This is a genomic window from Nocardia sp. NPDC050713, from assembly GCF_040654315.1.
GTDB lineage: Bacteria > Actinomycetota > Actinomycetes > Mycobacteriales > Mycobacteriaceae > Nocardia.
Map to the genome: position 1 here is coordinate 113,237 of NZ_JBFAHS010000011.1, position 56,083 is coordinate 169,319.

Consider the following 56,083-nt stretch of genomic DNA (forward strand, 5'->3'; position numbering starts at 1 on the left):
GAAGATGGCGCCCTGCAAGGCGGCGGCGACGAGCACTTCGCGCCAGCCGTATTCGCGCGCCGTGGCGCTCGGCGCTTGCTCCTCGCCGCTGACCCGGCGCCACACCTGGGTGAACACCGTGTTGGCCGCGACGCCGCCGAGCACGCCGACGATCATGCCGAGGGGTTTGTAGAGCGTCGTCATGCCCGCCTCCGCCGCATCCACCAGAACAACACCACACCGGCGACCGCGGCCGCCGCGATCGGCGCGGGCCGCATGCGGGCCGCGCCCACCAGCTGCTTGCCCTTGTGAATCACCGGTTCCGGCACTTTGGCGGCGCGGTCGACCAGATGCCCGGCCTGGGCGCGCGCCTGTTCCGCGGTCTCGTGCGCGGCCTGCTTGGCGTCCGCGACCCGGTGACGCGCCGCGTCCGCGGTCTCGTGCGCGTGCTGCTTGGCGTCCGCGACCCGGTGGCGCGCCGCGTCCGCGGTCTCGTGCGCCTTGTCCTCCACGCGGCCGGGAATGTCGAACTTGCCGGTCAGCTCCGCGACCGTTTCGCCGAGTTGCTGCCGCGCCTGGTCTCGATCCCGGCGCAGGGCCTCGGATCCGTTCGGAATGTTCGGTCGCCCGACATCGCTCATCGTCGGCTCCTCTTCTGCACGGCCTCGATATCGTCGCGGACGCCTTCGATGGCCTCGCTCGGCACCGGCGGCGCGGCCTCGGTGACCGTCCTCTTGCCGACCAACGCCAGCACGCCGCCGAGGGCGAGCAGTGCCACGCCGACGATCAGCGCCGCCGCCCAATCCGGCAGCGGGATCGCCAACGCCAGCACCGCGGCCGCGATCAAGGCCGCGCCGCCGTAGAACGCCAGCAGGCTGCCCGCCCCCGCGAGGCCGGCGCCCTTGGCGATGCCCTTCGTCTTGTCCTGCATCTCCAGCCGGGCCAATTGCATTTCGTCGCGAACCAGCCGCGTGAGTTGCGTGGTCGCATCGTCGACGAGTTCGGCGACCGAACGCGTATCCGGTGCGGGTCGCGCTTGCGACGCCACGGGCCGCGCGTCTGTCGTATGGGTCATGTGCCTCTCACCTCCCGTTCGGTGGCCGGTTACCCGGCGAAACGCAGGTGAAACGGTGCGCGCGCACGCTATGACGCGCGCACCGGCTCCCGCGAGACGAGCGCGCGGATCCGGCTGCGCCCCCAGGCGATTACATCGGGCCCGCCGCGCAGGCACCACAGGGCGATGACGGGATCGCAGAGGGCGCAGCCGAGGGACGAGTCGTGCAGGAAGGGGACTATCGGATTGCCCTGGAGGTGGTGCAGGAAGTCCCACGCGGTGTGCAGCAACCAGGCGATGCCGATGAACGTCCACGACCGCAGACCGCGGTAGGCGCAGTAGGTCACGACCGCCGTGAACGCGAACTCCCACGCGGCGAACCCGCCGCCGCTGAGATACGCCGCGCCCGCGCCCGCGACCATGATGGCGTTGAAGTGGCGGCGATGGGGTTCGTGGATCAGGGACATCAGCGTGATGTAGACGACGCCGACGAGCAGCGGGGCGAGGTAGGTCATGGTGGGACGACTCCTGGGCGAGCGAACGAGGTCGCCACCGAAGTTAGGCAATCGGTCCCGCGCCGCCCAGTGACATTCAGGCCACACACCAACGGAAAATCGCCACCAGCCGATGAGCTCGTTCGTCCCGGCATTCAGCCATGTCGGAACCGGTGGCGGCAAACCGTTGCTCAGCTAAGTTGTAGCCATGCATGTGGTCGCCGTCCTCGCCTTGGACCGGGTGATCCCCTTCGACCTGTCCACCCCGATCGAGGTCTTCACCAGGACGAGGCTGCCGGACGGGCGCCCCGGGTATCAGGTCCGGGTCTGCGCCGAGCGGCCCGAGGTCGACGCGGGCGCGTTCACCCTGCGGGCGCCGTGGGGGCTGGAGGGGTTGTCCGGCGCCGACACCGTGATCGTTCCCGGCGTCGCCGACCCCACCGGGCCGCTCTCGCCCGCGATCGCCGACGCCGTGCGGACGGCCGCCGCCGCGGGCACCCGGATCGCTTCCATCTGCACGGGCACCTTCCCGCTCGCCGCCACCGGAGTGCTGAGCGGGCTGCGGGCGACCACGCATTGGCTCGCTGCCGACACGCTCGCGGCGAGCCACCCCGACATCGCAGTCGATCCCGATGTCCTCTATGTCGACAACGGCCAGTTCCTCACCTCCGCGGGCGCGGCCGCCGGGCTCGACCTGTGCCTGCACCTGATCCGGCGCGACTACGGTTCGGCCGTCGCCGCCGACGCGGCACGGCTGTCGGTCATGCCGCTGGAGCGCGAAGGCGGGCAGGCCCAATTCATCATCCAGTCGTTCCCCCCGACCCCGCGCGGCTCGGCGTTGGAACCGCTGCTGACGTGGTTGCAGGACAACCTCTCTCGCAACCTCACCCTCGCCGACATCGCCGCCGAGGCCGGAACGAGCACCCGCACGCTGCTGCGGCAGTTCCGCGAGCAGACCGGGACCACACCGTTGCAATGGCTGCACCGCGCCCGCGTACACCGGGCCCAGCACCTGTTGGAGACCACCGACCACACCGTCGAACGGATCGGCGCCCAAGTCGGTTTCGGCTCGCCCACCGCCTTCCGCGAACGCTTCAAGCGCACCGCCGGCGTCAGTCCGGACACCTACCGGCGCGCCTTTCGCTGAGGAAAGCCGAACGGCCGCACCGAAAGTGGTGCGGCCGATCAGGTTGGCCCGGGTCAGCTCTTCGGGCTGCCCAGGCAGAAGGTTGTCTTGGGCTCGGACAAGGTGAGGAACTTGTCGGCGTCCTCGCCGCACAGGTTCTCGTCGGCCTGGCCGTCGATGCGCTGCACGACCTTGAAGCTGGCCTCCGCGGCGGTGCAGGCCACGTACTTGTAGCCGGTCATCATGCTCTCGTTGTAGCAGAGGCCCTGCTTGAAGTTCGGGGCCAGGCACAGGAACGCGGTGGTGCCGCCGTTGAGGGTCTCCTCGTAGGAGGTGTAGTCCTCGTGGCATTCGGTCTTGTCGTCGAAGACCTGCACGACCTTGTACACGGCCTGGTCCGATGAGCAGTCCACCGGCTCCGTCTTCGAGTCGATCATCGACCCCTCGATGACGTTGATGCAGTCGCCCACGTTCGCGCGGGCGGTGTCGGACTTCCCGGCATCCTGGACCATGTCGGCGCCCTTCTCGACCGCCGAACAGCCGAGCGCGCCCAACGCGGCCACGGTGGCGAGCACCAGCGGCAGCCGCGTGCGGATGCCAGAACCAACGAATCTCATTCGTGTCACTTTCTCGTCGATGCGAAGGCGGCCGACCGGAGTACCCCTCGTGGCGCCGAACTCCGGCCGTCGCCGTGCCCTTCGGCGCATCCCCCGGAGGGTCGCGATCGGCCTCGAACACCCAATCGCACAATCGCGCGGTCAGCATCCGGGAAAACACGGGATTCCCCCGTGGCGGCACGGCACCGGTTAAGCTCGCCCGGGGTTGTTTCGCGGCAGGTTTGCCGGAAGTCGGCGGAGGATCATGGTCGAGCGCGCATTCGTGGGACGCCGCGCCGAGCTCGCCGCGCTCGCCGCCGCCCTGGAATCGCCCGATGGGCCATGGGTGCTGCTGGTCGACGGTCAGGCGGGTATCGGCAAATCCCGGTTGCTCGCGGCGCTGGCCCCGTTTGCCACCCGCCGCGGCTGGCGGGTGCTCGCGGTGACCGCCACCGAGGACGAGCAGCCGCAACCGCTGCACGTCGTTCACGATGTGCTGGAACGGCTCGCCGACGCGGGTGCGGACCTGACCGACGTGCCGCCCGACGGCGACGCCAACCGGCTCGGCCGGGCGTTACGCGGGCACCTCGCGGCGACCGGCACACTGCTCGTCATCGATGACGCGCACTGGCTCGACGCCGAATCCGTCCGCGTGTTGACCTACCTCGTCCGCAACCGCCCCGCGCCGACTTTCCGCCTCCTGCTCGCCTATCGCTCCGGCCAGTGTCCGGTGGCGCTCACCCGGGTGCTGACCGCGACCGGCGCCGCGACCCGCTCGGTGCGGGTGCCGCCCTTCACCGGCACCGAGGTCGCCGCCCTGCTGCCGGACGTGACCGCCGCGCGTCGCGTTCGGCTACTCGCGGCCTCCCACGGCAATCCGCTCTACCTGCTGTTGCTCGCCGACCTCCCGGATCACGAAGTGGAGCGGGCGATCAGCGGCGAGGACCCGGCCGAGTGCGACTACCCCGGTCTGGATCGCACGCTGCGCGCCGAACTCGCGCAGCTGCCGGATCGGGAACGACTCGTCGCGCAGGCGATCGCCTTGTGCGGCGCGCACGCCGATCTCGAGATGCTGTGCGCCACAGCCGAATTGCCGATCGACGCGGTCACCGCCGCGCTCGACGAACTGAGCAGGCGGGCGCTGGTCGAGGTCACCGGCTCGTCGGTGACGTTCGGCCATCCACTGATCCGCACGGCCGCACATCGGCTGGCGGGCGCGGGCTGGCGGGCCGCCGCGCACCGCAGGGCGGCGGTGCTGCTCCGGCAACGGGGCGCAGCCCTGCGCGCCCTCGCCCGCCACCTCGAGCTCGGCCTGCTCGGCATCGATCCGGTCGCGGCGGCGGAGCTGAAAGGCGCAGCGGCGCAGGTGTTGCCGAGTTCGCCCGCCACCAGCGCGCGGTGGATCGCCGCCGCCCTGCGCGCGGCCCCGGGCGCGCAGCCCGAACCGCCCGAGGACAGGCTGCTGCTCGGACGCGCGCTCCTACTGTCGGGCGCGGGTGCGCGGGCCAGGGAGGCGCTGGAACCGCTGACCGCTCGCCCGGGCGCGTATCAGCTGGAGGCGCTGCTGCTTTCGGCGCGCTGCGAACGCATGCTCGGCCGGGTCGACTTGGCGCGGGCCCTGCTCGCAGCGGCCGCCGAGTTGCCGCTGCTGCCCGGCGACGGGCCCGTCCAGCTGGAGCTGGCCATCCTGGAGTTGCAGGACCATCAGGACGTCGAGGGACGGGCGCGGCTGGACGCGCTGTTCGCCTCCGACGCGATCACCGACCCTGCGGTGGGCGCGGCCGCGACCGCGTTGCGCTGCCTCGGCGCGGTGGCCGAACTGCGTATCGGAGCGGCGCGCGCGGGTTTCGAGCAGGCCGACCTGGCATTCGAGCGTCTCGACGACGACCGGCTGCGCGAAGTGGTGCACGCGACGCCCGCGCTGGGCTGGGCGGCGTACTTCCTCGACACGCACGCGAGAGGTTTGGCGCATCTGGACCGCGCGGTGCAGGTCAGCCGCCGCTTCGGGCGCAGCTACGCGCTGGCCGAACTGCACACGGTGCGCGCCTATTGCCTGATGAAGCACGGCCGCGTCGGCGAGGCGCTGGCCGCCGCCGAGGACGCCGACGACATGGCGCGGCGGTTCGGCTACGGCGATCTGATCCCGTTCGCCGGTGCGCTGAAACTCCGTGCGCTGCAATTGACCGCGGCGCGCGAGGACGTGCTGCGGCAGTGGACGATTCTCGCCGACCAGCCGCGACCGGTGATGCGTTGGTGGCGGCAGGTGGTGGAGATGACGGTGCACGAGGTGGGTGTCCGGCTCGGCGTGATCGAACCTGGCGTCCCACCTGTGACCGACAACCGGCCGGGGCCCATGCAGCCGACCCAGCTGGCGCGGTACGCGAATCTGGCGCTGGGCGGCGGGGATCACGCCGCGGCGGACGAGCTGGTCAGCCGGGCCGAAGCGGCGGCCGCCCACCTGGGGCTGCCGAGTCAGCTGGCGGCCGCTTCGTCGGCTCGCGCCGAATACTGCTGCGCGACGGATGATCTCGACTCGGCGGAAGCCGCGGTCACGGCCTGCCTCGGGTGGTTCGATCGGGCCGATATGCCGGTCGACCGCGCGCAAGCGGTGCTGCTCGCCGCGCAGATCGCCGGGCGCCGCGGCGATTTCGCCGTCGCCACCCGGCGCTTGGTCGCCGCGCGCGAGACGTTCGCGGCCGCGGGGGCGACCCAGCTGGTAGTCGCGACGACCTCGCTGCAGCGCCGCCTCGCCGGTGGCCGCACCCCCGGCGGCGCGACGGCGCTGACGGCGCGCGAGCGCGAGGTCGCCGAACTGGCCGCGCGCGGCCACCCGAACAAGGAGATCGCCCAGCGGCTCTACCTCAGCCCACGCACCGTCGAGGACCACCTCAGCCGCATCCTGCGCAAGCTCGACCTGAGCGGCCGCGCGGGCATCGCCCACAAGCTCGGCGAGCTGGATCGCGAATTGAGCTAGGCGAGCGGAACCCTCAACCGGCTTACGGTTCGGCTACGACCGAGGCGCCGGATCGCAGAGCGGCCGTCGCCCCGCGCGCGGCGAGCAAGGCGCTGTTGATCGAGATCTCGGCGCGCATGCCAGGTGCCGCCACCATGTCACCCGTGAGATAGACGTCGCCGCCCCGATCGACGGCGGGACGGTCACGCCAGGTGTTGCCGGGCAGATCCAATGCGCCCGTACGGTTCTTCGCGGTTGCGGCGTGGTCACCTACGACGCCGACACCGGCCGCCTCTCGGCCGCGTTCGTCTGGGAGTTGTTCCAAATAGCCGCCGCCGATGACGGTGATGTGTGTGTTCACGGTGCTTCCTCTCCTCGGTGGCCCGCCCGGTCCAGCCGGGCGGCGACCAGCTCCGCAGTGGCACGCAGGTAGCGGTCCGCGTCGACCGACGCCGGGTGCTCGCCGTCGAAGATGTCGGTGATCAGCCAGTAGTGCGCGAGGGCGCCGACCAGCACCGCGGCCGTGGCCGTCCAGTCCTGCTCGCCGCCGCCCGAGCCGGCAAGTTGCGCCAGCGCCCGCGTCACCACCGACATCACCACGCCGTACTCCTCGCGCTGGAACACCTCCAGAACGCCGGGGTCGATCGAGTTGTCGCGCAACAGGATCCGGGTCACGTCACGATCGTGGTCCAGCCGCTGCATACCGACGTGACACAGCGCGACGAGCCGATCGACGAGCGTCCCCTCCGGCGTCGCCGCGTCGAACAGCGCGACGAACGGGCGCCGCGCAACCCCCGAACGCGCCGAAAACGGCCGAAAACACGAAGAACACGACGGTAGGCTGATGCGCTGTCACCACGAAAGGATTGCGGTATGGCGGGCAAGCGCACGGTTCTCACCGCCGGCCTGCGCCGACTCGCGGCGCTGCTGACCGAGATGCGCGACAAAGTCGGACTCAGCAAAGAGGAAGTCAGCAGCCGCACCGGGATCAACGTGACGACGCTGTACCGGATCGAACAGGCCCAGGCCCGTCCGCAGCGCCGTACGCTGAACACCCTGCTCGACATCTACGAGGTCGATCCCGACCGGCGCAAGTACGCGCTCGAGCTCCTGTCGGACGCGCAGAAGCCCGGCATGTCCCGGCCTTGGGAGGCCAATCTCACCGAGGTGTACGCGGCCTACATCAACTTCGAATCCGAGGCACTGTCGGCCCGCCACTACCAAACCTCCTACATTCCAGGCCTTTTGCAGACGGAGCAGTACGCGGCCGCGGTGATCGACACGTCCATGCCGAAGGTCGAGACCGCGATCATGGAAAGCCGCGTCCACGCCCGGTTGAACCGTGCGACGGTGCTGGACAAGGAGAAACCGCTCGAACTGTGGGTGGTGCTGGACGAGGCGGCGATCCGCCGGGAGGTCGGCGGCCAGCAGACCATGCGCGGGCAGCTGGAGAAGCTGTTGCTGGAGGGCAAGCGGAAGAACGTGATCCTGCAAATCCTTCCGTTCAACGCGGGCGCTCATCCCGGCATGGCGGGCTCGTTCACGCTGCTCGACTTCGAGAATCCCGATGACAACGAACTCGTGTACGTGGAGGGCATCGCGGGCGACACACTCGTGGAGGGCCACAACGAGGTCCGCCGCTTCGGGGTGATCTTCGACCAGCTCCGGGCGATGGCGCTGAGTCCGCGCGATTCGGTCGCGTTGATCGAGGAGATCGTCGCCCGGATGAGCTAGCGTTCTGCGGTGTTCCGGCGACTGTCGCGCCGGAAGAATGGGTACTCCAAGGTCCCCCCCGTCACCGCGCACAGGAGTCTCCGATGGCCGACGTGTCCGCCGAACCAGCCACGCCCGAACCCAGTCTGCATCGGGTGATGGGGCCGGGACTGCTGCTGTTGTTCATCGTCGGCGACATTCTCGGCACCGGCATCTACGCGCTCACCGGGCGAGTCGCCGCCGAGGTGGGCGGCGCGGTGTGGGCGCCGTTCGTCGTCGCGTTCCTCGTCGCGCTGGTCACCGGATTCAGCTACCTCGAGCTGGTCACCAAGTACCCGCACGCCGCGGGGGCGGCGCTGTACACGCACAAGGCGTTCGGCATCCACTTCTTCACCTTCATGGTCGCCTTCGCGGTGCTGAGCTCCGGCATCACCTCGGCGGCCACTGCCTCGCGCGCGTTCGCGGCGAACTTCGCCGAGGCCTTCGACTTCGAAGTCGGCACCGGCATCGCGATCACCGCCGTCGCGCTGGCGTTCATGGCCGTGATCGCGGCCATCAACCTGCGCGGCGTCAGCGAGGGCGTCAAGGTGAACGTGCTGCTCACCTGCGTGGAGCTGACCGGCCTGCTGATCGTCATCGCGATCGGGCTGTGGGCGCTCGGCTTCGGCAACGGCGATTTCGGGCGCATCACCGAATTCGAGACCGGCGACCGCAGCGCGCTGGGCGGCGTGATCGTGGCGACCACGCTGGCCTTCTACGCGATGGTGGGTTTCGAGGACTCGGTGAACATGGCCGAGGAGTGCAAGGAACCGAACCGGATCTTCCCCAAGGTGCTGCTGACCGGACTGCTCGTCACCGGAACGATCTACGTGCTCGTCTCGATCACCTCGGTCGCGCTGGTGCCCACCGAGCAACTCGGTGAGGGCGACACCCCGCTGCTGAAGGTGGTCGAGGTCGGCGCGCCCGGATTCCCGACGCACGTCTTCGCGTTCATCACCATGTTCGCCGTGGCCAACTCGGCGCTGATCAACATGCTGATGGCGAGCAGGCTGCTCTACGGCATGGCGCGGCAAGCCGTCGTGCCGCGCGCATTCGGCCGGGTGCACGCCCGGCGGCGGACGCCGCAGGTCGCGATCGTCTTCACCACGCTGCTGGCGCTCGGCCTGATCGCGTTCGTCGGCGAGGTGCCCGAACTCGGCGGCACCACCGCGTTGCTGCTGCTCGCGGTGTTCACGGTGGTGAACGTCGCGGTGCTGGTACTGCGGCGGGATCCGGTCGAGCACAAACATTTCCGCACGCCGACCTTCCTCCCCGTTGTCGGGGCGCTGTCCTGCGGGTTCCTCGTCACGCCGTTCACCGACCGCAACCCCGATCAGTACCTGATCGCGGGCGTGCTGCTCGCCATCGGCATCGCGCTGTGGCTGCTGAACCAGCTGGCGATCCGCTCCCAGCGGGGCACTCCGCCGAAGACCGCGGCGCCGACTCCGGAAGCCTGATCCGCGACCGAGAACACCGCTGTTCGCGCAGGTAGCCGCGCCAGCGAGGTGTGCGGAACCCGGTCGGCCGCAATCGATCACGGCACCCATGTGACCGATCACCGGGATGACGCGGCGCGGCGGTGTCGGTAGAGTGAGCGCCGATGACCAGCATGGAAGCCCGTTTCGGCGACGCTCACCGGACGGTGCCGCTGCCCAGTCCGTGGAACCTCAACGCCTACCTGGCCGAGGTGGCCGCGCACCGCGGGCGCTCCATCTCGCTGCGACCGGTGCCGGCCGAGATGCTCGCCGAAAACGGTTGTCGCGGCAAAGGTCTGTGGGTCGCCCGCAAACACGACGACATCATCGTGTACGACGCCGAGGCCACCGAGCGCAATGCCGATCACATCATCCTGCACGAGATCGGGCACATGCTGCTCGGCCACGGCAGGGACGACTCCGAGGACGCCCCGCCGCTGTCGCCGAAGCTCGCCGCGCTGCTGCCCTCGATGGCGGCGCAGCATGTGCTGGGGCGCAACGAATTCGGCGCGGAGCGCGAGCAGGAGGCGGAGGTGTTCGCCGATATGACGATGGTGTACGCGACGCTGCCGCAGCGGCGCGGGCGCGGATTCCGGCTCTTCGGTCGCGGGCGCTAGACAGGGCCTAGACACCGTCCGGCACCCGGCGCGTTCCCGCTTGCAGCGCGTCCACCAGATCCTGGTAGACGTCGGCGAGTTCGACGACCTGCACCCACGCCTCGTAGAAGACCGGGTCCGGCGCCGCCGCCAGCGGGACGCAGGCCTGGGTGGTGAGCTGCGCGAGCCGGTCCACCATCCGCCCGACGGTCTCGCTGTGCGCGTGTGCGGCGCCGCCCGGCACCGGCGTCGCCAGCGTCATCCACCGGTCGATGGCCCGGACCAGCTGGTCGCGCCGCCGGTCCAGCTTCGCCACCTCGCGGGCCGGCGTGCGCTCCCGCAGCGCGTGCAGTTGCGCCAGCTCGCCCGCCGCCTCCAGCATCGGGTGATCGTCGTGCGGAAACCCGCGGCAGGCCGCGACCAGCTGCTCCTTGCCCGGCACCATCCAGTTGTCGGTCGTCACATCGCACCGCCTCCCCGCGCCACCATGATTCCGGAGCCGCGCCGCGGCGGGGAAGCGGACAAGCGGTCCGCCCGCCCTGCCCGCGCGTGCCAGGCCTATCAGAGGTGTACCACCCCGCAGCCGAATCCCGCGGCGCTTCAACAGATATCGATGATCCGCGCATCCTTTGCGAAGGCGGCGATCTCGTCGAGCCCCGGTCGGTATCCGCCTGTCGTGTCCACTTCGAGGGCGGGCGCGTCCAGCCGCACCCGCTGGAACGCGTCGTGCCGGGCACCGAGCGCCGCCGGATCCGGTTCGCCGGGCGCGGAATGCACGCGCCGCAGCGGCTCGTCGCGCCTGCGGCGGGCGATGCGATCCACCGCGACGTCCCGGTCCACGACGCAGTGCAGGAACCGGAGATCGGCCAGCTCGACCAGCGGCTCGAGCCCGGGCCGCCACAGGCGATCTTGGAAAGCCGCCTCGGCCACTGTGTCGACGCCCGCGCGCGCCAACACGGCGAGCACCTCGAAGAAGGTGTCGAGGGTACGCAGCGCGAGCTCGTCCTCCGGTGCGGGCTCGAACGTGGGATCGGCGTCCGCCATCCCCTGCTTGATCTCGTCCCGACTGATCACCGGCCAGCCGACGGTTCGGCCGAGCGCGTGCGCCAAGGTCGTCTTCCCCGAGCCGGGCGGGCCGCTGACGACGACCAGCCGCGGGCGTCGTACCGCGTGGCCGAGCGAGTCTGTCTCCATCACACGGTCCGAGGTTACGCACCCGGGACGGGGCGGGGGTGGCAAGCGCGCGCGGCCGCGGTGCGCCCCTCGGCCCGGCGTCCCGGAGCCCAGGTCGGTGCAATTTCGGGACTCGGGGAGCGAGGCGGCGAACACGGGTCTAGGCTGTCCGCCGTGGTCGAACCCCTACCGTCCGTCGCTCCTCATCCCGATATCGCACCGCTCGCCTCGTTGCTCGGCACCTGGCGCGGCGGCGGGCACGGTGAATACCCGACCATCGAACCGTTCGACTACCTGGAGGAGATACGGTTCGGCCATCTGGGCCGCCCGTTCCTCACCTACCGTCAGCGCACCCGCGCGGCCGACGGCAGCAGGTCGATGCACGCCGAGACCGGCTATCTGCGCTGCCCGCGGCCCGACCACGTCGAGCTGATCCTCGCCCACCCGACCGGCGTCACCGAGATCTGTGAGGGCGAGCTCACCATCACCGACGGTGAGGTGCGCATGGAGTTCGACTCCACCAGCATCGGCCGCAGCAGCACGGCGAAGTTGGTGACGGCGCTGGGCCGGTCGTTCCGTGTCGCGGGCGACACCATCGACTACACGCTGCGGATGGCCGCGGTCGGCGAACCTTTGACCCACCACCTGGCCGCGACCCTGCACCGCGCCTGACCCGTCACGGCGGCCCGACCGCCACGCAGGACTCGAACTCGCCGCCCGCGTCGCGATAGCGCGGCCAGCGCATCGCGCCCGAGGTCTGCGGCCCGAACACGCCGTCCTTGTCGATGCCGTGCAGGTCCTGCGCGTACAGCACGGCCAGGCCCGTCGCGGTGCCGTAGAAGCCGTCGGCGTCCGACAGATCCCGCTGGTAACACCGGCGCAGCGCGTCTTGGAGGGCGCGTACGCCCTCGATCGGCGCGGCGCGCGGCGCCTCGGGACCGCCGGGATGGGAGTCGACGTAGGACAGGATGCAGCGGCGTCCGCCGTCGTTCGTGGTCGGCAGCACGACGTGGTATCCGTCGCCGCTGGGCGCCTCGGTGGTGAAGTAGCAGCGCGGAGACAAGCCCGTCGTGCCCGTCGGCTCGGGCAGCGCCCTGGAGCCGGAATCCGCACGCACCGACAAGAACACGGCAGCGCCGACGAGTGCCGCGGCCACGCCCCCAAACGCCGCCACCCTCCTGCGAGTTCCGAAGCCACGCTTCGGTTCGGCACGCGTCGCCCCGGCCAGCGCCGCGGCCAGCTCGCCGCACGACTCGTACCGTTCGTCCGGAACGTCCCTCGTGGCTTTGGCCAGCACCGCGCCGACGCCTTCCGGCAGCGGATCGGCGATCATCGCGGCGGGCAATCGGCCGGTCAGCAGTTCGTAGCATGTGATGCCCAGCGCGTAGACGTCCGCGCGCCGGTCGACGCGTCCGCCGGTGCGCTGTTCCGGCGGGGCGTAGGACTCGGTGAACGCTCGGACACCGGTGTCGGTCTGGGTGGCGGCGGGGTCCGTCCGGCGCGCGATGCCGAAATCCCCGACCAGCACCCGGTCCGCGCCCGCGTCGCCGGGGGTGACGAAGATGTTCGCGGGCTTCACGTCCCGGTGCACGACATGGTGTTCGTGCGCGTAGTCGAGGGCCTTGGCCGCCTCGGCCACGATGTGCACCGCCCGGCCGAACTCGACGCCCGAGCGGTGGGCGCGGATCAGCGCCGCGAGGTCGCCGCCGGGCACGTAGCGCATGGACATCCACAGCCTGCCGTCTTCCTCGCCGAAGTCCTTGACGTCCACGATGTTCGGATGGTCGAGACCGGCCGCCAGCCGCGCCTCACGACGGAACAGCGCGGCGTACTCGGTGTCGGCGCGATCCGCGCCGACCACCTTCAGCGCCACCCGCATGGGCAGCGTCGGGTGCTTGGCGAGATACACCGTGCCCATTCCGCCGGAACCGAGCCGTCGTTCGATCAGATGACCCGCGAACACCGAGCCCGGCACCAATTCCGAAGCGACCACCCTCCGTGCACCTCCCTGTGCCACCGCGTCCGTGGGATCGGCGGTCCACCCGTGCTGCCCGCACCCGTGCCGATCTGCCCAGCAATCGCGCGGAAAGGCCCGTTGCCCGCGAAGCGGTTTCGCTCCGCGAGGGTCCGCCGCCGACCGCGGGCGATGCGTATGCTGAATCCACTCACCGTCGCCTTCGCATCGCGAGACGACTTGGCGCGCAGTGTAGTTGGGAGGGATGTGCCGTGGCCAGCGCCGGTTCCGATCCGCCCTCGGTCGACGTGCGAATACTCGGGCCGGTCCGGCTGCTGGTCGACGGCCACCACATCGCGCTGTCCGGCGCGAAGCCGCGCGCGCTGCTGGCCGTGCTCGTCGTCAACCGACGCAGGGCGGTCCCGAAAACCGCCTTGCTCGAGGCGGTCTGGGGCGACGATCCACCACCGCGCGCCATGGACGGTCTCTACGCGTACGTCTCGAATCTGCGTACCGTCTTTCGCGGAGCCGGAATTCAGGATCGCGACGTCCTGCGCACCGTCGACGCGGGATATCTTCTCGACATCACCGACGACCAGTGCGACGTCGGCCGCTTCGAAGTGGCGCGCGCCCGTGGCGCGGCGGCCGCCCGAGATGGCGACTCCCGCATGGCCGCAGCGTGTTTCGCGGCAGCCCTGGACGAGTGGAGCGGCGCTCCGCTGACCGGTCTCGACGAACTCGGCTTCGCCGCCAACTTCGCGACCGATATGACCGAGCGCAGACACGACGTGCTCGTCGACCGAATCGCCGCCGATATCGCCGACGGGCGCGCGAGCGCGGTGATCGGCGAGCTGACCGCGACAACCGCCGAGCGCGCCGTGGACGAACGGGTATGGCGGCTGCTGATCAAGGCGCTGTATGTGTCCGGACGGCAGGCCGACGCGCTGGCCGCCTGTCTCCGATTGCGCCGCAACCTGGTTCACGAGCTCGGCGCCGATCCGCAGCCGGAGACGGTGGAGCTGGAGGACGCGGTGCGCAACCATCGGGTACTGTCGGAGGCGCCGTCCACCCGGACCGCCACCACGCGCGACCTGCCGAACATCCGTCGCCTGGCCTGGCTACGCGTCGGCGACGGGGAGCGGATTCCGGTGCCGCCCTCGGGCCTGCGGATCGGCCGCGAATCCGACAACGACATCGTGCTCGATGACGCGCGGGTCAGCCGCAAGCACGCGCGGATTCTGCACCGCGACGACGGGATCTTCATCAGGGACCGGGATTCGGCCAACGGTGTCTACGTCAACGAGGTGCCGATCCGCGCCGACACCGCGCTCACGGACGGCGACGTCATCCGGGTCGGCTCGACGCGGCTGCGATACGGGGCCAACGAGGAACCCGCGCCACCGGCCTGACCAGGCGATTGCAGAAAGTCTCGAGATTCGCCGAAGTCGAGGGCCATAGCTTGCTGATCGGGAGCACCGCTCCCGTCCAGTAGCACTCGACAATGGATGGTTCCCATGACTTTTCGTACCCTGATCGCCGCCATCGCCCTCGCCGCCGGTCTGCTGACCGCGACCGCGCCCGCGTGGGCCGCCCCGGCCCCGAAGGACAGCGATCCCGCCGAGCGCGCCAAGGGCTGCGGGTACAGCGACTCGCACCCGACCATCAGTTACGGAAGCAGCGGCGACGCCGTCCGGCAGGCACAGTGTCTGCTGCACATGCACGGTTACCCGGTGAAGATCGACGGCGCCTTCGGGCCGGACACCCGGCAGGCCGTCGAGAAGTTCCAGTCCGCGCACGGCCTGAAGATCGATGGCGTGGTCGGACCGGACACGTGGACGGCGTTGTACTTCTACTGATCTCACGGGCGTCGCACCGGCGCGTGCTGCCCAGCGGCCCGGCGTCGTCGGGCACGCCGGGTGGCCGCCGTCAGTACCCAGTCGGCAACGCGGCGAACATATCTCGGGTCACCGCCACCGCGTTGTCCGAGCTGCCGCCCTTGACCAGCAACGTCGCGAAGGCCATATCACCGCGGTACCCCACGAACCACGAGTGCGACCCGCCGTCGACCTCGGCCTCGCCCGTCTTGCCGTACACCTCGCCCTGATCGGCGATGCGTTCGGCGGTGCCGCCGGTGACCACCTTGCGCATCATCGCGCGCAATCCCTCGATCACCTCCGCCGCGATCGCGGGCCGCTCTCCCTCGACTACGGTGGGCCGCCCGGCGATCAGGTACGGCACGGGCGCCGAGCCGTGCGCGATGGTCGCCGCCATCACCGCCATGCCGAACGGGCTGACCACCACTTTGCCCTGACCGATCCCGTCCTCGGTGCGCTGCACCAGATCGTCGGCCGGCGGCACCGATCCGGACGCGGTGGGCAGCCCGACCACCGAATAGTCCTGGCCCACTCCGAGTTTCGCGGCGGTCGTCGCCAGCGCGTCGGCGGGCAGCTGGCTGGCGAGCTTGGCGAAGGAAGTGTTGCAGGACCGTTCGTAGGCGGTGGCCATCGGGACGTTGCCGACGGTGAAATGGTTGTAGTTGGGGATGGTGCGCTCGCCGATGACGATACTGCTCGGACAGGGCAGCACGGTGTCGGGCGTGGCGAGGCCCTCGGCCATGGCCGCGGCGGCGGTCACCGTCTTGAACACCGAGCCGGGCGGATACTGGCCGATGGTGGCCATCGGCCCGTCCCGGTCCGCCTCCTCGTTCTGCGCGACCGCGAGGATCGCGCCGGTCGACGGGCGCAGCACGACCATCATGGTCTGCTCGGTGCGCAGGTCGACGGCGCGCTGGGCGGCGTTCTGCACGTAGCGGTCGATGCTCAGCGCGAACGACGGCGCCGGTTGCGCGGGCACCTCGGTGAGCACGGCGGTGTCGGCGCCGTGGGTGTTCATGGTGACCACGCTCCAGCCCGACTTGCCGTCCACCTCGGCGATCACCGTCTGGCGCACCTGCGTCATCAGATCGGGGGCGAAGGCGCGGTCGGTGGGCACCATGTCCCACTCCTGGGTCAGCGTCACACCGGGCAGCCCGATGAGTTCGGAGCCGACTTGGTTGTATTCGACCTCGGTCAGCAGCAGGACGGTGTAGGCGCCGTTGATGTTCCGCGCCGCCTTCAGGATGGTCTCGGGGGTGAGGCGCTCGTCGAAACGCAGCAGTGCTCGCGACAGCGCGGTCGCCACCGCGGCGGGATCGGCGGCGTCGGCCGCGGTGAAGGCGACGCGGGAGACCTTGCCCGGCACCAGGACATCACTACCGGACTGCTCGTTCACCCTGGCGCGCGGGGCCGGGTTCGCGCGCAGCTCCATGGTCTGGGTGTCGCCGAGTTCGGGGTGGATGTTCGAGGACGTCCACCGCACCATCCAGCGACCGCCGGTGCGGCCCATCTGCAGCTGGCCGGTATAGGTCCAGGTGCGGTTCTTCGGCAGCCGCCACTCGTAGGTGTAATCGACGGTCGCTGTGTCACCGGTGACGCGGGCCGCGCCCGTGCGTGCGGTCAGTTCCTCCGCCTGTAGGTTCTGCCACGCGGAAGTCAGTGCGGCGGTGGCCTTCTCGGGCTGGCTGGTGAGTTCGGCGGCCGCGGTGAGATCGTTCTCGGCGAAGGCGGCGACAAAGGCGTCGGCGGCGGGCGCCGGGCCCTGCGGACCGGCCGAGCAGCCCGCAGCCGCGGCGGCGAGCACCGCGACGGCCAGCGGAATCAACATGCGTGTCGGCATCGCTGCCGATGGTACTGGCCAATTACCGGCAATTGCCTGCGGCGCACCGTTTCTCGGCCGATCGAGGCGGGGTGGTTTCCGGCCCCGCTCACCGGGACCGTGAGCCGTTCAGTCCAACAGGACGGTGGCGAATGTCGCGATCTGACGGAATCCGACGCGGCCATAGGCGCGGCGGGCCACCGTGTTGAAGTCGTTCACGTACAAGCTCGCGGTGCGCCCGGAGGCCACCACCGCGTTGGCCACCGCCGCGGTCCCGCTGGTGCCGACGCCTTTGCCGCGCCGGTCCGGATGCACCCACACGCCCTGGATCTGTCCGGTGCGCCGGGACATCGACCCGACCTCGGCCTTGAAGACCACCTCGCCGTCCTCGAAACGCGCCCAGGCACGGCCGGATTCGATGAGGTTCTGGATGCGGCGCCGATAGCCGCGACCGCCGTCGCCCGCTCTCGGATCGACGCCGACCTCCTCGATGAACATGGCGATCGCCGCGTTGAGGTAGCGGTCCAGCTCGTCCGGTCGCGCCCTGCGCACTTGCGGGTCGGCCGTGGCCAATGCGGGCTGGCCGAGCGCGAGCAGCGGTTGGGTGCCGCGCAGTTCCCGCTCCGGGCCCCAGCTGTCGCTCAGCATCTCCCACAGCGGCAGCGCGAGTTCCTGGCGGCCGACCACCGAGGAGCAGATCCGCGGCCAGCGCGTCGCGCGGTCGGCGAAAGCACGCAAGGCGTCGTTGTCGCCGCGCAGCGGCACCAGGTTCGCTCCGGAGAAGCAAAGGGATTCGGCGGGGCCGCCGCGGCTCCACAGCTCACCGTGCCCGCCCCTGGCGTCCAGCCCGTATTCCTGCAATCGGGCCGCGATCATGCACGAGGCGACCGGATCGCTGTCGAGCACTCGCAGGACCTGCGCCAGATCCCGGTTGGCGAGCTGACGCGCGGGGGCGAACTTCGCTCTTCGCGTCGGCTCCAGCAGACTCCGCACAATCGACAGCCTGCCACGAACGCGGCCGATGCGGTACGGGTATCCGAAACCCGCAGGTCGCGACGGGTCTCAGCCGACGGTGACGACCGGCTCCCCCGCGCCCGCGCTCTCGCCCATCTCCTCGGCGATGCGCATGGCCTCCTCGATCAGGGTCTCCACGATCTGCGCCTCCGGCACGGTCTTGACGACCTCGCCCTTGACGAAGATCTGCCCCTTGCCGTTGCCCGAGGCGACACCGAGATCCGCTTCGCGCGCCTCACCGGGGCCGTTCACGACGCAGCCCATCACCGCGACCCGCAGCGGCACCTCCATGCCCTCCAGACCGGCGGTCACCTCGTTGGCCAGCGTGTAGACGTCCACCTGGGCGCGACCGCAGGACGGGCAGGAGACGATCTCGAGCTTGCGCGGACGCAAATTCAGCGACTGCAGGATCTGCCCGCCGACCTTGACCTCCTCGGCGGGCGGCGCGGACAGCGAGACCCGGATGGTGTCGCCGATGCCCTCGCTCAGCAGCGCGCCGAACGCGACGGCGGACTTGATCGTGCCCTGGAACGCCGGACCTGCCTCGGTCACACCGAGGTGCAGCGGGTAGTCGCACTGCGCGGCCAGCTGCCGGTAGGCCTCGACCATGATCACCGGGTCGTTGTGCTTGACCGAGATCTTGATGTCGCCGAAGCCGTGCTCCTCGAACAGGCTCGCCTCCCACAGCGCCGACTCCACCAGCGCCTCGGGGGTGGCCTTGCCGTACTTCTCCATCATCCGCTTGTCCAGCGAACCGGCGTTCACGCCGATGCGGATCGGAATGCCAGCGGCGCCCGCGGCCTTCGCGACCTCCTTGACCCGGCCGTCGAACTCCTTGATGTTGCCCGGGTTCACGCGCACCGCGGCGCAGCCCGCATCGATGGCGGCGAAGATGTAGCGGGGCTGGAAGTGGATGTCGGCGATGACCGGGATCTGCGACTTGCGGGCAATGGTCGCCAGCGCGTCGGCGTCCTCCTGGCGGGGACAGGCGACCCGGACGATGTCGCAGCCCGAGGCGGTGAGCTCGGCGATCTGCTGCAGGGTCGCGTTGACGTCGTGGGTCTTGGTGGTGGTCATCGACTGCACCGAAATCGGGTGGTCGCTGCCCACGCCGACCCCGCCGACCATGAGCTGACGGGTCTTGCGCCGGGGCGCGAGAACGGCCGCGGGTGCGGCGGGCATTCCCAGTCCGATTGTGCTGGTCACTTTCGGCTGCCTACTTTCCGTACGTGTGCTGCGGGCCGTTCGCCTACCGAGCTTAGCGGCGCGCGGTGGACCACCACCCTGTGACGCCCGTGACACGGCATGACATCGAGTTGTCCCGCTATTGCCCGCGACAGGTTACCCCGGACGGGAGAACTCGAGGGAACTCAGGGAAACAGCCGGATCGGGTTGACGATGTCGGCGGCCAGCGTCAGCACCATGTACGCGCCGCCGAGCGCCACGGCGACGTACGTCGCCGGCAACAACTTGAGGTAGTCGACCGGACCGCCGGGCGCCAGACCGCGCCAGCCGCGAATGGTGTTGCGGATCTTCTCGTAGATCACCACTGCGATGTGACCGCCGTCCAGCGGCAGCAGCGGCAGGATGTTGAACGCGCCCAGGAAGAAGTTCAGGCTGGCCAGCATCAGCACGAACACCTGCCACAGGCCCGCCTGGGCGCTCTCGCCGCCGATGCGGCTCGCGCCGTAGATGCTGACCGGGGTCTCCGGATCGCGCGCGCCGCCGGTGACCGCGTCCCACAGCGCCGCGACCTTGGCGGGCATCTGCATCAGCGACTGGAAGGTGCGCACGAACAGGTCGCCGGTGAAGGTGGTCGCGGCGGGAATGGCCGTGACGATGTTGTACTTCTCGATCGGCGGCACGTCCAGGGTGACGCCGACCGCGCTGACCTCGGTCTTCGCGCCGTCCTTGGTGTAGCGCGTCACCGGCTGCGGGGCGACCGTCACCTGCACCCGCTCTCCGGCGCGGTCCACGGTGTAGGTGATCGGGCCCTGCTGCTTGCGGGTCTGCTCGGTGAACTCCGCCCAGGTGCCGACCGCGACGCCGTTCACTGCGGTGATGGTGTCGCCGGGCTGGAGTCCGCCCTGCTGGGCGGGGCCCGGGCCGGTGCACTGTTGCAGCGTCCCGTCCGGATTGGCGTCCGCGACACAGCTCAGGGTTCCCACCGTCGGGGCCGGCTCGTCCAGCCGCGGCAGACCCCATCCGACGGCGAGCACCACGATCAGCAGGAAGCCGAGCACGAAGTTCATGGCGATACCGCCCACCATGACCACGAGCCGCTTCCAAGTCGCCTGGCGGTACATGGCGCGGTCGAGGTCCTCGGGCCGCACCTCGTCCAGTGCCGTCATGCCCGCGATATCGCAGAAGCCGCCGAGCGGGATGGCCTTGACGCCGTATTCGGTCTCGCCACGATGGAAGGACCACAGGGTCGGGCCGAAGCCGACGAAGTAGCGGCGCACCTTCATGCCGGTGGCCTGGGCCGCCCACATGTGTCCGCATTCGTGCAGGGCGACCGAGATGAGGATGCCGAGCGCGAACAGCACGAACCCCATGGCGAACACCATTTGCTCTCCAGCCCTCCTGCGTTGCGCAGCTCGTAGACATCCCGCGCACGCGCCGGCGCGGCCGCGAGCACCCCGACCACAGTAATGGACGCGGCCGGACCGAGGCCGTACCAAGCCCGCGCGGGCCAGCACGCGGGTATGCCGCATGGATGCCGCCGGACGTAGTCCATCCCCGATCCGTACGCCTCAGTCTGCCAGCGCGCGGCCGGACGCGCCGGATACCGGTTGTTCAGGCTCCGACGACACGCCGGGCGTAGTCGCGCGCCCAACTGTCGGCGGCGAGCACCTCGGCCAGGCTCTGCGGCTCGGTCCGCCACTGGTCGGCCGCCTCCACCGCGCTGGCCACCGTCCGCACGATCGCCGGGAAGCCGATGAGACCGTCGAGGAAAGCCTGCACCGCGATCTCGTTGGCCGCGTTGTAGACCGCGGTCACGCTGCCGCCCGCGGTGCCCGCCTGCCTGGCCAGTTCGACCGCGGGGAACACCTCGCTGTCGACCGGCTCGAAGGTCCAGGTGGCCGCGGTCCCGAAATCACACGGGGTCGCGGCGCCGGGCACCCGATCCGGCCAGCCGAGGGCCAGCGCGATGGGCAGCTTCATGTCCGGCGGACTGGCCTGCGCCAGCGTGGAGCCGTCGGTGAAAGTCACCATCGAGTGCACGATCGACTGCGGGTGCACGGTGACGTCGATGCGGTCGTAGGGGATGCCGAACAGCAGGTGCGTCTCGATCAGCTCGAGGCCCTTGTTGACCAGCGAAGCCGAATTCAGCGTGTTCATCAGGCCCATGGACCAGGTCGGGTGGGCCTTCGCCTCGGCGGGGCTGACGGATTCGAGCATCTCGGCGGTCCAGCCGCGGAACGGCCCGCCCGACGCGGTCAGCACGAGCCGGTCCACCTCCTCGGCGCGGCCGCCGCGCAGGCACTGCGCCAGCGCCGAATGCTCCGAGTCCACCGGCACGATCTGGCCGGGCGCGGCGGCGCGGGTCACCAGCGAACCGCCCGCGACGAGCGACTCCTTGTTGGCCAGCGCGAGGCGGGTGCCCGACTCCAGGGTGGCCAGGGTCGGTTCCAGGCCGAGCGAGCCGACCAGCGCGTTGAGCACCACGTCGGCCTCGGTGCGGCGCACCAGTTCGGTCACTGCCGCCGGACCGGCCAGCGGAATGTCCAGCGCCGCGGCGGCGGCCGGGTCGGCGACGGCGACATTGCGGGTCCCGGTGGCCGCCATCTGCGCGGCGAACAGCTCGGTATTGCCGCCGCGCGCGGCCAATCCGACCACCTCGAACTTGTCGGGGTTGGCGGCGATCACTTCGAGCGCCTGGGTACCAATGGATCCGGTGCTGCCGAGCAGCAGGACTCTCACGATGTCGGACACCCAGTCATTGTGTCCTACCGCGCACGGGGTCTCGTCGTGCGCGTCGAACGCGGGCCGACTACCAACGACGCGGCGTCGTATGTCACGATATCGACCAGTAGCCCAAGAGTGCGTACCGGAAGTTCGGTACCCGAACCACCTGAGGAGCGATCGTGGCCGCCACGGACATCGAACCCGCCAACAACGAGCGCGCCGTCGTCACTCACGTGGACACCGCCGAGGTCCCCTCCGCGGAGTGGGGCTGGAGCGGCGAGTCGCGCCGCACCTTCCGCATCGCCGGTTGGATCGTCGCGTTCATCCTGCTCGCCATGATCATCGGCAACCACAAGGGCCTGGTCGAGGACATCTACCTGGTCGGCTTCGCCGCGCTCATCGTGGTCATCCTGGTGCGCGACTCGATCCTGCGGCGTAAGCCCCGCTAAGCCTCGGCCCCGGGTGGCCGACCCGGCTGGAGGCTCGATACTTCGTGGCCGCGCATCTCGATTCACACCGGGAGCGCGGCCGTTGTCCTGCCGGGCGTCGATGTGGAGGAGCGCCGCAGATGACAGTTGGAGAGCCAGCGCAGTCCGCACCACGGTGGCCCGGCGCGGTCGAGCCCAATCCCATCCTCGCCACGGTCACGCCGTTCGCCCGTGACGGCGCCATCGATACCGGAGCGCTGGGCGAGTATCTCGGCTTCCTGCACAGCTCCGGCGTTCCCGCGATCCTCGTCAACGGCACGACCGGCGAGTTCGCCAGTCTCACTGTCGCCGAACGCAAGTCGGTCCTCGAACATGCCCGCGAGCACTGGTCGGGGCATCTGATCGCGCACATCGGCGCCACCGCCTACGGCGACGCGCTCGAACTGCTCGACCACGCGAAGCACCACGCCGACGCCGTCGCCGCGATCGCACCCTATTTCTTCGCCGATCCGCCGGAGGCCGGTGTCCGCGAGTTCTTCGGTGCGCTGCTGACCCGCACCGAACTGCCGATGCTGCTGTACAACTTCCCGCGCCACACCCAGACCCCGATCTCCCCGGCGCTGCTCGCCGCGCTCGCCGCCGAGTATCCGATGCTCGCCGGAATCAAGGACTCCGGTGGCGACCTCGAGGTCACCAGGGCCTACGCCGCGACCGGTTCGACGGTCCTGGTGGGCAGCGACGGCGCGGCCGCCCGGATCCGCGAACTCGGCGTGCACGGCATCGTCTCCGGCGGCGGGAATCCGGTGCCCGAACTACCCGTTCGCATCGCCGCCGCCGTGCGTGACGGTGACGTCGACTCCGCCGCGCGATGGCAGGCGGTGTTCGACGAATGCCGGGCACTGCGCCACGATTCCGGACTCAGCGATATCGCGTTCGTGAAAGCCGCTCTCGCCGAACGTATTCCCGGGTTCCCGTCTGCTGTCCGCAGCCCCCTGCTGACCGCGGGCGACGCCGCGATCGCCGAGATCCGCGCGTACCTGCGAGACCAGATCCTGCCGCGCGTCCACGAGGGCACGCCGTGACGCGGATCAGCGACCGCGCCGCTTGCCGGGCTTCTTGGCGCCCGCGGACCGGGCGCCACGCGCCGCGGGCGCGCTCTTCCCGGTCGATTGCCGCTGTGGCGCGGGCTTTTTCGCGACCGCCTGCTTCGGACGCTGCTCGGCGCGGGTCGACGGGGAACGCGAGCTGCGTTCGGAGCGGCCGCGCACCACGCCGACGAATTCCTCCACCAGCTCGGTGGTTTCGGCCGTTGGCCAGGCCAGAGCGATCTCGGTGTCGGGGTGCTCGATGACGGTGCGGTAGACCAGGTCGCGGCGGGCGTGCAGGCGCGCGATGGAGTGCGGGACGATGGCGAGTCCGACTCCGGCGGCGACCATTTCGAGGATGACCGACGCCGCGTCGATGTCCGAGGCGTCCTGCATGCGCTCGTCGGCCAGGTCCGCCGCCGTGACCTCGGTGAACAGCGAGATCGGGTGTTCCTTGGGCACCACGACGACCGGCGCCTCCCGGTACAGCGGAATCGCGCTGAGCCCTGCGCGGTCGATGGGCAGGCGCACGAAGCACATGTCGACCCGGCCCTCCCGCAGGGCGGTCAGCTGGTCGGCGGCGGCGAGCGGAATCGTTCGCAGCGGGATCTCGGGAAAACGCTCACCCCAGATCCGCTCCCACTTCGACACCGTGACGCCGGGCACGAAACCCACCCGCAGCTCGGCTGAGACCTCCGGCTCCGGCTCGGCCACTTCCCGACGCGCGATGACCTCGCGGGCGGCGGCGAGCAGCTCGCGTCCCTCGTCGGTGAGCTGCGTCGGCTGGGCGCCGGGGACGAACAGCTTCGTGCCGAGTTCGGTCTCCAGGTCGATGACCGTCCGGCTGAGCCGCTGACGCGCGATGCCGAGGCTCTTGGCCGCCCGCGCGAAATGCAGCTCCTCGGCCACCGCGACGAACCAGCGCAACCGCTCGACGTCGATCGACTCCACCTGACTCATTCGACCAAGGGTATTGCACGGCGTGCGCGGGTCGGACGGTCGCCGTGACGACGAGGGCGCTCCGGCGGTCGACTAGGCTGTCCCGGTGAGCCCGGACAAGAAACCGCAGATGATGAAGCCGCTGACCGCGGCCGACAAGCTCGGCATCTACCTCCCCGCCGCGCCGGAGGAGTTCCGGAACTCGCCGATCTCCCGCGCCGACCTCGACCGGCTGCGCACCGATCCCCCGGAGTGGCTCACCGAACTGCGCCGCACCGGCCCCTTCCCGCGCGACATCACCGCACGCAAACTCGGCATCTCCAACAGCGGCCTGGCCCGCGGCGGCGTCTCCGACGCCCTCACCGCGGACGAGATCACCGCCCTCCTCGCCGACCCTCCGGAATGGCTGACCCGCGAACGCGAGAACTACCAAGCCGTCCTCCGCGAGAACGAGCGCGTCAAAGCGAAGGAAGCCGAACGCCGCGCCACGACCAACCGCCCGGCCAAGAACCGCTTCGGCACCGGAGCCTGAAAGCCGCGCCGCTCGTGCCCTCGCTGTCATCGCCATCGAGCGGGCCGGGGCGGACACTCGGTCCAGGCCGAGATCGAGCTGATTCCAGCTGATGGTGATGTCGATCGGGTCGGGGACATCCACGGCTAGCGAGTCGCCACGGGCCCGCAGCGACATGTTCTCCCGGACGTAGGTGCCGTCGGACGCTCGACCGCGCAGGACCGCAGCGGAGGCGACGTGCGTGTCAGAGTGGCGCGTCGCGGACCTTCGCCGAGAGTGTGTCATCGAACCGCGTGGGTCCGTGGAAGGTGAGAACCCAGCGGTCGCGGGACGGGTCGGAGAAGGTCGACAGGACCAGTGCCGTCTCGCCGTAGCCGTCGTTGTAGCGGAAACGTTCGTCGGTCCTGGTGCCTTCGGCGCTGCGGCCTTCGGGCTTCGCCCGCGACTTGAAAGTGGTCACCGCCCGACGCGCCGCCTCTGCGCTCGGGAAGGCGTAGAACCTGTACGCGAGCTTCGCGCCGCCCTCCAGCAGACACTCCCAGCGCGCCTGCCAATTGTCGAAGGCCGATTCGTCGCCCTTCTCGGCGCGCCAGTCCTTCCATTCGGAGGCCGGACGGCACGAGGCCCCGTTGTAGCCCTTACCGGTGTCGCGGTTGCCGCTCGGCAGCATTCCGGGAAACGCCGCCGACATCTCGGAGAGGTCCTTGTGTCCCTTCGAGCGTCCGGTTATCTGCGAGACCCAGGTCGAGTCGTCGGTCAACACGAAGGCGCCACACCCGGTGACCAACGTGAACACCAAGCCCAGAATCACCGTGAGCACCTTCGCCCCCGATCCGCGACGCCGGGGCGGAACAGGCGGTCGGTACCCGGCAGGGACACCGCCGTAACCCGGCGGATAGCCCTGCGGCACAACGCCGTTCGCATAGTGCGGACCGGGCGGCGCGGGCTGGGCGTAGCGCGGCGGATGAGCCACCGGCACCGGGTTAAGCGCCGAACTCTGTGGATGCGCCACCGGCATCGGATTCGGCGCCGACCGCTGCGGATGCGGCCTCGGCTGCGCGACGGCGTGCGGCGCGCTCAGCGGTCCACGCAACGCCTGCTGCACGGCCGCGGCGAACTCCGCGCAGGAGTCGAACCGATCCGCGGGTCGTTTGGCGAGCGCGCGATCGAGCACCGCGTCCAACGCGGGCGGCAGACCCGGACGCACCGAACTCAGCGGCGGGGGCGGCTGCTTCAGATGTCCCTGGATCACCGCGACGGCCTGCGGCGAATCGAACGGCACGGCGCCGGACAACAACCAGTACAGCGTGCAGGCCAGCGAGTACTGGTCGGTGCGGTGATCGAGCGGCGCGCCCGTCAGCTGTTCCGGCGCGGCGTACGCGAGAGTCGCGGTGAAGGTGCCGGTCTGGGTGAGCTGCCTGGTGTCCTCGCGGGGACGCGCGATGCCGAAATCGGTGAGCAGCACCCGCTCCTGCCCGGCCGAGCGGGAGAGCAGGATGTTCGCGGGTTTGACGTCGCGGTGCAGCACGCCCATGCGGTGCGCGTAGTCCAGCGCAAGCGCGGTCTCGCCGACGATCTGGGCGGCGCGCTGCGGCGGCAGGGTGCCGGGATCCACCGAGGACGCGTCGGCGCCGTCGATGAACTGCATGGAGATCCACAGCTGCTCGTCCTCGATGCCGCGGTCGAAGACGGTCACGATGTTGGGATGGTCCAGCTGCGCGACCAGGTCGGCCTCCCGCTCGAACCGCGCGCGAATCTCCGCGTCGGAGAACAGCTCCCGATTCAGCAGCTTGAGCGCGGTACGGCGGGGCAGCCGCGGGTGCGCGGCCAGATACACCGCGCCCATACCACCCTGCCCCAGCAGTCGTTCGATGGCATATCCGGCGAATACGTCACCTGGCTGCAGCAACGGCCCCCCTCGAAATTCAGTTCTCCGCGGCCAGCTGCCCGCAGGCGGCGGCGATCTCCTGGCCGCGGGTGTCACGGACGGTGCAGGGCACGCCCTGGGCGTTGACCCGGCGGACGAACTCTTGCTCGACCGGTTTCGGGCTGGCGTCCCACTTGCTGCCCGGGGTCGGGTTGAGCGGGATGACGTTGACGTGCACGCGCGAGCCCAGCGCTTTGTGCAGTTTGGCGCCGAGCATGTCGGCGCGCCACGGCTGATCATTGATGTCGCGGATGAGCGCGTACTCGACCGAGACGCGACGGCCGGTCGTGTCGGCGTAATAGCGCGCCGCGTCCAGCACCTCGGCCACCGGCCAGCGGTTGTTCACCGGCACCAAGGTGTCACGCAGTTCGTCGTCGGGCGTGTGCAGCGAGACGGCCAGCGTCACCGAGAGACCTTCGTCGGCCAGCTTGCGGATGGCGGGCGCCAAACCGACGGTCGAGACCACGACGTTGCGCTGCGAGATGCCGAGGCCGTCCGGCGCGGGCGAGGTGATGCGGCGCACCGCGGCGACCACCCGCTTGTAGTTGGCCAGCGGCTCGCCCATGCCCATGAAGACGATGTTCGACAGCCTGCCCTCGCCGCCCGCCACCTCGCCGTCGCGCAGCGCGGCCGCGGCGGCGCGCACCTGGTCGACGATCTCGGCGGTGGACAGGTTGCGGTTCAGCCCGCCCTGACCGGTCGCGCAGAACGGACAGGCCATGCCGCAACCCGCCTGGCTGGAGATGCACAGGGTGTTGCGGTCGGCGTAGCGCATGAGCACGCTCTCCAGCAGGGTGCCGTCACCGGCCCGCCACAGTGTCTTGCGGGTCTGCCCGTCGTCGCAGGCGACGTGCTTGACCACCGAGAGCAGCGGCGGGAACAACGCCGAGCCGACCTTCTCCCGCACCGCGGCGGGCAGATCGGTCATCAGCTCGGGATCGGCCTGCAACCGCCCGAAGTACTGCCGCGCGATCTGATCGGCGCGGAACTTGGGCAGGCCCAGCTCCTCGACCGCGGCACGCCGCCCCTCGGCATCGAGATCGGCGAGATGCCGCGGCGGCATGCCACGGCGCGGAGCGTCGAAAACCAGGGGCAGGGAGGCGGTCATAGTTCTTCCAGTCTCTCATCCGCCCCTGGCGCTCGAATGCTCAGGCCGAAACAGTGCGCGAGGACACAACCGCCCCGCGCCGTTCCGGACACTCGGCTCAGGACAACCCGAGGTCGCGCACTGACGGCCATGACCAGAGCCTCGTCGTCGGAGAGGTCCTGGGCGAAGCTCTCCTGGAACTTGTCCTGCCTGATCCACAGGTAACCGTCGGAGTCCGGCGCGATGCTGTCGGAGGCCGCGGGCGGCAGTTCCTGACTGATCTGCCCTGGGGTCTCCCCCGCGTCGCGAGCCTTTCAACGCAAGTTCGGGTCTCCCCCACTGCGCTGGCGCTGATCCGGCGCTCGCCAGAACGGCGACGGATCCGCATCGGTCTGAGGACTCAGCGCTTGGCGGCGCGCCGCAGCTGCATGATGCGCATGCCGCCGACCAGCGCCATCACCAGGGCCCCGAGGATCACCGAGAGCAGGACGGCGACGCCGAGAGGGAGGTGGAAGTTCCAGAAGAACATGCTGACTTCGACGGTCTGCAGATTCTGCAGGATGAAGATGAGCAGCAAAATCATGATCAGCGTGCCGGTCACGAGCCCCACCCAGGCGTAGCCGGTCCGCGAGGAGATCGAGGGTTTGGCGCCCGTCATGGGAGGTCTGGTCGCGGGCGGCGGAGGCGTGGTCGGCGGGACGGCCGGCTTGTCGCGCCGGCTCGCCTCGGGCTCGTGCTCGGCATTCGTGGACATGCCTCGATCATGGACGATCGCTATCGCGGTCGCCGGGATTTGGCGGCATGTCGCGCGGGGACCGGGCAGTCAGAGCAGCGTGCTCAGCACCAGCCAGGAGACGAACGCGGACGGCAGCATCGAGTCGAGCCGGTCCATGATGCCACCGTGCCCGGGCAGCAGGGTGCCCATGTCCTTGATGCCGAGCTCCCGCTTGATCTGCGATTCGATCAGATCACCGACGGTCGCGACCAGAACCAACCCGACACCGAGCACCACGCCGATCATCGAATTGGCGTCCAGCAGCAGGGTGACCGTCAGCAGGCCGCCGATGACGCTGAACACCAGCGAACCGCCGAAACCCTCCCAGGACTTCTTCGGACTGATCGACGGCACCATCGGATGCTTGCCGAACAGCACGCCCGCCACATAGCCGCCCACGTCGGAGCAGACCACCAGGATCATGAAGGTGAGCACCCGCAGGTTGCCGTCGGGCTCCAACAGCAGCAGCGTCGCGAAGGACGCGAGCAGCGGGACCCAGGCGAGGGTGAAGACCGCGATCGCCGTGTCACGCAGGAAGTTCCGCGGCGCGGTCCGCAGACCGTGGTCGAACAGCCGCCACACCATGCAGGTCAGCGCGGTGGCCGCGAACGCGCCGGCGACACCGCTCGCGCCCCACGGCCAGCCGAGCCAGAACACCGCCTGCCCGCCGACGATCAGCGGGATCCGCGGGACGAGCACGTCGGCCTCGCGTAGCCGCTTGGCGACCTCCCAGGTGGCCACGCCGACACCGGCCGCGGCGACCGGGATGAACACCAGCGGCGCGAACAGCAGGATCGCGATGAGCGAGAGGCCGAGACCGAGACCGACCGCGAGTGCGGCGGGTAGGTTGCGGCCCGCTCGCGACGTCGCGGCGGCGGGCGCCGGGGCAACGGACTCGGCGGGAACGGAATGCTCGGGGAACTGTCCGGCCGTGAAGTCACCCGAATGGCTCTGGGTGTCTGCGGGGGTGCCGCTCCCCGGCGTCGGCTCCTCGGCCGCACCCGTTGCGGCGGCATTGTCGGCCACGATTGTCCCGTCGCTCACTCGTTGTTCCTCGTCCCCCGCCCGTGCGGGCCCTCGGATCTGCCGTCAGACCTCGAGCAGTTCGGCTTCCTTGTGCTTGACCAGCTCGTCGATGCTGTTCACATATTTGGCGGTGGTCTTGTCGAGCTCCTTCTCGGCGCGCCCGACCTCGTCCTCACCCGCCTCGCCATCCTTCTGGATGCGCGAGAGTTCGTCCATGGCCTTGCGGCGCACGTTGCGAATCGCGACCTTGGCGTCCTCGCCCTTGCTCTTGGCCTGCTTGACCAGCTCGCGGCGGCGTTCCTCGGTGAGCTGCGGGATGGAGATGCGCAGGATGTCACCGTTGTTGGTGGGGTTGACACCGAGATCCGAGTTGCGGATCGCGGTCTCGATCGCACCTAGCTGCCCGGCCTCGTAGGGCTTGATCACCACCATCCGCGGCTCGGGCACCGTGATACTGGACATCTGGGTGACCGGGGTGGGCGATCCGTAGTAGTCCACGACGACCCGGGAGAACATGCCCGGATTCGCGCGTCCGGTCCGAATGGTCCCGAGATCGTCCTTCGCCACCGAGACGGCCTTTTCCATCTTCTCCTCGGCGTCGAAGAGCGCTTCTTCAATCACGACCGTTTCCTCCACAGCGTCGTCATCGTCATGATCCGCGGGTCGCGGGGTCAGGACCGAACCAATGTTCCGATCTTCTCACCGGCGACCGCTCGGGCGATATTGCCCTTCGTCAACAGATTGAACACCAGGATGGGCATCTGGTTGTCCATACACAGGCTGAAGGCCGTGGCGTCCGCGACCTTCAGGTCGCGCTCGATGACCTCTTTGTGCGTGATCTCGGTGTACATCGTCGCGGTCTCGTCGACCCGCGGATCCGCGGTGAAGACGCCGTCGACCGCCTTGGCCATCAGCACCACATCGGCGCCGATCTCCAGGGCCCGCTGGGCCGCGGTGGTGTCGGTGGAGAAGTACGGCATGCCCATGCCCGCGCCGAAGATGACGACTCGGCCCTTCTCCAGGTGGCGCTTGGCGCGCAGCGGCAGGTACGGCTCCGCGACCTGGCCCATCGTGATCGCGGTCTGCACCCGGGTGTCGATCCCCTGCTTCTGCAGAAAGTCTTGCAGCGCAAGGCTGTTCATCACGGTGCCGAGCATGCCCATGTAGTCCGAGCGGGCCCGCTCCATGCCACGCTCTTCCAGCTCGGCGCCGCGGAAGAAGTTGCCGCCGCCGATGACCACGGCCACCTGCACGCCGGTCGCGACGACCTCGGCGATCTGCTCGGCGACGGTCTGCACGACGTCAGGGTCGAGGCCGACCTTGCCGCCGCCGAACATCTCGCCACCCAACTTGAGAAGTACCCGGCGATATCCTGGGCGTTCGGTCCCCGGGTCCGTCATCGGTGCTCTTCTCCTTCGGCGATGGTGGTGTTCTCAGCATGCTGAGACATCAGGGGTAAAGCGGATAGGTTTGCGATCCCGCAACACAAGGCGGTCACTATCCTGCCCTACTCGGTTTCGGCGACCGCAGAAGACCCCCTCCGACGACGCGCTCGCGTCGAGAATCGGGCCGGGACTGCCCGCGTCGCGGTCGGACGCGGACAGCAGAAGGCCCCTCCCCTGTCGGTGGGACGGAGGAGGGGCCTTCGCAGGCTGTCAGGCCTGGCCGACCTCGAACCGCGCGAAGCGGCTCACGGTGACACCGGCCTCGTCCAGCAGGGCCTTGACGGTCTTCTTCGAGTCGGTGACCGACGCCTGCTCGAGCAGGACGACGTCCTTGAAGAAGCCGTTGACGCGGCCCTCGGTGATCTTCGGCAGCGCGGCCTCGGGCTTGCCCTCTTCGCGAGCGGTCTGCTCGGCGATGCGGCGCTCGTTCTCCACGAGATCGGCCGGAACCTCGTCGCGGGTCACGTACTTGGCCTTCAGCGCGGCGATCTGCATGGCGGCGGCGCGAGCGGCCTCGGCCGCGGCGTCACCCTCGCCCTGGTACTCGACCAGCACGCCGACGGCGGGCGGCAGGTCCGAGGAACGCTTGTGCAGGTAGGTCGCGACCGGGCCCTCGAAGGACACGGCGCGGCGCAGCTCCAGCTTCTCGCCGATCTTCGCGGCGAGCTCCTGCACGGCCTGGTCGGCGGTCTTGCCACCCAGGTCGACGGCCTTCAGCGCGTCCAGGTCGGCGGGGCGAGCCTTGGCGGCGGCCGCGACGATCTGGCTGGCCAGACCCTGGAACTCGTCGTTCTTGGCGACGAAGTCGGTCTCGGAGTTGATCTCGATCAGCACGCCGTCCTGCGCGGCGACCAGGCCCTCGGCGGTGGCGCGCTCGGCGCGCTTGCCGACGTCCTTGGCGCCCTTGATGCGCAGGACCTCGACGGCCTTGTCGAAGTCACCGTCGGTCTCTTCGAGGGCCTTCTTGCAGTCCATCATCCCGGAGCCGGTCAGCTCCCGGAGCCGCTTCACATCGGCAGCGGTGTAGTTCGCCATCGGTGGCGAGCCTCCTTTGGAGAAGTTCAGTTACTGGGCAGCGGTGATCACCATGGCAGTCCTCGGTGATCACCGCTGGAACAGCGGGTTACGAGCCTCAGGCCTCGGCCGGGGTCTCGGCGGACGCGTCGGCGCCCGGAGCGGCCTGCGCGAGCAGCTCCTGCTCCCACTCGGCGAGCGGCTCGCCCGCGCCCGCTTCCGGCTTGTCGTCGCCGGAGGCCAGACCGGCCCGCGCCTGCACGCCCTCGGCCACCGCGGAGGCGACGACCTTGGTCAGCAGCGCGGCGGAGCGGATCGCGTCGTCGTTGCCCGGGATCGGGTAATCGACCAGGTCGGGGTCGCAGTTGGTGTCCAGGATCGCGATGACCGGGATGTTCAGCTTGCGCGCCTCGCCGACGGCGATGTGCTCCTTGTTGGTGTCGACGACCCAGATGGCCGAGGGCACCTTCTGCATGTCGCGGATACCGCCGAGGGTCCGCTCCAGCTTGTTCATCTCACGCGTGAGCATGAGGATTTCCTTCTTGGTGCGACCCTCGAAGCCACCGGTCTGCTCCATGGCCTCGAGCTCCTTGAGGCGCTGCAGGCGCTTGTGCACGGTGGAGAAGTTGGTGAGCATGCCGCCCAGCCAACGCTGGTTCACGTAGGGCATCCCGACGCGAGTCGCCTCGGCCGCGATCGACTCCTGGGCCTGCTTCTTGGTGCCGACGAAGAGGACGGTGCCACCGTGGGCGACGGTCTCCTTGACGAACTCGTAGGCCTTGTCGATGTAGGTCAGCGTCTGCTGCAGGTCGATGATGTAGATGCCGTTGCGGTCGGTGAAGATGAACCGCTTCATCTTCGGGTTCCAGCGCCGGGTCTGGTGTCCGAAGTGTGCGCCGCTGTCGAGCAGCTGCTTCATGGTTACGACAGCCATGGCTCCCGTATCTCTCTTTCGTTGCCGGTTGACGCAGTAGGTCGGCGACCCGCTGCCCTGGCGCCTCCGAATCGTCGGACCCGATCGTTCATCGATCGGGACCAGCCGGCGATTCCTTGTTCCCAACTGGCACTGCCGCGAACGAGCACTCTCGGAATTCGGGAGCTGAGGTTCGAACGGCGCCGTTACGAACAAGCACGGGTGGCGCGCGAAGTCGGTCCGTGCCGGGCACAGACCGCTCGATCAGTCTACGACCAGGTACGTCCCTGACCTAAATCGCCTGGTCGCGCGGTTGCTACCAGGAGAAACGGGTGGTTTCCACAGCTCGAGAAGTTGTCCACACTCGCCGAATTGGGGATGTTCTGCCGACTGGGGCTGGGCGAAGGTCGAGGGCATGCACCGACTTTCCCTCTCGATCACCGTGATCCTGCCGTTGATGTTCGTGCTGGCGCTGGCCGTTGGGCGGCCCGCGACGGCGAATGCTCGGCCGCCGTCGGGTGCCGAGGCCGAGTGCTGGGGATCGGTGTGCGTGGCGAATCCCAGGCGCGACATGCCGGACGTGGGACCGTGCGGCGGTGGCGGTCTTGTCGCGGACCGCTCGATGTCCGAATGCCCACCGGACGTGGCGCGCGCCGCGCCGGATGCCGAGCAGCCCGAGGGTTCCGCTCTTGCCTTCGCGGTCTTCGTGCGCGTACCGAATCCGGCGCGCGAGGTGCCGAAGCGCGCGCCGGACGCGGTGTCCAGCCCGGGCTGCTCGCACTCGGTCTGCCTGCCGCCGCGGGCGCGGGATCTGCCGTTTCTCCGGCTCGCACCACTTCCGCTGCATGTGGCAGGCGCGCGACCTCAGCTCACGCCCGACGCCGCGTGTGGCGGATCGGCATGTCTCTCGATTCCAGCGCGAGACTTACCGAGACCCCGGCCCGCAGCAGCTGTGCTGGAAACCCTTCGGCCAGCGCCAGCCTCGGCGGAAGTTCCCGATGTTTCGGCTGCCCTGCGGCGATGACAGTGGAGCCGCGGAGGTCGACTTCGCATCGCGACTACAGCTGCTGCGGATACGACCGCCCGGCGGTCGTTTCGGATGGCTGCTCACCGGCGGCGAGCGGCATTGCTCGGGCACGACTGCGGGCGTACCGAACGCCGCGCCGCTCGGTTCTGCTTCCGGTGGCCGCAGCAACGGACTTGCGCGGCGGGGTCTCGGGCTGGCCAGTCCCCTGCTGCCGAATTGGGTACAACAGGTATGCCCGGCGGCAGCGGGCGGCGCGGTGGTCAGCTCCGTTGGCGGTGGTCGCAGTACTGCTCGCGGTCTGCGAATGGGGGACAGCCGCGGCAGCGCCCAGCGGGGAGTTCGGGTGGCCGCTGCGGCCGCGGCCCGCGGTGGAGCGGCGGTTCGACCGTCCCGCCCAAGACTGGCTGCCCGGCCATCGCGGTGTCGACCTGGCCGGGACGCCCGGACAGACGGTGGTCGCCGCAGGTGCGGGGATCGTGGTGTTCGCCGGGGAGGTGGCGGGCAAGCCGGTCGTGTCGATCGACCACTCCGGCGGGCTGCGCACGACCTACGAGCCCGTTCGAGCGCGAGTCTCGGTGGGAGCCCGGGTGGCACGCGGCACTCCGATCGGCACGCTCGAGGAAGGCCACGCGGAATGCGCGGCTCCCGCCTGCCTGCACTGGGGTCTGCGCCGGGAAGCGGGACGACGCGGACGTCCGGAGTACCTCGATCCACTCGGCCTGTTGCACTTCGTGCCGCTACGCCTCGAGCCGGTTGAACCGAGATGAGATGGCAGGAAGAGCAGCGAGGTCCGGCAGTAGGACCAGCACGGTCGCCGAGCAATGGCGCGGGGCTCGGGTGAGCGCTGACGTGGGCTGGCTTCCAAGCGGCGGTGAGGTAGTGCACCGCGCGCGTCGCTTCCTTACCGTCCGAATGCGGACCATGATCGAGACATGGAGAACGAGCTCGGGGGCCCGTGGTTCACCTATCGGGAGATCGGCGCGACCAGGGGCGAACTTCCGGAGGGTTATCACCGCTTCCGTTTGCGGCGGCGTCTCGGCACCGGCCGGGAATTGTTCGAGCGGGCGGGGTCGGAGATCCTCGCCTATCGAATGCAGAAGGGCGTCGGCATCTTCGGACACGCGAGCACACCGACGGCCGAACCCGGCACGGCGCTCACCGTGCGGCTCGGGATCGGTCCGGTCGCCCTCGTGGCGCCCTGCCGCGTGGTGTACGTGCTCGACGACGAGAACCGGCGCGGTTTCGCCTACGGCACGCTGCCCGGTCACCCCGAGATCGGCGAGGAACTGTTCGCGGTGGAGTACGACCCCACCGACGACTCGGTCCACGGGCTGGTCACGGCCTTCTCCCGCCCGGCATCCTGGTACACCAAACTCGGCGGCCCGGTATCGCGCCTCATGCAGCGCGTCATGGCTGGTCGCTATCTGGCCACCCTCCCGACGAGCACCTGAGGCCGGTCTCTCGACCGCACCACTCGCCGGGTCGTTTGCAGCGCATCGGTCATAGCCGAGGCGTCACCTGTTGGAGTCGTGTTCCAGTCCCTGACACGGACCTCTACCGGCATCTCAGCGATATGGGCGGCACGAACCCGACACCCGTTCGGCAAGGACCTGTCCTCAGACAGCGGCCGAGAGGACGAGCGCCAGTTGCGCGAGTCCCGAGCGGATGCGGGATTTGACGGCGGGCAGGCCGACGCCGAGCCGTTCGGCGACCTGGGGGTAGGTGAGGTCGTGATAGTAGGCGAGCAGGACGGATTCGCGTTGCAGTGGTGTCAGGGCGGCCAGTCCTGTTCGCACACAGCGGTATTCGTGTCGGCGCACCACCTCCTCGGCGACGTGGTCGGCCGGTGGTCCGTAATCGCCTGCGGCCCAAGCTTGATCGCGATCGGAAGCGGCGCGTTCGCGACGGACACGGTCCACCGCCTGCCGGTGCGCGAGCGTCCACAACCAGGTGGTCACCGAGCCGCGGCGCTCGTCGAAACCGGCTGCGCTGCGCCACACCTGGAGGTAGACGTCGTGACAGGTCTCCTCGGCGTAGTCGTGGTCGCGCACGATCGCGAGCACGCGACGGAGGACGAGCGGATGGGTGCGGCGATAGAGCAGTGCGTAGGCGTCGCGATCGCCGGCGCCGATCCGGCGCACCAACTCGGCGTCGGTACTGGATTCCGGAATCCGATGGTGGGTGGGCGTGCGAGAAGACAGTACGAGCGAAACCATGATGCCCCCGATGGCAGCGGACGCTGACGAATGAACCACCCGTCGAAGACAGGGACGGTGGTGTCGACCGCGGATTCCGATCCGGGGGCATGGGTTTCGGAAGTACCGCCAACGGCCAGACTACCGGCCGGTCCGAACCCCCGCCGCCGCTTCGGCCTCAGTTCGAGAGCTCGACCCGCGACTCAGATCCGAAGGCCCAGCTCGACGATTCCACCCGCCACGGCGTGCACACTCACCCGATGCCGCCGAGCATGCGCGCGAATCAGCTCGTAGGCCGCCTGCGGTGTCGTGTTGCGCGCGTTGGCGATCACGCCTTTCGCTTGTTCCACGAGAACACGCGAGTCCAGCGCGTGCTGGAGCTGCTCGGTCAGCCGCTGCTGGGCGCGCAACCGCTCGGCGGTCAAAATGTGCCCGGCGGCCATGCCCGCCAGCAGCGCCCCCACCGACAGTTCGGGTTCGGTCCACTCGCGCGGGTCGTAGGCGTACATGCCCAGCGCGCCCACCGTCGTCGCGCCGGATCGCATCGGGATCTCCGCGACGGCCCGAACACCGTGGCGGGCGGCGACGCTCGTGTACTCCGGCCATGAGGAGTGGCGCGCGTGGACGTCGGCGACGGCGACCGGTTCGCCGTGGCGCAGCGCGTCCAGCGCGGGTCCGCGGTCGCTGCCGCGCTGGCTGAGCGCGACGTCGGCCAGCGCGGCGGGCGTCGCGGTGACGACGCCGGAATACCCGTCGGCCACGAGCAGCACCGCGCAGCCCGCCAGATCGAGCGCGTCGGTGGCGCTGTCGATCAGACGGTGCAGTGGTTCGGTGAGATCGCCCGGTTCGGGCAGCAGCCCGACGAGCCCGGACAAAGCTGAGACCAGCAGCTCGCTGTCAGACATACCGAACCACCCCTGTACCGGCGAACCCCGCGCGTCCGCCTCGGAGATACCGCACCGCATCTGCCAACTCTCCATGGTATGGACCGTCGGCGACACGCCGAAACACTCGGCCGCCATGGCGATTCGACGCCCGACTCGGCAAGTGCGGTCGACACGAACGCTATTCGGGTGCAAACATGAAAGGTGAGGCTCCACTTCCGCTCCACTCATCGCGATCACTCAGGGAGATCCCCATGGGAGCGCACGCGCCGCTGCTGGACGTGCTTGTGCGGTCGGTCGGCACGCTGACAAGCGATTTCGACGTCGTGGAGCTATCGCAGCAACTGGTCGACGCGTGTACCGAACTGACGGGCGGCGCCGAGGCCGGTTTGTTCCTCGGCGATCATCGGGGGGAATTGCGGGTGCTCGCCGCCACCCACGAGCGAGCGCGGTGGCTCGTCGAAGCGGTCGACGGACCGACCAGGCAGGCCTACCGCACCAGCAGCCCGGCGATCGTGGACGACCTCGCCGCCACCCTGGTCTGGCCCGAATTCGCCAGGCACGCACTGGAACACGGCTACCGCTCGACCTACGCCCTACCGCTGCGGCTGCGCACCGACAACCTCGGCGCACTGACCATCTTCGGCGCGGCGCCGGGAGCGCTGGACCGGGCCGCCGTGCGGTCGGGACAGATCCTCGCCGACCTCGCGGCCATCGGCATCGCGCAGCACGTGCTGCGACCGAGAATCGAGCCGATGCAGGCCAGACTGCCGGTGGCATTGCAGGACCGAGTGGTCATCGAGCAGGCCAAGGGGGTGCTCGCCGAGCGCGGTGATCTCGATATGACCGAGGCGTTCGGCCGCCTGCGCGCGCACGCGCGACGGTGCGGGCTGCGGCTGGCCGAACTGGCGGGCGCCATCGTGGTGGGCAGCGTCGATGCGGCGGTCGTGCTGGGCACGCCCACCGAGCGCTAGGACTGCGCGGTTCAGCGCGCTTCCTCGTCGAAGCGGATGCGACGCCGCAGCACTCGCTCGGCCGCCTCCGCCAGCGAAATGCCCTGGCGCACCGCGTAGGTCCGCAGCGTGGCGTACGCGTCCGCAGGGTCGGCTCCGCGCTGGGCCATCACCATGCCCGCGGCTTGGTGGATCGACGCACTCGTCAGCGGCTGGCGCAGCCACTCCCCCGCTTGCTCGGCGGAGCCGGACCTAACCGAGACCAGGTGGGCGGTGATGATGTCGGCGACGTGCAGTCCGGCGGACATCATCGACCCGTTCGGGCGACCGGGGCTGGCCCGATACAGATCGAGGGCGCCGAACCGCACCGCGCCCAAGCGCAGGGGCATGGCGGTCATCGCGCCGGATACCGGTTCCCTGGCCAGCGCGGCGGCGAAGCCGGGCCAGCGCCCGCAGTTCGCGGTGAGATCGGCGACCGAGACCGGCACGCCGGTGGCCACCGCGTCCACCGCGGGCCCCTCTCCGACGGTCGCCTGCACCGTCTCGATCCGTGCCGCGATCTCGTCGCTGCTGCACCAGGGCTGCACACCCACATCGCGTTCATCGATCATGATGGCGGCCCGCTGCACCGGAAGCACCTGCACGGCGGCCTGGCACGCGGCCGAGATGTCGCCCCCGCCGCGGCGCAGCGCCGAGAGGAATCTCTCGGTGAGTAACTCGAACTCCGCCACGCCCATCCTCTGAACAACCTGGAATCGACCGGCAGCAGCCAAAATAGCGAATTCCCTGCGGCGCGGCGGCTACAGCAGGGCGATCAGCGCGTCGGCCTCGGCGCGCAGCACCTCGCCGCGGTCGGCGCGACCGAGTTCGTCGTAGGACGCGGCCGAGGTCAGGCGCTCGGCGATCTCGGCGCGGACGATCCCCTGGATGTCGGCCTCGCTCAGCTGCCGCCGTTCGACCTCCGCGCCACCGAGCCCGGCCACGCTGTCCTCGATCGCGCCCGCTCGCGCGTCGCCGATCTCGATGGCCTCGGCGTTGTCGATAGCGCCGAGAGCCGAGCGCACCGCCGCGGCCGCGTGGCGGTCGCGCGACTTCATGGCGGCGGGCAGCGCGGCCCGCAGCCGCGCGCGTAGCGGCGGAGACCTGTCGACAGTTTCGGTGGACATGGGCACCGACCGTACGCGGGACGGTCGGTGCCGGTCTAGGGACTTCTGTCCCCACGGCAGCTCAGGGCGTCACGATGGCGAAGTCCGGGTCCGGCTCGTCGAACACGCCGACCAGGGCGGCGAGCTTGGTCGGATCGCCCTCGATGCCGATATCGCCCGCGGCCGCCGCCACCCCGAAGTCCTCGCCTTGCAACAGGACTCGGATCATGGTCGCCCGGGTGAGGGTGAACTCGGCGTCGGCGTCCGGCAGCGCGACGCCCTCCGGCCGGTCGTAGTGGGTCAGCCTGCCGTTGCGCAGTTCCAGCCGGTGCACCCGGCCCTCGTCGGTGAGGTGCCAGTCGGTGATCACGTGCATGTCCCATGCCTTCGGACCGTCCACGCGCAGCGCCATGGCGTCGAAGATCTGCTCGATGGTGAGCGCGCCGAGCATGGACAGCGAATCGGTCTTGGTCGGCGTCCCGAACGAGCCGTAGCGCAATTCGTACGCGCCGCTGAGGTAGAAGTTGCGCCACGTCGCGTTCTCGGCGCCGTAGCCGAGCTGCTCGTAGGCCGCGGCGAGCAGGTCCTTCGCCGCCTCGTTGCCGGGTTCGGCGAAGACCACGTAGTCGACCACCTGCGCGACCCAGCGGTAGTCACCCGCGGCGTAGGAGTCGCGCGCCTTGCGCAGCACCTCCTCGGCGCCGCCCATGAATTCCACGTGGCGGCGGGCGGATTCGACCGGCGGGTGCTCCCACAGGTGCGCCGGATTGCCGTCGAACCAGCCGAGGTAGCGCTGGTAGATCGCCTTGACGTTGTGGCTGACCGAGCCGTAGTACCCGCGCGCGTGCCAGGCGTTCTCGATCGCGGGCGGCAGCGTCAGCTGCTCGGCGATCTCGGCCCCGACGTAGCCCTGGTTCAGCATGCGCAGCGTCTGATCGTGCAGATAGCCGTACAGATCACGTTGCAGCGCAAGGTATTCCACCAGCCGTTCGGTGCCCCAGGTCGGCCAGTGGTGCGAGGCGAACACGACGTCGGACTCGCGCGCGAACAGATTGATCGCCTCGGTGAGGTACTTGGCCCACACGTGCGGATCGCGCACCAGCGCGCCGCGCAGGGTCACGATGTTGTGCAGGGTGTGGGTGGCGTTCTCGGCCATGCACAGGGCGCGGCGATCGGGGAAATAGAAGTTCATCTCGGCGGGCGCCTCGGTGCCCGGCGTGATCTGGAAGACGATCCGCACGCCGTCGACGGTCAGTTCCTGGCCGGTCTCGGTGATGTCCACCGTCGGCGCGATCAAGGTGACCGTGCCGATCGAGGTGGTCTGGCCGAGACCCGCGCCTACCTGGCCGAGCGGGCCCCTCGGCAGCACGGCGCCGTACATGTAGGCCGCGCGGCGCGCCATCGCGGTGCCCGCGTAGATGTTCTCCGCCACCGCGTGCTCCAGAAATCCGGCGGGCGCGATGACCGGAATCCGGCCCGCCGCAGCATCTTCCGGAGTGGCCACCCCGTAGGCGCCGCCGAAATGGTCGACGTGCGAATGGGTGTAGACGAGGCCGGTGACCGGACGGTCGCCGCGGTGCTCGCGATACAGCCGCAGACCCGCGGCCGCGGTCTCGGCGGAGATCAGCGGATCGATCACGATGACACCCTGATCCCCCTCGACCAGCGTCATGTTCGACAAGTCCAAGCCGCGGATCTGGTAGATCCCGTCGGTCACCTCGAACAGTCCTTGTGCGGCGACCAGCCCGGACTGGCGCCACAGACTCGGGTGGACGGAAGCGGGGCACGGCTCGCGCAGGAAACCGTAGGAATCGTTGTCCCACACCACGGATCCGTCGTCCTGGGTGACCACGCCGGGCTCGAGCGCGGCGAGGAAACCGCGGCGGGCGTCGGCCAGGTCGGCATCGTCGGCGAACGGCAGCATCGTCTCGGCGCGCTGCCGCGCGGCGACGATCACCTCGGTCGGCTCGGTCACATCGGGCATCGTCCTCCTCCTTCTTCTCTGCCGAACTCGTCTGTCCTGGAATGGATCACCTCGGTGGGTCCGTGAAACCCAATGCGACCGCGACGCCACCGGCGAACAAGATCGCCAGCGCCGTCGCGGCGATCACGCCGTCGGGTCGCCCACGGCGGCCGTGGCGCAACCACCGGCTGCGCAGGTAACCCGTGACCGCCACCGCGCACATCGTCAGCGCCGCGACGGCCGGGGCGATCGCGGCGTCGCGCCAGCCGGAACCCACCACGTGGTCGATGCACAGCGCGGCCACGACCATCGCGCTGATGGCCGTGCGTCGCCAGGCGAGCGCGGTGCGCTCGGCGGCCAGACCCACGTCCCTGGCCGTCATCGCAGCAGCACCGCGATACAGGCCATGATCGACACGATGCCGATGCCCACCGACAGGACCGGCACCAGCACCGTCTCCGGCAGCGGTTCCGCGCGGCGCATCGCACGGCCGACCCGGCGCCAGTGCAGGTACCCTCCGAGCGCGACGACGACCGCGAGCACGATGCAGCTGACCGCGAGCACGCGCCGGAGACCGGCCATGTGGAACGGCTGAACGAGGGTGTGCACCGCGACACCGCCGGCGAGCAGGCCGAGGGAGGTGCGCATCCAGGCCAGGAAGGTCCGTTCGTTGGCGAGGGTGAAGCGGTAGTCGACGCCTTCCTCGCCGTCCTCCGATTCCGGGCCGACTTCCGGGAGTGTCACGCCGCCCCCTCGCGGGCGGCCCTGCCGACGGACACGGCCACGTTCGAAACAGCCGGGCGCTCAGGGACGTCCGGGGTCACGCTTCCGCCGCCAGGGTGCACAGGCACCACTCCGTCTCTGGTCAGTTTCGTGCCGCAAGCAAACATTCCGCAACGTCAGCGTAGTGGCAGACCGGGCGGTCGTCCACGAGCCTCGCGGCAGCGCGCCGCACACCGCGACGCGCGCCGGAATCACACCGAAACGGCGTCCGTGGAACGCCATCGCGAGCCGGTCCCCGGTCGAGGTCAGCGGTGCGCGGGTAACTTTCCGGTTGCTCACGCGCGCGGGTGCGCCTGGTCGTGCACCTTCTTCAGCCGTTCGATGGAGACATGGGTGTACAGCTGGGTCGTGGCCATGCTGGCGTGGCCGAGCACCTCCTGCACCACGCGCAGATCCGCGCCGCCCTCCAGCAGGTGGGTGGCCGCGCTGTGGCGCAGTCCGTGCGGGCCGACGTCGGGGGCGCCGGGTATCGCCGAAACGACCTCGTGCACCACGGTCCTGGCCTGGCGTTGGTCGAGCCGCTTGCCGCGCCTGCCGAGCAGGAGCGCGCGCCCCGATTCGGCGGTCGCGAACGCGGGACGGCCGTAGCTCAGCCACTCCGCGACGGCGCGGTCGGCCGGTGCGCCGAACGGCACGGAACGCTCCCGGTTCCCTTTGCCGAGCACGCGGACCAGGCGCCGCTCCCGGTCCACGTCGTCGACGTCCAGGCCGCAGAGTTCGCTCACCCGGATCCCGGTCGAGTACAGCAGCTCGACGATCAGCCGGTCCCGCAACGCCATCGGATCGTGCTGCGCCGCACCGGATTCCGCCGCGTCCATGGCCTCGACCGCCTGTTGCCTGCCGAGTACCGCGGGCAGCGTCCGGTGCGCCTTGGGCGAGCCGAGCCGCAAGCCGGGATCCACTTCCAGCCTGCCGGTCTTGGTGAGCCAGCCGGTGAACGTCCGCGCCGAGGACGCGCGACGCGCCATCGTCGTGCGGGCCGCGCCGTTCGCCGACTGCGCCGCGAGCCAGGACCGCAGCAGCGTCAGGTCCAGCTCTCGGACCGCCGAATCCGGGGAGCGGGCGTACAGGTGGGCCAGTAGCGACCGCGCATCGCCGAGGTAGGCGCGCACGGTGTGCGCCGAGCGGTTGCGGCCGAGCCGCAGGTGTCGCCCGTACTCCGTCAACAGCGCGTCCAGGTCCTCCGGCAACTCTTCCACCCCACCACCGTCGCCCCCAGCGCAGCCGTTGGCAAGAAACCGCGCCGGGCCGCGAAGCTCGGCGTGATCGCGACCATCGCCACAGGCGCACCTCGGTCACGCGGCATGCAGGAACACGCGGGCAGATCGTCACGAACGTCCTCCCGACTTCCTGGGCGCCTTGCGGTGCCAACCGGTTTCGTCGAGTCCGACCAGTCCCGCGATCTCGAGTGCGACCAAGGCGGCGCGGATCGCGGGTAGGGAGAGTGGGCAGCGGCCGGTCAGTTCGTGGGGTAGACGGGAGCCGATGGCGGGGAGGGCGGCGAAGACCGTGGCTTCGTCGCCGGTGAGGCGCTCGGGGGTTTCCGGAACAGTGCCCGCGCTGCCGGGCAGCGACAGGCGTAGCGGTCCGGCCTCGTCGATCACTTCCTCGGTGCGGGTGACGAGCAGGGCCTCACCGTCGCGGATCATCCGATGACAGCCCGTCGAGGCCGCCGAGGTGATCGGGCCGGGAATCGCCAGGGCCGGGCGGCCGAGTCGCCGCGCCCACTTCACGGTGTTACGCGCGCCGCTGCGCAGACCCGCCTCGGTTACCAGCACACCGTCGGCAAACGCCGCGATCAAGCGGTTGCGGGCCAGAAAGTGGTGCTTCCTGGCGAGCGTGCCGGGCGGGTACTCGCTGACCACCAGTCCGACGTCCGCGATCTCGGCGATCAGCCGCTCGTGCTGGGCCGGATACGGACGGTCCACACCGCACGCGAGCACCGCGATGGTCGGCCCGTCGACAGCCAGCGCCGCGCGGTGCGCCATCGCGTCGACGCCGAAAGCCGCGCCGGACACGATGGTCCAGCCCTGGGCGGCCAGATCCCCCGCGATCTCGGCGGTGACCCGATTGCCGTATCCCGTGCTGCACCGCGATCCAACCACCGCCAAAGCCCGTTCGCTCGACTTTAGTAGCGAGCGGGGTCCGCGCACCCAGAGGACCAGCGGCACCGCGCCGTCCGGATCGCGGCCCACGTCGAGTTGGCTCAGTCCCAGAAGCCGCCACGCGGGCCACTCCGGATCGTCCGGCGTCACCACCCGGCCACCGATCCGCTCGATGAGCTCCAGATCGGCTGCCGCCGTGTCGACCTCGCGCCGCCGCCTGGTCGGTCCGCGCAGCGACTCCGGCAACTCGCACTCGCGCACCGCCCGTGCGGCCTCCACGACCCCCACCGATTCGATCAACGCGGACAACGCCGCACAAGGCCCTTCGACGACCCGCGAAAGGTACACCCAAGCCAACCTCCGCTCGTCCGTCTCCCCCGCACCGCTCGCCATCGCGACAAGCGCTTGCCGACTACTTCCTCTTTCGCTCCTACCCGCAACCCCGAACTCGGCAGCACACTCGTCCAGCTCGTCGATCCACACTGCTCGGCGCGAACCAGAATCATCCGCGCCTGAACCACCGTGCTCCGCGGCGGCTTCGTCCAGCTGGCCGACCCGACTTCCTCGACCCGCAACAGCCCCGTCCCGATCGTGGCCACCCCGATCGAATTCAGCAGCGCAGCCCCGCCGACCGCCATCCTGTGCCGACGACTGTGAAAGGCCCGACTCTCCAACGAAACCGTGGTGCTCTTCGAAGTCAGGAGCGACCTCATGCCCTTCGTCTTTCCACACCGCTCGGCGCGCGCCGGTCATCGTGCACCCCCGCTCCGGCCGCGGTCCCACGACGTCGCCGCCGCTCTGCCGCAGCCTGACGCCCGCCATCGAGCCGCCGCAGCGCTCATCACTTCGCCACCGCGCAACACCGTCAGCCGCCACGACACCTCTGCACCGAAACCCTTGCCCCACCGCGCGTTCACTGCGCACCCCGCTGGCGGAAGTTCAGCGCCAGCATGACGTCCTGCGCGCTGGGCACATCGGCCCCGCGCAGATCGCAGACCGTCCAGGCGACACGGATGGCGCGGTCGGCGCCCCTGGCCGACATGCGACCCATGCGCAGGGCCGCCTCGACCGGGGCGACGGACTCGCGGGGCAGTCGAAAGCGTTGGCGCAGTGCGTGTCCCGGGACCTCGGCGTTGGTGAGCCAGCCGTGCTCGCGCCAGCGGTGCAGCGCGGCCTTCCTGGCCGCCGCGACGCGCTCGCGCACCACCGCACTGCTTTCGGCGGCGTCCGAGCTGAACGTCGCGCCCGATTGGCCGTGCATCTGCACCCAGATATCGATGCGGTCCATCAGCGGTCCGGACAGTTTGCCGAGATAGCGGCGGCGCGCGAGGGGCGCGCAGATGCAGTCGACGTCGCGAGCGGGCGCGCAGGGGCAGGGGTTCGCGGCCAGCACCAGTTGGAAGCGGGCCGGGTAGCGCGCCACCCCGTCGCGGCGAGCGATGCGAACCTCGCCCTCCTCCAACGGAGTTCGCATCGCTTCGAGGACCTTGACACCGATCTCGGCGCATTCGTCGAGGAAGAGCACGCCGCGGTGGGCCCGACTCACCGCACCGGGACGGGCCGAGCCCGAGCCGCCGCCGATCATCGCCGTGACCGAGGTGGAGTGGTGTGGTGCGACGAACGGCGGCACGGTGATGAGCGGATGATCGCCGGACAGCGCGCCCGCCACCGAGTGGATCGCCGTCACCTCCAGCGCCTCAGCTTCCGACAGCGGCGGCAGCAGACCGGGAAGACGTTGCGCCAGCATGGTTTTGCCTATGCCGGGTGGCCCGGTCAGCAACAGGTGGTGGCCGCCCGCCGCGGCCACCTCGAGCGCCCAGCGGGCCTCGTCCTGACCGACCACCTCGCTGAGGTCGCCGTAGGAGCGCGCCGTATCGGGCAGTTCGCCGCTCGGCTCCGGCAGCGCCGCCTCACCGCGCAACCAGGCGACCACGGCACGCAGACTCACCGCGCCGAACACCTCGACGCCCTCGACCAGACCCGCTTCCGCCATGGCGCATTCGGGCACCACCACCGTCGACCAGCCCGCGTTGCGCGCGGTGATCACCGCGGGCAGGATGCCGCGCACCCGGCGCACCCGCCCGTCCAGTGCGAGCTCGCCCAACAGCACCGTCTTCACCAGCCGTTCCGAGGGCACCGCGCCCGCCGCGTCCAGTACCGATACCGCCAGTGCGAGGTCGTAGACGCTGCCGATCTTGGGCAGAGTCGCGGGCGACAGGGCGAGGATCACGCGGCCGTCCGGCCACTTCTCCCCCGAATTGGCCACGGCCGAGCGGACCCGGTCGCGCGATTCGGAGAGCGCGGTGTCGGGCAGGCCGACCAGGTGCACCGACGGCAGCCCCTGACCGATGTCGGCCTCGATCTCGACCAACTGCCCGTCCACGCCGGCCACCGCGACGGAATGGGCGCGCCCCAGCGCCATCAGAAGACCGCCTCGAGGTGGTCGATCACCGGGTTGTGGCCGGGCTGGATCAGCACCGAGATCACGTCGAAGCGTATTCGCCGCCAGGGGCCGTCCTGTTCGGCCAGCCAGAGCAGCGCGAGCCGCCGGATGCGCTGCTGCTTGGTGAAGGTGACGGCCTCGGCGGGCGTGCCGAAGCCGAGGCCGCTGCGGGTTTTCACCTCGACGAACGCGGTGGTCTGGGAGTCACGCGCGATCAGATCGAGTTCGCCGTACCGGCAACGCCAGTTGCGCACGACGATCTCCATGCCCGCGTCCCGCAGGAACCGTGCCGCCAGCTCTTCCCCGTATGCGCCGAGTGCCTGTTTGTCTGCCACCCGACGATCGTGACCGCACCGCGCCGCAGTCCGGTCGCGATGACCTGGGCCGATACCTGCCCTGTGGACTACGACGCCACTGTGGACAACACGCCGCGGCGGATTCCGAAGCGATACAAGCTGGCAGGCCGCCGTGGTAGCGGCGCTACCGGACACAGCGCATCGCCGCCCGCGCGGCGGCCGAAAGGCGTCTCGCCTTCCGTCAGCGGAACTCGCGCGGCGCGGATTACTCGGGAAGCCGCAGGTCCGGCTTCTCCAGCTCCTCGATGTTGACGTCCTTGAAGGTGATCACCCGGACGTGCTTGACGAAGCGGGCGGGCCGGTACATGTCCCACACCCACGCGTCGCTCATGCGTACCTCGAAGTACACCTCACCGTCGGCGTTCTGTGGGCGAAGCTCCACGGAGTTGGCCAGGTAGAAGCGGCGCTCGGTCTCCACCACGTACGAGAACTGACCGACGATGTCCTTGTACTCGCGATACAGCGAGAGCTCCATCTCGGTTTCGTACTTCTCGAGGTCCTCGGCACTCATCGGGTGGGACGTCCTCCTTCTCGCGGCACTGCATCGTATCGGCGGCGTTCGCTCGGCCTGCGTGGTTACCTCGCGCTACCGCCTGCTGGCCTGACGCTCACACCGTCCGGTCGTCTCTCCACATCATCTCGCATGGGCGGCATCGGTAGCCACTCGGCTGTCCTCGAGCCCGTCGGCGAGCACCGCGTCGGCGTACTCGACGGCCGGGTCGAGCGGCCGCAACCCCGCCGTCTCGCGCACATTGCGCCACGATCGCCGGTGTTCGCTGCATGGACCGAGCTCGTTCAGCGCGGCGGTGTGCTCGGGCGTGTTGTAGCCCTTGTGCGCCGCGAAACCGTAGCCGGGGAATCGCTGGTCCATCTCCACCATGATCCGGTCACGGGTCACCTTGGCCAGGATGCTGGCCGCCGCGATGCACGCCGCCGCCGCATCTCCGCCGATAACGGGTAGTGACGGGACGGGAATGCCGGGGACGCGGAACCCATCGGTCAGCACGTAGCCAGGAGTGTGCCCGAGGCCGGCCACCGCGCGGCGCATCCCCTCGATATTGGCCACGTGGATACCGATCGAGTCGATCTCCCACGCCGGGACCACGACGACCTTCCAGGCCAGCGCCAGCCGCGTGATGACCGGATACAGCTCCTCGCGGGTGGCTTCGGTGAGCTTCTTGGAGTCGTCGAGGCCCGCGAGTTTGTCGTAGGCCTTCGGTGCGAGCAGGCAGGCCGCGACGACCAGTGGTCCGGCGCACGGGCCGCGACCGGCCTCGTCCACGCCCGCCACCGGGCCGAGCCCGCTGCGGATCAGCGCCGCCTCCAGCGTGCGCAAGCCGCCCGCTTTGCGCATCACCACGCGCGGCGGCCACCCGTTGCTTGCCGTCATTCGGTTACCCACTGCTCCGGCCTGCCCCACCGTCCAATTATCCTGCGGCCGCGCCGATCAGTTCGTCTGCGGGTCCTGGGAACGAATGAGCCCCATCCGATTCGGCGGCCAGATCTTGACGACGGCCTTGCCGCGCACGTTGTCGATGGGGACGGTGCCCTGCCATTCGTCGCCGACGTGGGCGCGCGAGTCCGCGGACTGGTTGCGGTTGTCGCCCATCACCCACAGGTGCCCCTCCGGAACCTTCACCGGACCGAACACGCGGCCCGCGGGATAGGTGGGGTTCTGCTGGCCGGCCAGCCAGCGGTAGTCGTTCTCGACGTACGGCTCGTCGAGGGGCTTGCCGTCCACCATGACCCTGCCCTGCGCGTCGCAGCACCGCACGGTCTGACCGCCGACCGCGATGACCCGCTTGACCAGGTCGTTCTCGTCGGGCGGCACGAGGCCGAAGAAGGAGAAGAAGTTCTGCACGCCGCGCACGATCGCGTTGTCCGAGCGGATCGACTGGTAGCGGGTGTTCCAGGAGGGCGGTCCGACGAAGACCACCACGTCACCGGGTTGCGGGTCGCTGCCGTAGTAGCTGACCTTCTGCACGTAGATGCGGTCGCCGATCTGGAGGGTCTCCTCCATCGACTGGGAGGGGATCACGTACGGCCGCCCGACGAAGCTGACCATCAGCGCGGCGATGACGGCCGCGATCACGATGAGGACCGGCAGCTCCTGCCAGAACGGGCGCTGCTTCTTCGGCTTCTTCGCCTGCCGCCTGCCGCGGCGTCCCCCCTCGTCGTCCGATCCGGACACCGACACCGACCCACTTTCGTCTGCCACGCGGAACAGACTAGCCCGGCACCATGACTCGCGTCCGGTGCCGGGCCAGTGAAGATCACTCGTGCCGGGTCAGGGCGAAGCGCTCAGCGCTTTTCCTTGATCTTGGCCGCCTTACCGCGCAGGTCGCGCAGGTAGTACAGCTTCGCCCGGCGGACGTCACCGCGGGTCACGACGTCGATGTGGTCGATGTTGGGGCTGTGCACCGGGAAGGTGCGCTCCACGCCGACACCGAACGACACCTTGCGCACGGTGAAGGTCTCGCGGATGCCACCGCCCTGGCGACGGATCACGACGCCTTTGAAGACCTGGATGCGCTCCTTCGAGCCTTCGATGACCTTCACGTGCACATTGAGGGTGTCGCCCGGACGGAAGTCGGGGACATCGCTGCGCAGCGACTTTTCGTCGACGAAGTCAAGGGTGTTCATTTCCATCCTTCTGGAGTTCGCGCGAACAGAGGACCCTGGCGGCACGGTGCGTGCTCGACCGGTTCATGCTCCGAATTAAGGGATGCTCCCGGGGTCGACATGCACCCAGGGCAACCTGTGCATTGTGCCAGACCCGAGGGCCGTGCCGAAAATCGGGCCCAAGGGATCGCCGTCGCATCGACCGACGCCGGGACGACACCGGCCACGGTACATCGCCCTCCGCAGCGGGCGCCGCCACCGGCCAGGCCATCCGCGACAGATATCCGATCGGGACCCACTCCCGCCGAAGAGCCGAATGCCGCTGGCCCAACTCCGCCACGCCCCGAAAACAGGCCGCGCTCTCGTCAGCGATCGAGTTCCACCGCGGCCCGGTGCAGCGCCGCCGCCAACCGGTGATTCTCCGCCGCGTCGAAGGCGAACGCGGCCCGCCGGCGGGTGTACCCGTACGCGACACCCGACCGCGGATCGGCGAAGCCGTCCGATCCCGCCGAACCGGTGTGGCCGAAGGCCCGCGCACCGAGGAATGGGTACGACAGCCCTTTGGCCTCGAAACCCAGGGCGAACACGGCGTCACCGCGCACCAGATCGGGTCCCGGCGCGTGGATCGTCGTGAACTCGGCGAGGGTGTCCGGGCGCAGCAGCGGAGGGCGGCCGTTCAGTTCCGAGATGGCGGCGGCGTACATGCTCGCCACACCTCGCCCGCTTCCGACGCCACCGGCCGAAGCCTGCCCAAGCGACCGCACCTCGCGGCTGTTGGGCAACCGCATCACATCCATCGGCGTGAACGCCGGTGTGGCGTTCAGGTTGTAGGAGATGCCCGCGATGCCCTGCGGGTTCGGCGAATTCGCGTCGAAGGCCGCCTCCATCTCCGGGGTGGCCAGCCACGGGAGGATCTCGCGGAAGCGCCCGTCCTGCGCCTCGGGCAGACCGAGATAGAGATCCAGCTCGTAGGGCGCCCTGATCCGTTCCTCGAACAGCTCCTGGATGGAGCGGCCGACCAGGCGTCGCACAACCTCCCCGAGGATGGCGAAGGTGACGAAGCCGCCGTATCCCTGGGCCGACCCCGGCCGGAAGTGCGGATGCTGCCGGACTATCAGTTCCGCGATGACCCGGTCGTCGGCCAGCTGTGCCACGGTGAAGCCGCCCTCGATCCCGATCAGCCCGGCGCGGTGGGTCAGCACCTGCCGTAGCGTGATCGCCGACTTGCCCGCCGCCGCGAACTCCGGCCAGTAGTGGGCGACGGTCCGGTCCAACTCGAGCACGCCGTCCTGCACGAGGAGCGCGACGACCAGCGTCGCGGCGCCCTTGGTGGTGGAATGCAGGCCGGTCAGCGTCTCGCCGGTGACCTCGGGCCCGGCCCAGAGATCGACCACCTGCCTGCCGTGCACGAATCCGGCCAGCTGTGCACCGGATTCGCCGTTCTCCTCGGCCACCACCGCGGCGAACTCCGCCAGGACCTCCTCGAATCCCGCCGCGACGGTGCCGTGCACGACCGCCGTGGCGACGTCCGCGCTCATCCGAGCACCGGGTAGTTCGCGCGGAAGACGCCCCGTGGATCGCGAGCCCGCTTGATGTCGGCCAACCTGTCCACGGTCGACGCGTCGAAGGCCGCCGACGCGCGCTCGCCGGGAGTCAGGAACGTGTACGGCTTGCCCGCGCCCAGATGGCCGTCCAGCGCGCCGACGATCCGCCGCTGTTCGGCGGCGACCGCGTCGGCGAGGTGCGGCAGACCCAGGCCGAGCAGGTACAGCAGGTATGGCTCGCGCACCGCCGCGCGTGCGCCCGGTTCCGGCGCGGCGGCGGCGAGCGCGCCGCCGAGGTGGCGGATCTGGAGGTTCACCAGCGGCGCGAGCGGGTCGTCGAGCAGGATCTTCGCCACCGTGTCGTCGAGATCGGTCAGCAGCTCGGCACGGGACAGCGCCGGGCTCGGATCGGTGGGTTCGGCGGTGATGTCGCCGAGGTTCGCCACCGACAACTCGCCGCGCTTGTCGACGACCGCGCCACCGATGGCGTCGACTCCGGCGAGCAGTTCCTTGGCCGCCTCCGCGTCGCCGAGGTAGGCGACGTCGAGCGCGACCATCGGTGGGGCGTCGGGGAATTGGAAGCGGTGGAACCACAGCGACAACTCGTCGGGAGCCCGCTCGGTGAGTTCGCTGAACGCCTCGAAGACGGCGCGGGTGGCGGTGCCGGGCCACATCACGCGACCGCCGTAGAGCGCGGGCGCGGGGTGCAGGTCGAATTCGAGCGCGGTCACCAGTGCGTAATCCCCACCGCCGCCGCGCAGCGCCCAGAACAGCTCCGGGTCGGACGCGGCGGTGACGCGCGCGGGACGGCCCTCGGCGTCGACGATCTCGAACGCGCGCACGTCGTCGCTCGCCCAGCCGAACTTCCTGCCGAACCAGCTCAGCCCGCCGCCGAGGGTGTAGCCGGTGACGCCGACGACCGGGTTGCTGCCCGCCAGACCGGTCAGTCCGTGCGCACCGACGGCGGCTTGCACCTGTCCCCAGGTCGCGCCCGCGCCGACGCGCGCCCACCGCTCGTCGGCGTGCACCTCGATGTGGTCGAGGCGCGCGGTACGGACGAGGATCACGCCGTCGCCGTTGCCGGACGCGCCGTGGCCGGTCGGCTGGGTGGCGACCGTCAGTCCCGCGCCGCTCGCATGGCCGACCAGCGCCGCGGCGTCCGCGGCATCGGCGATCTCGACCACCGCGGCCACGGACTGGCGCACGGTGAGATTCCACGCCCGCGCGGCGCTGTCGAATTCCTCGTCACCGGGCAAGAAGACCCGGCCGCGAACAACGCCGCGGAGATTGTCCAGTGTCATTTCCCTTTTCCTGTCTGCTGTTTCGTTCGAAGAATCGCTAGGCGCGGCCGAAGCGGCGCAGCGCGGCCCATGCTTCGGGCAGCGGTTTCGGGTCGCGCCGGGCGGGCGAACGCAGCGCCCAGGACGCGACGGTGAGCCCGAGAAAGACCAGCGGGGAAATCGCTGCGGCCGCCGGGTCGCCGACAGCCAGGTGCGAAAGGGCGGCGCCGCCGTAGACGAAAGCCAGTCCGGCATAAGCCCATTCCTTCACACGCGGCGTGCCGGGCGCCAGCACCGCGCCCACGGCGGCGACCTTGGCGGCGCCGATGATGGTCGCGAAGTAGAGCGGGTATTCGAGACGTGCGAAAGTGTCCTGCACGTAGGGAATTCGCGCGAGATCCCAGTACGCGCCCACTACCGATTCGGTCATCAAAATGGCCGTAGCTCCCCCGAAGGCGATCATCCTCGCGCGTGATCCGCGGTGCGACGCACCGTCTTCGATCGGGGTCGTGGTGAATTCCGCGGGAATCGGCATCGCTGTCTTCATCTTTCGGCCTTCCTTGTTGCTCCGGTTGGCGTCGCGCTCATCGCGCATCGCCTCATCGCTGTTCGACTGGATGACGGAGGGCAGCGCGGAAAGGTAACGAGTGTGATATAGACCACACGAAAAGGCGGCGCTGTCACGTCCGGCGACTCCGGTTCGTCGGTAAGTCGACGGAGAGGACACGACGTGAACGACCACGATTTTCTGGCGGGGCGCTTCGAAGGCCACCGGCCGCATCTCACCGCGGTGGCCTACCGCATGCTCGGCTCGGTCGCCGAAGCCGACGACGCGGTTCAGGAGGCGTGGCTGCGGCTGGCCAGGACCGATGCCGCCGACATCGACAATCTCGCGGGCTGGCTGACCACCGTCGTCGGCCGGGTCTGCCTCGACATGCTGCGGGCGCGCACCTCCCGCCGGGAGGAGCCGATGGCCGAGCGCCTGCCGGATCCGGTGATCGGCCCGGAGGACGGCACCGATCCGGAAGGCCAAGCGGTGCTGGCCGATTCGGTCGGCATGGCGCTACTGGTGGTGCTGGAGTCGCTGAACCCGGCCGAGCGGCTCGCGTTCGTGCTGCACGACATGTTCGCGATGCCGTTCGATCAGATCGCGCCGATCGTCGGCAAATCGCCGGCCGCGGCCAAGATGCTGGCCAGCCGCGCCCGCAACCGGGTGCGCGGCCGGGCGCCGGTGCCGGACCCCGATCTGCCCCGCCAGCGCCGGGTCGTGGACGCCTTCCTCAGCGCCGCGCGCGGCGGCGATTTCGACGCGCTGCTGGCGATCCTCGATCCGGACGTGGTGCTGCACGCCGACGGCGGCGCGACGGTGCCCGGTGGCCTGCGCGTGGTGCGCGGCGCGGAACGAGTGGCGGCGATGCTCGACACGTTCCACCGGATGGCGAACCTCTACGACACCCACCCGGCCCTGGTCAACGGCGTTGCCGGACTGCTCAATACCGCCGAGGGCAAGCCGATGTCGGTGATGAGCTTCACCGTGACGAACGGCCGGATCGCCGAGATCGACATCCTGTCCGATCCCGAACGTCTCGCGCGACTCGACCTGGTCCCAGCCGACGACCGTCGATAACGCGAGGTCAGTGCCCCTCGTCGTGATCGGCCGCCCACGGCAGGTGGTGGTGCCGGTGCGGCGCGGGCGGCGCGGGCACGACCGTCCTGGTCAGCTCCGCCTCCGCCGCCGTGCGCACGTGCTCGACATCGGGCTTGCCCGCGACCAGGTCCTGCACGAAGATCTTGGCCCGGATGACCGGCCTGCGATACCGGCGTTCCCGCACGATCGCCCGGTACATCAACCGCCGCCGGTCGCCGTAGCGCCACCGTGCCCATGGCGCGCCCGGCCTGCTCAGCCGCAGCGCGCCGACCACCAGCAGCGGCGGGAAGAACATGCCGAACAGGCCGGTCCAGATCTTGCCTTTGGCGATGACGATCGCGGCGAGCATCAGGTTGACGAGCGCGAACACGGTCGCCACGATCCGCGCGCCGGTGCCGATGGAAGCGCGAAAGTCGTTGATCTCCAGCAGTGACAGCGGATGGAAACCGAGCAGCAGCAGCCCGGTCACCGCGAGCGCGACGAACACGGCGTCCACCGAGGTGCGACCCTGTTCCTCCCAGTACACGTCGCGCAGGTAGTAGATCAGCGCGAACTCGTCCAGGACCAGCGCGGCGCCGACACCGAAGGCCGCCGACAGCGCGCCCGCGGTGGCACTGCTGCCCTCCTCGAAGACGGCGACCAGGCCGAGTCCGGAGCCGAGCACCAGAATCACGCCGAACACCATGTGATGGATGTGCACGGTGCCCGCTCGGAGGTTGCCCGGCCACCAGCGCACCTTGGCCCTGATCATCCGGACGCTGAGCCGGATGAACAGGAACCCGACGATGAAGCCGAAGAGGAAGCACAGCAGCGGTAGGCGGCCTTGCGCGATCACATCGTCTTCGAGCCACCGTCGCATGGCCGCCTACATCCCTCCGCCCCCGCGCTGGCTCCTACTGTCCGAAACCGGCCCGGCGCAGCGCGTCGGCCATGGAACCGCTCGGCGCGGGGGCGTTGCGCCGCTGGTTGCCCTGACCGCGGCCCTGCTGCGGCCGCCCTTGACCATTCTGCCGCTGCCTGCCGTCGCCGCCCTGACGTCCGCCGCCCTGGCCGCGGTTGCCGCCGCGCTCGCTCTTCGCGGGCGCCCCCGGCTCGTCGTCCAGGCGCAGGGAGAGACCGATGCGCTGACGGGCGACGTCGACCTCGAGCACCTTCACCTTCACCACGTCACCGGACTTCACCACCTCGCGCGGATCCTTGACGAAGTTGTGCGACATGGCCGAGACGTGCACCAGACCGTCCTGGTGCACACCGACGTCGACGAACGCGCCGAACGCCGCGACATTGGTGACCACGCCCTCGAGCACCATGCCGGGCTTCAGGTCGGCGACCTTCTCCACACCGGCGGCGAACTCGGCGGTCTTGAACTCCGGGCGCGGGTCGCGGCCCGGCTTCTCCAGCTCGCTGATGATGTCGGTGACGGTCGGGACACCGAACTTCTCGTCGGTGAACTCGGCGGCCCGCAGCGCGCGCAGCACGGTGGTGTTGCCGATCAGCTCGGACATCCCGCGACCAGTGGATTCCAGAATGCGCCGGACCACCGGGTAGGCCTCGGGGTGCACCGCGGAGGTGTCGAGTGGGTCGTCGCCGCCACGGATGCGGAGGAAGCCCGCGCACTGTTCGAACGCCTTCGGACCGAGCCGGGGCACGTCGAGCAGGGCGGTGCGGCTGCGGAACGGACCGTGCTGATCACGATGCGCCACAATGCTTTCCGCCACGGACGACGCGATGCCCGATACCCGGGAGAGCAGCGGCACCGAGGCGGTGTTCACGTCGACGCCGACCGCGTTCACCGCGTCCTCGACCACCGCGCCCAGCGAGCGAGCCAGCAGCGTCTCGGAGACGTCGTGCTGATACTGGCCCACGCCGATCGACTTCGGGTCGATCTTCACCAGCTCGGCCAGCGGATCCTGCAGGCGGCGCGCGATGGACACCGCGCCGCGCAGCGAGACGTCCATGTCCGGCAGTTCCTGGGAGGCGTAGGCGGAGGCGGAGTACACCGACGCGCCCGCCTCCGAGACCACGATCTTGGTCGGCTTGTTCGCCGGGATGCGCGAGATCAGCTCGGCGGCAAGGGCGTCGGTCTCGCGCGAGGCGGTGCCGTTGCCGATCGCGATGAGTTCGACGCCGAACCGCGCGACCAGCGCGCCGAGTACCGCGAGCGACTTCTCCGTCTGACCCTGCGGCTTGTGCGGGTAGATGACCTCGGTGGCGACG

At 69.9% G+C, this 56,083-nt stretch carries 58 protein-coding genes and 2 pseudogenes (2 of these 60 cut by a window edge); 15 read left to right on the forward strand and 45 right to left on the reverse strand.

Annotated features, from left to right (window positions below; genetic code table 11):
• From AB0H49_RS20880 to AB0H49_RS20895, 4 genes are all read right to left on the reverse strand, one after another.
• On the reverse strand, positions 1-183 hold the 5' portion of the coding sequence (locus AB0H49_RS20880) for a DUF4235 domain-containing protein (protein WP_354999379.1). 78 nt of this gene lie to the left of the window's left edge; the window shows 183 of its 261 coding nt (coding positions 1-183); its start codon is at positions 181-183; the stop codon falls past the left edge of the window.
• Positions 180-620: a DUF3618 domain-containing protein gene (locus tag AB0H49_RS20885; RefSeq protein WP_357253677.1), complete on the reverse strand. Its 441-nt coding sequence runs from the start codon at positions 618-620 to the stop codon at positions 180-182. The genes AB0H49_RS20880 and AB0H49_RS20885 overlap by 4 nt, the downstream gene beginning before the upstream one ends.
• Positions 617-1,054, reverse strand: a complete 438-nt coding sequence (locus tag AB0H49_RS20890) for a phage holin family protein (protein WP_354999377.1) — start codon at positions 1,052-1,054, stop codon at positions 617-619. Before AB0H49_RS20890 ends, AB0H49_RS20885 begins: the two co-directional genes overlap by 4 nt.
• 68 nt (positions 1,055-1,122) lie before the next feature.
• Positions 1,123-1,548 carry a DUF6010 family protein gene (locus tag AB0H49_RS20895; protein ID WP_357253679.1) on the reverse strand — a complete coding sequence of 142 codons (426 nt, stop codon included), beginning with the start codon at positions 1,546-1,548 and terminating at the stop codon, positions 1,123-1,125.
• A gap of 187 nt (positions 1,549-1,735) precedes the next feature.
• On the opposite strand from AB0H49_RS20895, the gene AB0H49_RS20900 reads away from it, so the two are divergent.
• Positions 1,736-2,674, forward strand: a complete 939-nt coding sequence (locus AB0H49_RS20900) for a helix-turn-helix domain-containing protein (RefSeq protein ID WP_357253681.1) — start codon at positions 1,736-1,738, stop codon at positions 2,672-2,674.
• 53 nt (positions 2,675-2,727) lie between these two features.
• Here the strand turns inward: AB0H49_RS20900 and AB0H49_RS20905 are convergent, their stop codons facing one another.
• Positions 2,728-3,270 (reverse strand): hypothetical protein, encoded by a 543-nt coding sequence (locus AB0H49_RS20905; protein ID WP_354999374.1) that lies wholly within the window; start codon positions 3,268-3,270, stop codon positions 2,728-2,730.
• A gap of 244 nt (positions 3,271-3,514) precedes the next feature.
• Between AB0H49_RS20905 and AB0H49_RS20910 the strand changes: the two genes are divergently transcribed.
• The gene (locus AB0H49_RS20910) at positions 3,515-6,223 is read left to right on the forward strand and encodes an AAA family ATPase (protein ID WP_357253683.1); all 2,709 of its coding nucleotides are present in this window, start codon (positions 3,515-3,517) and stop codon (positions 6,221-6,223) included.
• A gap of 22 nt (positions 6,224-6,245) precedes the next feature.
• On the opposite strand, the gene AB0H49_RS20915 is transcribed toward AB0H49_RS20910, so the two are convergent.
• Complete coding sequence (locus AB0H49_RS20915; RefSeq protein WP_357253685.1) at positions 6,246-6,563, reverse strand: hypothetical protein; 318 nt, start codon at positions 6,561-6,563, stop codon at positions 6,246-6,248.
• On the reverse strand, positions 6,560-6,877 hold the full coding sequence (locus tag AB0H49_RS20920; protein WP_354999371.1) for a hypothetical protein: 318 nt from the start codon (positions 6,875-6,877) through the stop codon (positions 6,560-6,562). Before AB0H49_RS20920 ends, AB0H49_RS20915 begins: the two co-directional genes overlap by 4 nt.
• Positions 6,878-7,075: 198 nt before the next feature.
• On the opposite strand from AB0H49_RS20920, the gene AB0H49_RS20925 reads away from it, so the two are divergent.
• From AB0H49_RS20925 to AB0H49_RS20935, 3 genes are all read left to right on the forward strand, one after another.
• The gene (locus tag AB0H49_RS20925; RefSeq protein WP_357253687.1) at positions 7,076-7,936 is read left to right on the forward strand and encodes a helix-turn-helix transcriptional regulator; all 861 of its coding nucleotides are present in this window, start codon (positions 7,076-7,078) and stop codon (positions 7,934-7,936) included.
• Positions 7,937-8,019: 83 nt separating this feature from the next.
• Entirely contained in the window at positions 8,020-9,411 is a 1,392-nt protein-coding gene (locus AB0H49_RS20930; protein ID WP_354999369.1) for an APC family permease, read from the forward strand.
• A gap of 143 nt (positions 9,412-9,554) precedes the next feature.
• Positions 9,555-10,046: a hypothetical protein gene (locus AB0H49_RS20935; protein WP_354999368.1), complete on the forward strand. Its 492-nt coding sequence runs from the start codon at positions 9,555-9,557 to the stop codon at positions 10,044-10,046.
• A 7-nt stretch (positions 10,047-10,053) separates the two neighbouring features.
• On the opposite strand, the gene AB0H49_RS20940 is transcribed toward AB0H49_RS20935, so the two are convergent.
• Positions 10,054-10,488 carry a DUF4254 domain-containing protein gene (locus AB0H49_RS20940; protein ID WP_354999367.1) on the reverse strand — a complete coding sequence of 145 codons (435 nt, stop codon included), beginning with the start codon at positions 10,486-10,488 and terminating at the stop codon, positions 10,054-10,056.
• 137 nt (positions 10,489-10,625) lie between these two features.
• Positions 10,626-11,219 carry an AAA family ATPase gene (locus tag AB0H49_RS20945; protein WP_357253839.1) on the reverse strand — a complete coding sequence of 198 codons (594 nt, stop codon included), beginning with the start codon at positions 11,217-11,219 and terminating at the stop codon, positions 10,626-10,628.
• Positions 11,220-11,372: 153 nt separating this feature from the next.
• Here AB0H49_RS20945 and AB0H49_RS20950 point away from each other — a divergent pair, with 153 nt between their 5' ends.
• On the forward strand, positions 11,373-11,870 hold the full coding sequence (locus AB0H49_RS20950) for a peroxynitrite isomerase (RefSeq protein ID WP_354999366.1): 498 nt from the start codon (positions 11,373-11,375) through the stop codon (positions 11,868-11,870).
• 4 nt (positions 11,871-11,874) lie between these two features.
• On the opposite strand, the gene AB0H49_RS20955 is transcribed toward AB0H49_RS20950, so the two are convergent.
• A complete protein-coding gene (locus tag AB0H49_RS20955) occupies positions 11,875-13,191 on the reverse strand; it encodes a serine/threonine-protein kinase (RefSeq protein WP_354999365.1) in 1,317 nt (438 codons plus the stop codon).
• 233 nt (positions 13,192-13,424) lie between these two features.
• On the opposite strand from AB0H49_RS20955, the gene AB0H49_RS20960 reads away from it, so the two are divergent.
• Both AB0H49_RS20960 and AB0H49_RS20965 read left to right on the forward strand, forming a co-directional pair.
• The gene (locus tag AB0H49_RS20960) at positions 13,425-14,561 is read left to right on the forward strand and encodes a BTAD domain-containing putative transcriptional regulator (RefSeq protein ID WP_357253690.1); all 1,137 of its coding nucleotides are present in this window, start codon (positions 13,425-13,427) and stop codon (positions 14,559-14,561) included.
• Positions 14,562-14,666: 105 nt separating this feature from the next.
• Positions 14,667-15,008 carry a peptidoglycan-binding domain-containing protein gene (locus AB0H49_RS20965; RefSeq protein WP_357253692.1) on the forward strand — a complete coding sequence of 114 codons (342 nt, stop codon included), beginning with the start codon at positions 14,667-14,669 and terminating at the stop codon, positions 15,006-15,008.
• A gap of 70 nt (positions 15,009-15,078) precedes the next feature.
• Here AB0H49_RS20965 and AB0H49_RS20970 read toward each other — a convergent pair whose 3' ends face one another.
• The 5 genes from AB0H49_RS20970 to dxr all read right to left on the reverse strand — a co-directional run bounded on the left by AB0H49_RS20970 (position 15,079) and on the right by dxr (position 21,795).
• Positions 15,079-16,866, reverse strand: coding sequence for a penicillin-binding transpeptidase domain-containing protein (locus AB0H49_RS20970; protein ID WP_357253693.1), 1,788 nt, complete (start codon positions 16,864-16,866; stop codon positions 15,079-15,081).
• A gap of 108 nt (positions 16,867-16,974) precedes the next feature.
• Positions 16,975-17,838, reverse strand: a complete 864-nt coding sequence (locus AB0H49_RS20975) for a GNAT family N-acetyltransferase (RefSeq protein WP_354999361.1) — start codon at positions 17,836-17,838, stop codon at positions 16,975-16,977.
• A 69-nt stretch (positions 17,839-17,907) separates the two neighbouring features.
• Positions 17,908-19,065 carry a flavodoxin-dependent (E)-4-hydroxy-3-methylbut-2-enyl-diphosphate synthase gene (ispG, locus tag AB0H49_RS20980; RefSeq protein WP_141809548.1) on the reverse strand — a complete coding sequence of 386 codons (1,158 nt, stop codon included), beginning with the start codon at positions 19,063-19,065 and terminating at the stop codon, positions 17,908-17,910.
• A 164-nt stretch (positions 19,066-19,229) separates the two neighbouring features.
• Positions 19,230-20,426, reverse strand: a complete 1,197-nt coding sequence (locus AB0H49_RS20985; RefSeq protein ID WP_354999360.1) for a M50 family metallopeptidase — start codon at positions 20,424-20,426, stop codon at positions 19,230-19,232.
• Positions 20,427-20,655: 229 nt separating this feature from the next.
• A complete protein-coding gene (dxr, locus tag AB0H49_RS20990; protein WP_357253696.1) occupies positions 20,656-21,795 on the reverse strand; it encodes a 1-deoxy-D-xylulose-5-phosphate reductoisomerase in 1,140 nt (379 codons plus the stop codon).
• Positions 21,796-21,947: 152 nt separating this feature from the next.
• Between dxr and AB0H49_RS20995 the strand changes: the two genes are divergently transcribed.
• Entirely contained in the window at positions 21,948-22,217 is a 270-nt protein-coding gene (locus AB0H49_RS20995; protein WP_354999358.1) for a DUF2631 domain-containing protein, read from the forward strand.
• A gap of 119 nt (positions 22,218-22,336) precedes the next feature.
• Positions 22,337-23,278, forward strand: coding sequence for a dihydrodipicolinate synthase family protein (locus AB0H49_RS21000; RefSeq protein WP_357253698.1), 942 nt, complete (start codon positions 22,337-22,339; stop codon positions 23,276-23,278).
• A 6-nt stretch (positions 23,279-23,284) separates the two neighbouring features.
• Here AB0H49_RS21000 and AB0H49_RS21005 read toward each other — a convergent pair whose 3' ends face one another.
• Complete coding sequence (locus tag AB0H49_RS21005) at positions 23,285-24,241, reverse strand: LysR substrate-binding domain-containing protein (RefSeq protein WP_357253700.1); 957 nt, start codon at positions 24,239-24,241, stop codon at positions 23,285-23,287.
• Positions 24,242-24,326: 85 nt separating this feature from the next.
• Between AB0H49_RS21005 and AB0H49_RS21010 the strand changes: the two genes are divergently transcribed.
• Entirely contained in the window at positions 24,327-24,752 is a 426-nt protein-coding gene (locus AB0H49_RS21010; protein WP_354999355.1) for a DUF5997 family protein, read from the forward strand.
• Between the two features lie 223 nt (positions 24,753-24,975).
• On the opposite strand, the gene AB0H49_RS21015 is transcribed toward AB0H49_RS21010, so the two are convergent.
• The 9 genes and pseudogenes from AB0H49_RS21015 to rpsB form a co-directional block, all read right to left on the reverse strand.
• Positions 24,976-26,640, reverse strand: coding sequence for a protein kinase (locus AB0H49_RS21015; protein WP_357253703.1), 1,665 nt, complete (start codon positions 26,638-26,640; stop codon positions 24,976-24,978).
• 16 nt (positions 26,641-26,656) lie between these two features.
• Complete coding sequence (gene rlmN / locus AB0H49_RS21020) at positions 26,657-27,766, reverse strand: 23S rRNA (adenine(2503)-C(2))-methyltransferase RlmN (protein ID WP_253808489.1); 1,110 nt, start codon at positions 27,764-27,766, stop codon at positions 26,657-26,659.
• Between the two features lie 119 nt (positions 27,767-27,885).
• Positions 27,886-28,050, reverse strand: a pseudogene (locus AB0H49_RS21025) (alpha/beta hydrolase); the annotation flags it as partial.
• Between the two features lie 95 nt (positions 28,051-28,145).
• Positions 28,146-28,499 (reverse strand): lipopolysaccharide assembly protein LapA domain-containing protein, encoded by a 354-nt coding sequence (locus AB0H49_RS21030; protein WP_354999353.1) that lies wholly within the window; start codon positions 28,497-28,499, stop codon positions 28,146-28,148.
• A gap of 69 nt (positions 28,500-28,568) precedes the next feature.
• Positions 28,569-29,564: a phosphatidate cytidylyltransferase gene (locus tag AB0H49_RS21035; protein WP_354999352.1), complete on the reverse strand. Its 996-nt coding sequence runs from the start codon at positions 29,562-29,564 to the stop codon at positions 28,569-28,571.
• A 45-nt stretch (positions 29,565-29,609) separates the two neighbouring features.
• The gene (gene frr / locus AB0H49_RS21040) at positions 29,610-30,167 is read right to left on the reverse strand and encodes a ribosome recycling factor (RefSeq protein ID WP_141809536.1); all 558 of its coding nucleotides are present in this window, start codon (positions 30,165-30,167) and stop codon (positions 29,610-29,612) included.
• Between the two features lie 50 nt (positions 30,168-30,217).
• On the reverse strand, positions 30,218-30,946 hold the full coding sequence (gene pyrH, locus AB0H49_RS21045; RefSeq protein WP_097247453.1) for a UMP kinase: 729 nt from the start codon (positions 30,944-30,946) through the stop codon (positions 30,218-30,220).
• A gap of 255 nt (positions 30,947-31,201) precedes the next feature.
• Positions 31,202-32,026, reverse strand: a complete 825-nt coding sequence (gene tsf / locus AB0H49_RS21050; protein ID WP_354999350.1) for a translation elongation factor Ts — start codon at positions 32,024-32,026, stop codon at positions 31,202-31,204.
• A 97-nt stretch (positions 32,027-32,123) separates the two neighbouring features.
• Positions 32,124-32,939, reverse strand: a complete 816-nt coding sequence (rpsB, locus tag AB0H49_RS21055) for a 30S ribosomal protein S2 (RefSeq protein WP_067782205.1) — start codon at positions 32,937-32,939, stop codon at positions 32,124-32,126.
• Between the two features lie 1,293 nt (positions 32,940-34,232).
• Between rpsB and AB0H49_RS21060 the strand changes: the two genes are divergently transcribed.
• Positions 34,233-34,712 carry a M23 family metallopeptidase gene (locus tag AB0H49_RS21060; RefSeq protein ID WP_357253841.1) on the forward strand — a complete coding sequence of 160 codons (480 nt, stop codon included), beginning with the start codon at positions 34,233-34,235 and terminating at the stop codon, positions 34,710-34,712.
• A 165-nt stretch (positions 34,713-34,877) separates the two neighbouring features.
• The gene (locus AB0H49_RS21065; RefSeq protein WP_357253707.1) at positions 34,878-35,396 is read left to right on the forward strand and encodes a DUF1990 domain-containing protein; all 519 of its coding nucleotides are present in this window, start codon (positions 34,878-34,880) and stop codon (positions 35,394-35,396) included.
• A gap of 165 nt (positions 35,397-35,561) precedes the next feature.
• Here the strand turns inward: AB0H49_RS21065 and AB0H49_RS21070 are convergent, their stop codons facing one another.
• Both AB0H49_RS21070 and AB0H49_RS21075 read right to left on the reverse strand, forming a co-directional pair.
• The gene (locus AB0H49_RS21070; protein WP_357253709.1) at positions 35,562-36,161 is read right to left on the reverse strand and encodes a sigma-70 family RNA polymerase sigma factor; all 600 of its coding nucleotides are present in this window, start codon (positions 36,159-36,161) and stop codon (positions 35,562-35,564) included.
• A gap of 182 nt (positions 36,162-36,343) precedes the next feature.
• A complete protein-coding gene (locus AB0H49_RS21075) occupies positions 36,344-37,045 on the reverse strand; it encodes a GAF and ANTAR domain-containing protein (protein ID WP_357253711.1) in 702 nt (233 codons plus the stop codon).
• Positions 37,046-37,278: 233 nt separating this feature from the next.
• On the opposite strand from AB0H49_RS21075, the gene AB0H49_RS21080 reads away from it, so the two are divergent.
• Positions 37,279-37,998, forward strand: coding sequence for a GAF and ANTAR domain-containing protein (locus tag AB0H49_RS21080; RefSeq protein WP_357253712.1), 720 nt, complete (start codon positions 37,279-37,281; stop codon positions 37,996-37,998).
• Positions 37,999-38,009: 11 nt separating this feature from the next.
• Here the strand turns inward: AB0H49_RS21080 and AB0H49_RS21085 are convergent, their stop codons facing one another.
• From AB0H49_RS21085 to AB0H49_RS21160, 16 genes and pseudogenes are all read right to left on the reverse strand, one after another.
• Complete coding sequence (locus AB0H49_RS21085) at positions 38,010-38,708, reverse strand: GAF and ANTAR domain-containing protein (RefSeq protein ID WP_357253713.1); 699 nt, start codon at positions 38,706-38,708, stop codon at positions 38,010-38,012.
• Between the two features lie 69 nt (positions 38,709-38,777).
• Positions 38,778-39,143, reverse strand: coding sequence for a hypothetical protein (locus AB0H49_RS21090; protein ID WP_357253715.1), 366 nt, complete (start codon positions 39,141-39,143; stop codon positions 38,778-38,780).
• Between the two features lie 61 nt (positions 39,144-39,204).
• A complete protein-coding gene (locus AB0H49_RS21095; RefSeq protein ID WP_357253717.1) occupies positions 39,205-41,106 on the reverse strand; it encodes an alkyl sulfatase dimerization domain-containing protein in 1,902 nt (633 codons plus the stop codon).
• Between the two features lie 46 nt (positions 41,107-41,152).
• Entirely contained in the window at positions 41,153-41,467 is a 315-nt protein-coding gene (locus AB0H49_RS21100) for a DUF202 domain-containing protein (RefSeq protein WP_354999341.1), read from the reverse strand.
• Positions 41,464-41,829 (reverse strand): DUF202 domain-containing protein, encoded by a 366-nt coding sequence (locus AB0H49_RS21105; protein WP_357253721.1) that lies wholly within the window; start codon positions 41,827-41,829, stop codon positions 41,464-41,466. The genes AB0H49_RS21100 and AB0H49_RS21105 overlap by 4 nt, the downstream gene beginning before the upstream one ends.
• 314 nt (positions 41,830-42,143) lie before the next feature.
• Positions 42,144-43,067: a tyrosine recombinase XerC gene (locus tag AB0H49_RS21110; protein WP_357253723.1), complete on the reverse strand. Its 924-nt coding sequence runs from the start codon at positions 43,065-43,067 to the stop codon at positions 42,144-42,146.
• A gap of 129 nt (positions 43,068-43,196) precedes the next feature.
• A complete protein-coding gene (gene dprA / locus AB0H49_RS21115; protein WP_357253724.1) occupies positions 43,197-44,366 on the reverse strand; it encodes a DNA-processing protein DprA in 1,170 nt (389 codons plus the stop codon).
• A 520-nt stretch (positions 44,367-44,886) separates the two neighbouring features.
• Positions 44,887-46,395, reverse strand: a complete 1,509-nt coding sequence (locus AB0H49_RS21120; protein ID WP_354999336.1) for a YifB family Mg chelatase-like AAA ATPase — start codon at positions 46,393-46,395, stop codon at positions 44,887-44,889.
• The gene (locus AB0H49_RS21125) at positions 46,395-46,751 is read right to left on the reverse strand and encodes a YraN family protein (protein WP_357253726.1); all 357 of its coding nucleotides are present in this window, start codon (positions 46,749-46,751) and stop codon (positions 46,395-46,397) included. The genes AB0H49_RS21120 and AB0H49_RS21125 overlap by 1 nt, the downstream gene beginning before the upstream one ends.
• Positions 46,752-46,977: 226 nt before the next feature.
• Complete coding sequence (locus tag AB0H49_RS21130; protein ID WP_011210678.1) at positions 46,978-47,283, reverse strand: DUF2469 domain-containing protein; 306 nt, start codon at positions 47,281-47,283, stop codon at positions 46,978-46,980.
• Between the two features lie 234 nt (positions 47,284-47,517).
• A pseudogene (locus tag AB0H49_RS21135) lies at positions 47,518-48,162 on the reverse strand (ribonuclease HII); the annotation flags it as partial.
• Between the two features lie 57 nt (positions 48,163-48,219).
• Positions 48,220-48,969: a signal peptidase I gene (gene lepB, locus AB0H49_RS21140; protein WP_357253842.1), complete on the reverse strand. Its 750-nt coding sequence runs from the start codon at positions 48,967-48,969 to the stop codon at positions 48,220-48,222.
• Between the two features lie 104 nt (positions 48,970-49,073).
• Entirely contained in the window at positions 49,074-49,415 is a 342-nt protein-coding gene (gene rplS, locus AB0H49_RS21145; RefSeq protein WP_011210681.1) for a 50S ribosomal protein L19, read from the reverse strand.
• A 344-nt stretch (positions 49,416-49,759) separates the two neighbouring features.
• Complete coding sequence (locus tag AB0H49_RS21150) at positions 49,760-50,932, reverse strand: serine hydrolase domain-containing protein (protein WP_357253729.1); 1,173 nt, start codon at positions 50,930-50,932, stop codon at positions 49,760-49,762.
• The gene (locus tag AB0H49_RS21155) at positions 50,929-52,239 is read right to left on the reverse strand and encodes an FAD-binding protein (RefSeq protein ID WP_357253731.1); all 1,311 of its coding nucleotides are present in this window, start codon (positions 52,237-52,239) and stop codon (positions 50,929-50,931) included. The genes AB0H49_RS21150 and AB0H49_RS21155 overlap by 4 nt, the downstream gene beginning before the upstream one ends.
• Before the next feature lie 37 nt (positions 52,240-52,276).
• Positions 52,277-52,765, reverse strand: a complete 489-nt coding sequence (locus AB0H49_RS21160) for a DoxX family protein (protein WP_357253733.1) — start codon at positions 52,763-52,765, stop codon at positions 52,277-52,279.
• 183 nt (positions 52,766-52,948) lie between these two features.
• Here AB0H49_RS21160 and sigJ point away from each other — a divergent pair, with 183 nt between their 5' ends.
• Positions 52,949-53,845, forward strand: a complete 897-nt coding sequence (sigJ, locus tag AB0H49_RS21165; protein WP_357253735.1) for an RNA polymerase sigma factor SigJ — start codon at positions 52,949-52,951, stop codon at positions 53,843-53,845.
• Between the two features lie 7 nt (positions 53,846-53,852).
• Here sigJ and AB0H49_RS21170 read toward each other — a convergent pair whose 3' ends face one another.
• Positions 53,853-54,725, reverse strand: a complete 873-nt coding sequence (locus tag AB0H49_RS21170) for a hypothetical protein (RefSeq protein ID WP_354999330.1) — start codon at positions 54,723-54,725, stop codon at positions 53,853-53,855.
• Positions 54,726-54,759: 34 nt separating this feature from the next.
• Positions 54,760-56,083: the 3' portion of a Tex family protein gene (locus AB0H49_RS21175; RefSeq protein WP_354999843.1), read on the reverse strand. It continues 1,007 nt past the right edge of the window; the window shows 1,324 of its 2,331 coding nt (coding positions 1,008-2,331); the start codon falls outside the window, past its right edge; the stop codon is at positions 54,760-54,762.

Bases quoted from the DNA above. Each gene is read 5' to 3' on its own strand.
- AB0H49_RS20885 (WP_357253677.1), bottom strand. From the start codon at position 620: ATGAGCGATGTCGGGCGACCGAACATTCCGAACGGATCCGAGGCCCTG.
- AB0H49_RS20890 (WP_354999377.1), bottom strand. From the start codon at position 1,054: ATGACCCATACGACAGACGCGCGGCCCGTGGCGTCGCAAGCGCGACCC.
- AB0H49_RS20895 (WP_357253679.1), bottom strand. From the start codon at position 1,548: ATGACCTACCTCGCCCCGCTGCTCGTCGGCGTCGTCTACATCACGCTG.
- AB0H49_RS20900 (WP_357253681.1), top strand. From the start codon at position 1,736: ATGCATGTGGTCGCCGTCCTCGCCTTGGACCGGGTGATCCCCTTCGAC.
- AB0H49_RS20905 (WP_354999374.1), bottom strand. From the start codon at position 3,270: ATGAGATTCGTTGGTTCTGGCATCCGCACGCGGCTGCCGCTGGTGCTC.
- AB0H49_RS20910 (WP_357253683.1), top strand. From the start codon at position 3,515: ATGGTCGAGCGCGCATTCGTGGGACGCCGCGCCGAGCTCGCCGCGCTC.
- AB0H49_RS20925 (WP_357253687.1), top strand. From the start codon at position 7,076: ATGGCGGGCAAGCGCACGGTTCTCACCGCCGGCCTGCGCCGACTCGCG.
- AB0H49_RS20930 (WP_354999369.1), top strand. From the start codon at position 8,020: ATGGCCGACGTGTCCGCCGAACCAGCCACGCCCGAACCCAGTCTGCAT.
- AB0H49_RS20935 (WP_354999368.1), top strand. From the start codon at position 9,555: ATGACCAGCATGGAAGCCCGTTTCGGCGACGCTCACCGGACGGTGCCG.
- AB0H49_RS20945 (WP_357253839.1), bottom strand. From the start codon at position 11,219: ATGGAGACAGACTCGCTCGGCCACGCGGTACGACGCCCGCGGCTGGTC.
- AB0H49_RS20965 (WP_357253692.1), top strand. From the start codon at position 14,667: ATGACTTTTCGTACCCTGATCGCCGCCATCGCCCTCGCCGCCGGTCTG.
- AB0H49_RS20970 (WP_357253693.1), bottom strand. From the start codon at position 16,866: ATGCCGACACGCATGTTGATTCCGCTGGCCGTCGCGGTGCTCGCCGCC.
- AB0H49_RS20985 (WP_354999360.1), bottom strand. From the start codon at position 20,426: ATGGTGTTCGCCATGGGGTTCGTGCTGTTCGCGCTCGGCATCCTCATC.
- AB0H49_RS21000 (WP_357253698.1), top strand. From the start codon at position 22,337: ATGACAGTTGGAGAGCCAGCGCAGTCCGCACCACGGTGGCCCGGCGCG.
- AB0H49_RS21005 (WP_357253700.1), bottom strand. From the start codon at position 24,241: ATGAGTCAGGTGGAGTCGATCGACGTCGAGCGGTTGCGCTGGTTCGTC.
- rlmN (WP_253808489.1), bottom strand. From the start codon at position 27,766: ATGACCGCCTCCCTGCCCCTGGTTTTCGACGCTCCGCGCCGTGGCATG.
- AB0H49_RS21030 (WP_354999353.1), bottom strand. From the start codon at position 28,499: ATGTCCACGAATGCCGAGCACGAGCCCGAGGCGAGCCGGCGCGACAAG.
- pyrH (WP_097247453.1), bottom strand. From the start codon at position 30,946: ATGACGGACCCGGGGACCGAACGCCCAGGATATCGCCGGGTACTTCTC.
- tsf (WP_354999350.1), bottom strand. From the start codon at position 32,026: ATGGCGAACTACACCGCTGCCGATGTGAAGCGGCTCCGGGAGCTGACC.
- rpsB (WP_067782205.1), bottom strand. From the start codon at position 32,939: ATGGCTGTCGTAACCATGAAGCAGCTGCTCGACAGCGGCGCACACTTC.
- AB0H49_RS21065 (WP_357253707.1), top strand. From the start codon at position 34,878: ATGGAGAACGAGCTCGGGGGCCCGTGGTTCACCTATCGGGAGATCGGC.
- AB0H49_RS21070 (WP_357253709.1), bottom strand. From the start codon at position 36,161: ATGGTTTCGCTCGTACTGTCTTCTCGCACGCCCACCCACCATCGGATT.
- AB0H49_RS21075 (WP_357253711.1), bottom strand. From the start codon at position 37,045: ATGTCTGACAGCGAGCTGCTGGTCTCAGCTTTGTCCGGGCTCGTCGGG.
- AB0H49_RS21080 (WP_357253712.1), top strand. From the start codon at position 37,279: ATGGGAGCGCACGCGCCGCTGCTGGACGTGCTTGTGCGGTCGGTCGGC.
- AB0H49_RS21090 (WP_357253715.1), bottom strand. From the start codon at position 39,143: ATGTCCACCGAAACTGTCGACAGGTCTCCGCCGCTACGCGCGCGGCTG.
- AB0H49_RS21095 (WP_357253717.1), bottom strand. From the start codon at position 41,106: ATGCCCGATGTGACCGAGCCGACCGAGGTGATCGTCGCCGCGCGGCAG.
- AB0H49_RS21100 (WP_354999341.1), bottom strand. From the start codon at position 41,467: ATGACGGCCAGGGACGTGGGTCTGGCCGCCGAGCGCACCGCGCTCGCC.
- dprA (WP_357253724.1), bottom strand. From the start codon at position 44,366: ATGGCGAGCGGTGCGGGGGAGACGGACGAGCGGAGGTTGGCTTGGGTG.
- AB0H49_RS21120 (WP_354999336.1), bottom strand. From the start codon at position 46,395: ATGGCGCTGGGGCGCGCCCATTCCGTCGCGGTGGCCGGCGTGGACGGG.
- AB0H49_RS21130 (WP_011210678.1), bottom strand. From the start codon at position 47,283: ATGAGTGCCGAGGACCTCGAGAAGTACGAAACCGAGATGGAGCTCTCG.
- rplS (WP_011210681.1), bottom strand. From the start codon at position 49,415: ATGAACACCCTTGACTTCGTCGACGAAAAGTCGCTGCGCAGCGATGTC.
- AB0H49_RS21150 (WP_357253729.1), bottom strand. From the start codon at position 50,932: ATGAGCGCGGACGTCGCCACGGCGGTCGTGCACGGCACCGTCGCGGCG.
- AB0H49_RS21155 (WP_357253731.1), bottom strand. From the start codon at position 52,239: ATGACACTGGACAATCTCCGCGGCGTTGTTCGCGGCCGGGTCTTCTTG.
- AB0H49_RS21160 (WP_357253733.1), bottom strand. From the start codon at position 52,765: ATGAAGACAGCGATGCCGATTCCCGCGGAATTCACCACGACCCCGATC.
- AB0H49_RS21170 (WP_354999330.1), bottom strand. From the start codon at position 54,725: ATGCGACGGTGGCTCGAAGACGATGTGATCGCGCAAGGCCGCCTACCG.